Below are 48,272 nucleotides of genomic sequence, written 5' to 3'. Positions count from 1 at the left end.
CCACAAATGAGGGTCACATTAAGTTGATCAGAAGCCGTAAACATGAGTCTTTTATTCCAATTTAAAAAATGAAAGACTTTATGGTTTTTGGAAGAGACTGCTATGTGGGGTTTAGCCGACGCTCACTCAGTAAATGTTTTTATCAGAAATAATTAAGCCCGTTTTATTGTATAAAACGGGTTTTTTTTGATCAAAAATTCTCTCTTACTTTATTCTGTCTTACTCTTTGAATAGGGCGCTTAAATTGGTGCTTTTAGATTGAGAGTAAAGTGCTGAAGCATCGGAGAAGGAGGGCGAGATATTAAGCATGCATTGTTACGATGTTTTATCTAAAAACGAATGTGAGTTTGTGTTGTATTTAATGTGTCTTGTGATCGGATTGGTGAATGATTTTCAGTTAAGTTGCTTTCCAGCTAAGAAGTAGGTTAGCTGGAAAGTCGCTCATACTAACCAATAATTTGAGCTGTATGGTCTTTGGTTTTTACTTTTTCAATAATGTCACTAATGACGCCTTGTTCATCAATCACGAAGGTGGTTCTCACTGTGCCCATGTACTCTTTCCCCATGAATTTTTTCAGTCTCCAAGTATCATACAAATCGTGCACTAGGTGTTCAGGATCTGAAATTAATGAGAAAGGCAGTTCATTTTTGGCGATGAAGTTCTGGTGGCGTTTTTCAGAGTCGGTGCTGATGCCTAGTACAACAAAGCCTTTTTCAAGTAATGTCTCATAGTTATCTCGCAAATTACACGCCTGTGCGGTACAGCCTGGTGTGGAATCTTTCGGATAAAAGTACAGAATGACTTTTTTTCCACGGAACTGACTTAGCGTAATGTTTTCACCGTGCTGGTCTTTTGCAAGAAAATCTGGTGCGCTCTGGCCTACTTTTGGTGTCATATGTCATCTCCAATAATGTAACAATAGTTGTGAAAAAGAGTGCAATATTATTAGCTTACCAAGAGATGTTTAAAAAATCTTCACGAAAAAACGCATCCTTGTAATTTACTCTCGCTTTACAGGTCTGGATTATTGTTAATCAAGAGTCTGGGCGGTACTATATGTCCGCTTATTATTTTATCGGAGGCTCGCAATGATCACAGGTAGTTTAGTCGCTCTCATTACCCCTATGACATCGAATGGAGCGGTGGACTCAAAGAAATTAGATGATCTGATAGAGTTTCACATCGAACAAGGAACCCATGGCATCGTTGCGGTGGGAACGACGGGAGAATCTTCTACACTGACTCCTGAAGAACACTCCAATGTTATTCGCCAAGTCATCAAAACAGTCAATGGGCGTGTGCCGGTGATTGCCGGCACAGGTGCAAATGCTACTCACGAAGCAATTGACCTTACTCTTGCTGCCAAAGAAGCGGGTGCTGATGCTTGTTTGTTGGTGACGCCATATTACAATAAACCAACCCAAGAAGGGCTTTATCAACACTTTAAAGCCATTGCTGAAGCCGTTGATATTCCACAAATTCTTTATAATGTACCAGGTCGTACGGCATGTGATATGCAGAACGACACGGTAGTTCGCTTATCAACAGTGAAGAACATTGTCGGTATTAAAGATGCAACGGGTGACCTAGAGCGTGGTCAAGCGTTAATCGACGCGTTACCAGCAGAGTTTGCCGTGTATTCTGGTGATGATCCTACCGCCGTAGCGTTAATGCTAATGGGTGGAAAAGGAAATATTTCTGTCACTGCAAACGTAGCACCTAAAGCTGTTTCTCAAGCCGCAGAATTTGCTTTAGCTGGGAATGCAGAGTCTGCTCATGCAATGGACCAAAGTATTGCACTATTGCACATGAACCTTTTTGTCGAATCTAACCCAATACCAGTGAAATGGGCATGTGCTCAGCTTGGTCTTTGTGAAAATAGTATTCGCCTACCTTTGACGGTACTTTCAGAAGCGCATCATGAGGCGGTTAAACAAGCCATGGTGCAAACGGGAATTCTCTCTCTATGAATAAAAAAACGATCAAGCTAGCAAGCGTAGGCGCGCTTGCTATTGCACTGTCGGGTTGCAGTCTTCTTTTAACAGACCATTCTAATGACTATCGTAATGAGTCTGTGAATTCTGTGGTATTAAAAGTGCCTGCCGGCGCTCTTCAGGCTAGAGATGATTTAGTCATCCCGAACGAAAATAAAATTGCAGATCTAACAAAAGATTCAAAATTTGTTGTTCCTCGAGCTGTTTTTGTTTTCTACCCTATGGCTAAAATTGCCGTTGAAAGTTCGCAAGATAGTATCGTTTTCGATGTGCCAGCGAATATGGTGCAATCTAAGAAAATGATCAAAGATTTTCTTATGGCCTTACACGGCGATGGTGAGTCTGTTGCAAGCACGGCAGATAATAAAATCGTAAGTGTTCCATTCGAGTTCATCAAGCAAGGTTGGTGGGCTTCTATATGGAGTGACATCTCACGCAATTTCCCTGAAACAATAGTGTTCTCATTTTCCTTCAAAGAGACCGAAAAAGGCACGCTTGTCTCTGTGCAATATAAAGTGGAAGAGAATGGTAAAGACACCTCAGGTTGGATGAATCCTACATCAAGAAATGATGTTTATGCCGATGTGGTTCGATTATGGGGAGACATGGGCAGGCAAGTGAATAAAACCTCGGTTTATCTTTCCGAACAAGGCAATAAAACGCCATTTCATGTTTGGATAGACCATCGCGGAATTTTTGCCATCCATTTAAATTCGAATAATACAACGGCTGATTCCTTGGCGTCTCAGTTAGCGTTGGCCGGATTGAAGCCAGTAACTGGAAAAGAAAATACCCTATCCGTTCTGCCTTCAAAGGATACAAAACAATTCAGTGTTGCGCCCATTGCGGGTGCCGGAAAAGTGTTAGCTTGGGACAAGCGTGAATATAAGTACAATATCGTTCATCAGAAAGCAGGTGACTTTCTTGTGATTGATGTATCTGCTTCACCAAACCCTGAAATAACATCATTTCTTTTAGCACAGCGTTTTGTAAAATAAAAGATTAACCCTCACAGCAACAATCGGAGACGCTCCAATGGAAAAACGACAAGAGCTATATGCAGGTAAGGCAAAATCTGTATTTAAGACAGATGATCCTGACAAAATGGTTCTAGTATTTCGCGATGATACTTCTGCATTTGATGGCAAAAAAATCGTGCAGCTAGATCGTAAAGGCATGGTGAATAATAAATTCAATGCTTTCATCATGACTAAGCTACAAGAAGCGGGTATTCCTACGCATTTTGAAAAGTTACTGGGTGAAACAGAATGCCTTGTTAAACGCTTAGATATGATGCCGATTGAATGTGTTGTGCGTAACGTTGCAGCAGGCAGTCTTTGTCGCCGTTTAGGCGTTGAAGAAGGGCTACCACTTAATCCACCAACGTTTGAGTTGTTCCTTAAAAACGATGCGCTTGGTGACCCAATGATTAACGAATCACATGTTGAATCGTTTGGTTGGGCAAAAGCAGAAGACCTCGCTAAAGCAAAAGAATTAACTTATAAAGTCAATGGTGTTCTTAAGGCTTTGTTTGCTGAAGGTGGCATGATTCTAGTGGATTACAAACTAGAATTTGGCGTATTTAAAGGCGAAGTTGTTTTAGGTGATGAGTTTTCTCCAGACGGCTGTCGTTTGTGGGATGCTCAGACAAAAGAAAAGCTAGACAAAGACCGTTTCCGTCAAGGTCTGGGTGGTGTTATTGAAGCGTATGAAGATGTAGGGCGTCGTATTGGTATTAATTTCGACGCTTAGATCTAGGTAACGGAGTTTAAATGAAGGGGCTATTTTGCCCCTTCATTTTTTACATATAAGGGGTTGCTTTGATTAATTTTCTTCCAGTTCGTATCGGATTACGTTACGCCAGAGCAAAACGCTCGAATCACTTTATTTCCTTCATTAGTTTCTCATCTATTGCTGGTTTAGCATTGGGTGTCGCTGTATTGATTACCGTATTATCCGTGATGAACGGTTTCGATAGAGAGTTACAAAAACGCATTTTAGGTATGGTCCCTCACGCCACATTATGGGGAACACCAGTTTTACCTAATTGGCAAAAAGATATGAAAATCATTGAAAAAATGCCTCATGTAGTCGGTGTTGCACCGCATACTCAAGCACAAGTAATGTTTCAGTCAGGCTCGAGTGTTCACGGTGCTCTTTTGAATGGTATTAATCCTGAGATGGAGAAAAAGGTCTCTATCATCAATAAACATATGATTTCAGGATCGTTAGATGCTCTTAATACGACCAATTTTGGTATCGTTTTGGGGTCTCAGTTAGCCAAAATGCTAGGGGTTCAAATCGGTGACAAGGTTACCGCTATTTTGCCCAGAGCAAGTGTTTCTATTGCAGGTGTCACGCCGGTATTAAAGCGTTTCACTTTAGTTGGTGTATTTGAAGTAGGGGCAGAGTTAGACAGCAGCCTTGCTTACATCAATATAAAAGATGCGGCACTGCTCAAACGATATAAAAAAGATCAAGTAGAGGCGTTGAGGATCAGTTTTGATGATCTGTTTGTGGCACCTACTGAAATTTGGGATATAGCGAGAGCGATCCCAGGTCTAAACAGAGTGAGTGATTGGACTCGAACTCATGGCAATCTTTTCCGTGCGATTAAAATGGAAAAAACCATGATAGGTTTGCTATTACTACTTATCGTTGCCGTGGCGGCTTTTAATATCGTCTCTACACTGGTAATGGTGGTAACGGATAAGCGTAATGACATCGCGATATTAAGGACGATGGGCTTAACGTCACGACAAGTGATGTGCGTATTTATTGTCCAAGGTATTTTTATCGGCTTGCTAGGAACCTTAATTGGCTTGGTAATTGGTATTGCTCTGGCACTCAATGTCAGCAGTATTGTTAATTGGTTACAACACTTACTCCACGTGCAATTTATGAGTCCAGATGTGTACTTTATAAATTATCTTCCTTCTGAATTAGAATGGTCAGATGTGAAGATGATTGTAACGAGTGCTTTCGTAATGACGGTAGCGGCCACCATCTATCCGGCGTGGCGTGCATCAAAAGTAGAACCGGCTGAGGCGTTACGTTATGAGTAAGGAAATAGTACTAGAATGCAAATCATTGTCGAAGCAGTACTTGGATGGCAAGCAAACGGTTGATGTATTTCGCTCTATTGATTTCTCCCTTCATAAAGGTGAAGCGTGTGCGATTGTCGGTGCCTCTGGCTCAGGTAAAACAACCTTGCTTAACTTGTTGGCTGGATTGGATTTGGCAAGCAGCGGGGAAGTAAAGCTAGCGCAGGTTTCTTGGTCGAGTATAAATGACGCCAAGCGTGCCAAAATGCGTAACAAAGAGATGGGGTTTGTGTATCAATTTCATCACCTTCTTCCAGAGTTTAGCGCACTTGAAAATGTAATGATGCCGATGTGGATTGCTGGTACATCTAAAGCAGAATCAAAAAAACAAGGCGAGCAACTGTTGTCTCAAGTGGGGTTGGGGGAGCGTTTAAATCATAAGCCTTCTCAACTTTCTGGTGGTGAGCGTCAGCGTGTTGCCATTGCCAGAGCGCTCGCAAATAAACCTGCATGTGTGCTGATGGATGAGCCGACAGGGAACCTTGATGAAGCAACGTCTCAAGACATTCAAGACCTAATTAATGAGTTAAAAGTTTCACATAATATGGCTTTTTTGATTGTTACTCACGATGAGAAGATGCTTGGCTGGATGGATTCGGCTTATCGATTATCACAAGGTGAATTGTCTTCAATAAAAGGCTAATTTACTTTCTTAAAGGTAGTTTAGCGAAGTGAAAGCTATAGTGATAAAACCAATGGATGGTTTTATCACTTGGTGAATTACACATTAGTGATTAGAAATAAACATTATTAAATAGCGCAAATCCAAGGAGTGGATGATGATATTTAAAATAATAGTACTGCTGTGTTTGTCTTTCCCCATCATGTTATCTGCTAAGCCAGATGCACAATTAGCAAAGAACTATTCTGATCGTATCGACGTTCGAGACTTTTTAGTCAGTGAAAAATACGACGGTGTTCGAGGCATTTGGACTGGGTCGACGTTGTTAAGTCGGACCGGGGAACCTATTCATGCACCAAGGTGGTTTACCGAAAAATTACCTAATATTTGGCTCGATGGTGAGCTTTTCTCCACGCGTGGAAATTTCCAATTCGTAGCCTCCGTAGTCACTAAAAATACCCCGATAGACAGTGAATGGCGCCAAATACGCTATATGGTATTTGATGCTCCAGATTTTGAACGTTCATTTCTTGAGCGCAGTCAACGTTATACCCGCATTGTGGAACAACTTGATTTACCCTTTGTTATTGCCATTAAACAGTTCACCGTGATGGACAATCAAATCCTCAGCGACACACTAGATGACTATGTTGCTAACGGAGCGGAAGGCTTAATTTTGCATCGCAAGACGGCATTGTTTAAAAATGGTCGTACTGATAACTTACTAAAATTAAAACCTTTTATGGACGCTGAAGCCCGCGTGGTCGCTTTGACAAAAGGTGAGGGTAAGTACACTGGAATGATGGGGGCTTTGGTTGTAGAAATACCGTCCGGTATTAGGTTTAAAATTGGCACAGGATTTTCAGACAACGAACGTATGAACCCACCGAATATAGGCGATATTATTACCTATAAATATCACGGTTATACCAATAAGGGGATTCCTCGTTTTGCGAGTTTTATGCGAGTACGTTATCCAGTAGATACCGTGCCTCTGAAAGATTAACCCGTTGTGTGTTTGTTTTTGATGCAGCAGTTTTTTGTGTATTAGGTGAACGTTCGTTTTTAGGTGAGGGCTACTTTGAAAGATATATATTGTTTGCCGGGCACTATGTGTGATGAAGGGTTATGGCAGTTTACGCAACCACTGCTAGGTAATGTGAATCTAAAGCATGTTGTGTTACCTGAAGTTGATACGCTGGATGGCATCGTCGAAGCATTAAGTCTGTTATTACCTAATGAGCCGATTCATCTACTAGGATTCTCAATGGGAGGGTATTTGGCGAGTGCTTTTGCGCTGAAATACCCTGAGCGAATAAAGCAGCTGATGGTCGTATCAAATGCGGCTCAAGGTTTACTTGAGAGAGAAGTGGTGCAGCGAAAGCAGGCTTTAAATTGGGTGCTACGGCACGGCTATAAAGGCATCCCTAAGAAAAAAGCAATCGCGATGCTAGGCAATCATAATAAAAATAGTGATTTTATTATTCAAGTGATTCAAGCAATGGACGCGCGTTTGGGAGAGCGTGTTTTCGTGCAACAACTTAGTAGTTCGTTAGACAGGCCTTCATTACTTTCTCAGCTTGAAAAGAGTTCGATTGATCTGTGTTTTTGTGTTGGAGAAGAGGATGTGCTTGTACCACTCGAGACATTTAAGTTGCTTGAATCCAATGCTCGCTTCTTATGCAGTACAGTTAAGCACTGTGGTCATATGATCCCACTTGAGCAGCCAGTTTGGTTTGCCCAAAAGCTAATAGCGTTCTTTCGATTTGAATGAAGGTACACAGGTTTTCATAAAGCTAGGTTTGCGGTATCAATCGATGGATTTGTTAGGGGCAAAACAAATCATGCAGAGTACGAATGAGTGTTTCTACCTTAGCGTCGCCAATACGATAAAAAATAGTTTGAGAATCACGTCTTGTTTCCACTAAGCCATCTTTTCTCAGTATAGCTAAATGTTGCGATAAGGCGGATTGGCTGAGGGGAAGTTTGTTGTTAAGAGCGGTAACAGACAGCTCCTCATCCAATAGATAACAAAGAATCATTAGGCGATTTTCATTGCTAATTGCTTTTAAAAAACTAGCAGCTTGTGAGGCTTGCTGCACCATCTGATCAAGTGGAACTACATTTTTTTGCATTCGTTTTGTCCATTAAGGATAAGTGGTTGGATTACTTTATTGCATCTCTTTTTATCAATTCATCCACATAGTCTGTGGATAAATCTGGGGGTAGTCTTCGCTGATCGTGGTATTTCTCATAAGGGGCGCCCGTCGGATAGGTTTGGTTAAAAAACGATCAGAGTTCGCCCCGTTGAGTTTACTTATCGATATTGAAGGTTGACCAAATAGGAGCATGGTCTGATGGTTTCTCTAATGCTCTTAACTCATAGTCTACATCGGACGCTTCTAAGTATGGAGTGAGCCCTTTTGAAGACAGAATAACATCGATGCGAAGGCCGCGTTTTGGCTCATCTGCAAAGCCTTTTGAACGGTAGTCAAACCAGCTGAAACGATCATTTTTTGTTGGGTTAAGCAGGCGATAGCTATCGTCAAAGCCCCAATCTATTAGGGCTTTAAGCCATTCACGTTCTTCTGGTAAGAAACTGCACTTACCGGTTCGTAACCAACGCTTCGCATTGACTTCGCCAATACCAATGTCTAAGTCTGTTGGCGATATATTGATGTCGCCCATGACGATGATTTTTTCATCTGGAGAATGGTTTTCTAAGTAGCTCATTAGGTCTGAGTAAAATTTCCGTTTGGCGGGAAATTTCGTCTCATGATCTCGACTTTCACCTTGTGGGAAGTAGCCATTGAGCACTTTTACCGGGCCTTGTGCCGTGTCGAAGGTGGCGATAATCATACGACGCTGGGCGTCTTCATCGTCTCCTGGAAAGCCGTATTCGACAGAAGTCGCTTCTTGTTTACTAAAGATCGCTACGCCGTAGTGAGATTTTTGACCATAGTAGTACGCATGATAACCCACAAACTCAGGGATCTCGTGAGGGAAGGCCTCATCGTGTACTTTTATTTCTTGTAGGCCGATGACGTCGGGTGCGTGTTTTTCAACAAGCGCCTCGATTTGATGAGGGCGTGCACGTAAACCATTGATGTTAAAAGAGACAAATTTCACTGTCATTCCTTGCTAATCGAATTTCGTTAATCATACCCAGTTGTGCATCGAGCATAAAGTGAATGATGACGATGGTTTCATTGTTTTTACTCATCTAGTTGACAGAATGGCTTTTTACTTGGTTCGTGCTGCTGGTACACTGCGTGTCATCTATATTCAGTTTGGCGGAGATAATAATGTCATATCAATACGATTTGTTTGTAATTGGCGCAGGTTCTGGTGGTGTTCGTGCGAGTCGTGTCGCGGCTTCCAAAGGCTATAAAGTGGCAGTGGCTGAAGGCAGTGCACTGGGTGGCACTTGTGTGAACATTGGTTGTGTGCCAAAAAAATTGTTTGTTTATGGTTCTGAGTTTGGTCATGGTTTTGAACAGGCGGCCGGTTTTGGTTGGAACACACAAGGTGTTTCTTTTGATTGGGCTACATTACGTGATAATAAAACCAAAGAAATCGAACGCTTAAATGGCATTTATTCAAACATGTTGAATAATGCCGGTGTGGAAATCGTGTCAGGTTTTGCCTCGTTTGTGGATGACCACACAGTAGAAGTGAACGGCGTGCAATACACGGCAGAGCGTATCTTGATTGCAGTCGGTGCTAAGCCTTTCATACCAGTATTTGATGGCAGTGAGTTTGTTGTCAGTTCTAACGAAATGTTTTTCTTAGATGAATTGCCTAAGAAAGCCTTGGTGGTCGGTGGTGGTTATATTGCCGTCGAATTTGCGGGCATTTTGAATGGTTTGGGTGTCGCGACTTCCTTGGCGTATCGTGGCGATCAGTTGTTGCGCGGCTTTGACCAAGATATTCGAGAGTTTGCATCAGAAGAGTATCGTAAGTCTGGCATCGACGTGCGTTTGAATACCGACGTTAAGTCGATTGAATTAGCAGACGTAGCTCAACCAGAAGGTGAGCGTATTGTTCATTTCCAAGATGGTCATTCCGAAACGTTTGGTTTGGTGTTATACGCAACGGGTCGAGTGCCAAACATTGACGCGCTTTCTTTGGAGAAAGCGGGCATAGAGACGGGCAAAAATGGGGCGGTGAAAGTGGACAACAATTTCACCACCAGCGCTTCTAGTGTGTTTGCACTGGGTGATGTAACAGACAATATTCAATTGACGCCAGTCGCGATCAAAGAAGCCATGGCGTTGATCTCTTACTGGTTTGATGGCAAAGAAATTGATTTTGATTACGACAATATCCCAACGGCTGTGTTCAGCCAGCCATCCATTGGCACGGTCGGCCTGAGCGAGCAAGAAGCGGAGAAACGTGGTTTGGATTTCCGTGTATATCAAACTGATTTCCGTCCTATGAAACACACGTTAAGTGGCAGTACAGAGCGTGCTTTGATGAAGTTGTTGGTGAATAACGCCGACGACAAAGTCATTGGCGCCCACATGGTCGGAGATTATTCGGGTGAGATCATGCAAGGCTTGGGTGTCGCGTTAAAAGCCGGCGCAACCAAAGCGGATTTTGATGCCACAGTGGGTGTTCATCCTACTAGCGCGGAAGAGTTTGTTACTTTTTCTGATGCGGCATTAAAGCCTAGAAAATAGCGTTCTTTCAAATCAATTAATACACCTATCTCTCTCAAAAGGCACGCTTATTTAAGTGTGCCTTTTTTAGTTTTCTAAGATAACTCCACCTTATAAAACAGTATTTTGACTGTTTTTAATAAAAAAAATTTTTTTTGTAAGAAATATCACGTCAATAACGACTAACCTTAAACTACTACTTAAGCGTGTTTATTCCATTGAATAATACGGGTTATTGCCAGCGAGGCTTTTTTTGATAATTGAATTACAGCAGTTAATTAGTTCAGGACATTATCCAGTATGGCTAGTCATGGTGGGGATTGTATTATTGTCTTATCTATTAGAAGACGTTGCAATTGTGACCGCTGCTTCGCTTGCCGCACAAGACGTTCTATCACCTAGTCTTTCCTTAGTTGCCATCATGTTCGGCATTATTACAGGTGACGCTGGCCTATATTTTTTAGGAGTTTATGCTAAAAAATCCCGCTGGTTGCGTTATCGCGTTTACACCAATAAATACTTCAATTTCATCCGTGCTCGTTTTCAAAATGGCGTATTTATCAATCTTTGTATTGCCCGCTTTATTCCAGGATTACGAACTGCTGGATTTACCTTAAGCGGCTTTTTATCTGTTCCCTTTAGCCTTTTTCTTAGTGCGGTAATGTTATCCACTACGATCTGGGTTGCTCTCGTATTTACTTTTGTCTATCGATTAGGCAGCAGCGCTTGGGTTCAGGCTGCTCAATATCAATGGATGCTCATCTTAATTGCCGGCGCTGTGTTATTTGCCGCAAATCGTATTATTCGTCATTCTATTTCAAGAAGGTTGTCATGAATTCAAAATTAAGCACGCCCTATATAGAGGCAGGTAAAATTAACGCAGGTATGCCGTATTTAGAGGAGGACACTGGTGTATCCGTGTCGTCTTATGAGTTTATGCCTAGCTGGGTTTTTTATACGCCTGTTGTTTTACAGAGCCTATTGCTGGCTGTTCGTTATGGCGATATTCGTTTGCCGTTAGTAGCGAATCCAACCATTTTCTTGAGTGGCATGGTAGGGGAGTCTAAACACGATATTTTAGTATTGGCAGGTCCTGTTGCTAAGCCTTGGATCTCACCGTTTATTTCATTGATCAAAACACGAGACTCTTTGGATGACCAAGATACTCATGCAAAGCAAGAGCTTGAAAAAGCAAACTTAACCTTCCCTATAGTGGCAAAGCCGGATTTAGGCTGTCGTGGTGTGGGGGTCAAATTAGTTAAAAATGAGCAGCAGCTTAAAAGTTACATTGATTCTTATCCATTAGGAGCGCGTTACTTATTACAAGAAAAAGCCCCTTACGAGGCTGAAGCGGGTGTGTTCTACGTTCGTTATCCGAATGAATCAAAAGGCAAAATTATTTCCATTACGCTCAAATACACTCCATCTGTTGTGGGTGATGGGGTATGCACACTTAAAGAATTGATTGAGCAAAGTCCGAGAGCAGGAAAACTGAGTCATCTGTATTTTCCACGTCATGAAGATAAGCTAGATTGGGTATTACCTGAAGGCGAAGAGTTTCAGCTCGCGTTTGCTGGTAGCCATAGTCGAGGTTCAATTTTTCGTGATGGTAATAAGTACATTACGGAACAATTGACCCGCAAAATGGACGAAATTCTCGCAGATGTAGATGGTTACTATTATGGTCGTCTGGACGTTAAATTTCGTGACATACATAGTTTCATGGAAGGCGAGAACTTCACTATCTTAGAGTTGAATGGTGCCAGTAGTGAGGCGGCTCATATATGGGACCGAAATACCCCACTAAAAGAAATCTATAAAACGTTATTGTCACAATACCGCATGTTGTTTGAAATCGGCGCGCAACAGAAAAAACTCGGTCATCGCCCAGCATCAATTAAGACATTAATTGGCGCATGGAAAGAAGAAAAAGAGCTTATGAAGCACTATCCAATGACAGACTAACAGATTCATTATTATTTTATTGGAGGGCGTGTTTATGCCGCTGAGTTCAACAATGGCGCAAGGTTCGAAAGAGTATTGTGCTAATGACATCATACTGGGTTGCTTAGAGACGTTGCAGCAAGGTCGTCAGTTTTTGACGTCTATTGACGATGAACAATATTGTTATGTGGCCGCGCCACATGTCGCGAGTTCAATCGGCGGGCATTTTCGTCATTTGCTGGATGTTTTTGAGGCTGTTTATAAAAACCAACAATGCATCGATTACAACTTGCGTCGTCGTGGTCATGGAATAGAAACATCTAAAGTGGCCGCATTGACAGCAATAAATCAATTAATAAGCTGGTTACAGTTACTTGAGAATGACGTGTTAACAATGCAAACACGAGTCATTACAGAGGTCTGTTTGAGTAAAACACAACATGGTGAAATGGGGTCAACCGTTGGTCGTGAGCTTACTTTTGCCGCGTTGCACGCGACTCATCATTTTGCCATGGCCAATGTCATTGTGAGTCTTCTTAATGGGCGTGTAAGTGATCAGTTTGGGTATGCACCGTCTACCGTCTCCTATTTACGGGATCAATAAGTTATGTGTTCAGTGTCCTGGTTATTAGACAATGATGGCTATCAGGTTTTCTTCAATCGCGATGAACAAAAGACGCGAGCTTTGGCCTTACCTCCGAAGCATATAGTGTTGCAGGATGTGGCTGTTTTAATGCCCATTGATCCAGTGGCTAAGGGCAGTTGGATTAGTGTCAACGAATACGGTTTAACACTGTGTTTATTGAATAATTATCAAGGCCAAGCACCAAGTGGCGTATTAATTAGTCGTGGTCAATTGGTAAAGCTTTTATCTAAATCACAAAACTTGGCTGCGTTGGAATACGAATTCAGTACTTTAAATCTGGCTCGTTATGCACCTTTTACACTGTTGGTTTTTGATGCTGAATTAAATAATCAACAAGGTAAGGTGATGGCTTTTGAGTGGGATGGAATGTGCTGCAATACGTTTCCTGAATGGTCCCCTCGTTTTTCATCAGGCATGGATTTGGACAAAGTTAAGCGTGCACGAAATGACGCCTATCAAGATTGCATAGAGAGCGGTGAATGCTTTCAAAACCTTCTGACCTTGCATGCAAGCCATCATCCAGATCATTTGCATAAATCGTTTTGCATGCACAGAGAGGACGCACACACCGTGAGTTTTACTCATGTGCAAGTCACTGCTCGAAGTCAAAGTATGTCTTATGTTGCTGGTTCACCATGTGAAAATTTAACGCAAGAGGCGGTAGTGTCAAACCGCATACCATTATTAGCGAATGCCACGCCAGATTTACTGGCTTGTTAGGAGAGTGAAATGAAAAAATATTTCTTGTCATTATTGTTGTTAATAAGTTCGTTTAGCTATGCCCAAGATCTTGTTTATACAGGCTATTTTAATAACAAAGCATTAAGTGGGTACGATACAGTTGCTTACTTTACTGATAATAAACCGGTGGTTGGCGACAAAAAATTTGTTACTAAGTACAAAGGAGCAGATTGGTATTTTGCTAACGAAGAACATTTGGCTCTGTTTAAACTCAATCCAGAAAAATACGCACCACAATATGGTGGTTACTGTGCTTGGGCCATTGGCGCTCAGAGTAGCTTTGCCTCCGCGGATCCTGAGCAGTGGGCTATTGTGAATGGCAAACTGTATTTAAATTATGATGCTGACATCAAAGCAAAATGGGACAAAGATCCATCAGGCTTTATTGAAAAAGCAGACAAGGTTTGGCCTAAACTTATTTCTGAATAGAAAGGAGCGCTATTATGAAAAAAATCATTCGTTATCTTCCCATTGTTTTTATCGCTTTTATTTTTTTGCAGTCTTTAGTGTTTAAATTTTTAGGCTCTTATGAAACTCAGTATATTTTTGGCGTTTTAAGTAGCTGGTCCGGTTTACATTGGTTTAGGGATTATGGTGCTTATCTTGTTGGAGGTTCAGAGTTAATTGCTACTGTATTGCTGTTTACTCGCTTTCAATTTTACGGTGCATTACTCAGTGTTGGAGTGATGACTGGGGCCATTTTTTTCCATCTATTTACTCCGTTAGGTGTTCTCATGCCAGAATTTAATGCAGCTGGTGAAATTGTAGGAAATGATAGTGGTGTCTTGTTTGGCATGGCTTGTTTGGTCTGGTTAGCGGCTTGCTTCGTGGTAACACGCCATGTGTTAGAAAAACGCGCTGCAGCCTGTCAAGCGTCGAATGCTAGAGGCGAGCCTTTATGCTAAACAGTCCCTTTCGTTTGCCTCGCGTAACGCCGTTTGGTCTTGGTGAGTCATTTGTCGAATGGTTAACGGGTTTGGATAAACTCGATAATTTGTATCAAAAACGACCGGGTAATTTGTCGAGTTTTGATTTCATGCGTTACACCCTAGATGGTCTTGATATCGAGTATGAGGTGTCATTAGGTAGTACCAGTAATATTCCAGAACAAGGTCCTGTTGTTATCGTTGCTAATCATCCATTAGGGGCGATTGAAGGTGTAATATTAGCGGACTTGATAGGATCTGTTCGATCCGATGTGAAGGTACTTGCCAATCAATTATTAAAACGTCTGCCTGAAATTAATGAATTGTTTATCGGCGTAGATGTATTTGGCGGAAAAAGTAGTAAAGCAACCAATGCGGCTGCGATCCTTGAGGCTAATAGACATTTAACGAATGGCGGTTTATTGATTGTGTTTCCTGCGGGAGAAGTCTCTACTTATCCTAAAGGATCGAACAGTTTAACGGACATTGAATGGCGTAACTCGGTGGCTAAATTCGTAAAACGGAGCAAAGCGACCACAGTACCTATCTTTATTAATGGTCGTAATAGCCCTTGGTTTTACCGAGCAGGAAACGTTCATCCGCTATTAAGAAGCGCTTTACTAGGGCGTGAACTGCTGAATAAAAAAGCCACAAATATCTCCATTTCTATTGGCTCTGCGATCCCATTTTCTGAAGTCAGTGATTTTTCTAATGATAAGGACATGGTTAATTATTTTCGTCTCAATACCTATTTGATGAGCCCGAAGGAAACTCCGAAAAACACAATAGCGGATCAATCTATTGAGAGTATTTCGGGGTTGCCTATTATCGACGCCGTTGATGCTGATACATTGCATGAAGAGATTACAAATTTACCTGAATCCTTCCACCTGTTAGATCAGGGTGATTTCTCAGTATATTGCGCACCCTCACAATCTATTCCGTATTTAATGCAAGAAATTGGACGTGTGCGCGAAGAAAGTTTCAGAATGGTCGGCGAAGGCAGTGGTTTAGCGTGTGACCTAGACGATTATGATTTGTACTATCAACAATTGTTTGTTTGGCACAAAAAAGATAAGCAATTGGTTGGCGCTTATCGTTTAGGGATGGTCGACAAACTGATTGAACAGCATGGACTCGATGGCTTGTATTCTCGTAGTTTGTTTCATTATGACCAAGCGTTTATCGATACATTAGATTACAGCATTGAAGTAGGGAGATCGGTTGTTGCGGCGCCTTATCAAAAAAGCCTTAATGCATTGCTGATGCTATGGAAAGGCATCGCGACTTTTGTTTATCGCCACCCTAATTATACGCATTTATTTGGCCCTGTTAGCATCAGCAGTGAATACAGCCTGATTGCTCGCCAATTAATGGCTGAGACCTTGTCTATTCATTACTACGATGAGCAGAAAGCGAGTTTAGTGTCACCTTCCACACCATTCTCTCGCAGCCATAGCCCATTTTGGCAAACAGGCATGTTGTCTGCTTTAGCAAGTGTTCAACTGTTATCAAAAGTTCTCTCTCGTATGGAAGAAGGTAAAGGTTTACCTGTGTTGCTGCGTCAGTATTTAAAAATGAACGGCAAGCTTGTTTGTTTCAATGTAGACCCTACGTTTCAAGATTGCTTAGATGGTTTGATTGTTGTGGACTTAAAAGCCGTTCCAGTGCAAACCTTGTCTAAATACATGGGTAAAGAAGAAGCCCAGAGTTACTTATCGGGAAACATTGAGTAATGCGCTATCTTAAGAAAATACTTGCTAAGGTAATTACAGGCACCGAGTTACCCCAAGAAGCGGAGAACAACGCTAAATTAGTGCAGCAAGTACGTGCCACACCTGGATTAATTCACGACCATGTTATTAAAAGTCAATGCTCGCAAGGCCGTAGTGAAGTGCATTACGTCAGTAGTGATAATAGAGTCATGGCAAGGCCTACTGTGCTCTTTGTGCATGGTAGTCCTGGTAGCTGGGAATCTTTTGCGCCTTATTTTTTGCAGCCATCTTTGTCGGAAGCGTTTCGGCTTATATCTATAGATCGGCCTGGTTGGGGATTATCTACGTTTCCAGGTAAAGCATTTCCTAGCGAATTAGCCGAACAAGCCCGAGTGCTTGGCCCTTCAATTGAAGCGATTTACCAGCAAAATAAACAGCAAAAAATTATCTTGGTAGGACATTCATTAGGGGGATCACTCGTGCCAGTATTGGCTGCCACTTACCCTGATTATGTTCGCAGCGTGGTTATTCTGGCGGGTGATGTGAACCCTGTGTTAGCTCAACACCGTTGGTATAACAGTTTACTGGCGTGTGTGCCTCGCATTTTAGTAGCAAAACATTGGTATCACTCTAACTTAGAAATACTGGATTTAGCGAAGAGCTTAGCCAATCAGCAAGAAATGATGGCTCAAGTGCAACAGCCAATCAGCATTATGCAAGGGACAAACGATAGACTGACCGATCCAAAAAATGTACATTTTGCCGGTTCATTATTTCAACAAAGCGCTTTGACAATACAATGGGTTCCAGACAAAGGGCACATGATCAACTTAATGTGTGTGGATCTAGTCAAAGCAGCGATTGTGCGTTCGCATGAAAGTAGCGAATCAGATTCCGTTCCGTAGCGTCAAATTCATGCACTAGCTTTATTAAAAAATGACTTAGTTGATGGTCTTCAAAGGCCAATTCTGCATCATTTTTTTAGATGAACATACGTTTTGTGCATAGCCCTTAGTCTTAATTTCAATTGCTTCATATTCTCTGTTTGTAATAATGCTGTTATGCATATTTGCCTAATAACAAAGAGATAGACATGAATCAGATTTTAACGACACTTGAACCGCACGCCATTTGGAAACATTTCCAAACCCTTTGTAATATTCCTAGACCGTCTTACCACGAAGCCGCATTACGTGATCACCTTATCGCTTGGGCGCATGACCTTGGGCTAACCACCTATGTTGACCCAGTAGGAAATCTGGTTATCCGTAAGGCCGCATCCAAAGGAATGGAAAAAGCGGAAACTGTCGTGTTGCAGGGGCACTTGGACATGGTGGCGCAAAAAGACGCTGGCGTGGATCATGATTTCGAGACAGACCCTATCATCACTCGTGTTATCGATGGCTGGGTGCATGCAACTGGTACGACTCTTGGTGCAGACAATGGTATTGGTGTCGCCGCGGCTTTGGCTGTGTTGGAATCGACCGATTTACAACACGGACCAATCGAAGCATTGTTTACCATCGAGGAAGAAACCAGCCTACGCGGAGCTTTACAACTCGAAGAAGGCATTCTTAAGGGTAAAATCTTATTGAATCTAGACTCCGAAGACCGAGGCGATGTGTACATCGGTTGTGCCGGTGGAATGGACATTAATGTAGATAAACATTATGAGGTATTGCCAGCAGAGCAGGGTGCTCAAGCGTTCACTGTGACCATCACAGGTTTACGTGGCGGTCACTCTGGTTTGGATATTCACAAAGGCCGTGCCAACGCCAATGTATTACTCGTTCGTTTTCTTAACGGACTCAAATTGTCCTATCCTGTTGGTTTGAGTGCTTTTAGTGGTGGTACGTTACGCAACGCTATTTCTCGCGATGCGAGCGCTACGTTTAATTATGACCCAAAAGACAAAGCGGCCATCGAGCAATGCATCGAACAATTTAAACAGGACACCCAAGCGGAATATGGCAGCATTGAAGCAAACCTAGAGGTACTAGTGAGTGATGCCAGTGTCGATACTCAGTTATCAGCAGAACAACACACCGCATTAATCAACGCTCTTAGCTGTGCGCCACATGGCGTTAATCGTATGAGCACGGAGCTAGAAGGGGTGACAGAAACCTCTTGCAACCTTGGCGTGATCAACCTAAAAAACAACCCAGAAGGTGGCAAATCTTTTGATGCTTGTTTATTAGTTCGCTCTCTAGTGAACTCCGCTGTGGATCACTTATCAAACACCGCGAAATCCGCGTTCAGCTTGATAGACGCAAACGTAGTTTTGGAAAATGGTTACCCAGGCTGGCGCCCTGATCCAAATGCTGGCTTATTAAAGCACTTCTTAACCGTACATAAAGAAGTCACGGGGCAAGAAGCGAACGTCAAAGTCATCCATGCAGGCCTTGAATGCGGCATAATCGGCGCGAAATACCCAGGTATGGAAATGGTCTCCTTCGGACCAAACATTCGCGGAGCGCATTCACCAACTGAAAGAATGGAAATAGACAGCGTCGGCGACTTTTGGCGCTTACTGGTTGCCTTATTGGCGTCTACACCCAAAGCATAAGCATCGTATCTTTAGCGTTAATTCCCCTCCCATTAGCTTTGATGGGAGGGTTGCGCTGGCTCGCTATTTTTATTGCTTCCATTTCAAAATCTACGGAATCTACGTGCCACCCACCTTAATACACAACAGTCATTACGATTTTAAGTCGTCAGCTTGATCATAGGGAAATCACATCTATACTGTATAAATGTACAGTCAAATTAGAGTGTGAGGTTGTTAAAATGCCTAGGTCAAGAAGTGATCAAATCAGCGTTGATGATACGCCTTATTATCATTGCATTTCGAGATGTGTCCGTAGGGCATTTCTATGTGGTGAAGACGCATTAACAGGTAACAGTTATGAGCATAGGCGCGGTTGGATTGAGAGGCGATTATTGTTCTTAGCGAGCGTATTTGCTATTGATGTTTGTTCTTATGCGGTGATGAGTAATCACCTTCATGTGGTGTTGCATATCAACCAAGACAAAGTCAAAAATTGGACAAGACTGGAGGTTTTGCAGCGTTGGCACAAACTCCATAAGGGTACGATTTTCACTCAACAATACGTGAGAGGCGAGTCGCAACGAGACTTTGCTTTGAGTTTGGTTGAGGCGTCTGTTGATACCTTTCGGGATCGACTTATGGACATTAGTTGGTTTATGAGGGAGCTTAACGAACCCATTGCACGGCAAGCAAATCTTGAAGACGCTTGCACAGGAAGGTTTTGGGAAGGACGGTTTAAATCTCAAGCTTTATTGGATGACGCGGCGTTGATTGCTTGTATGGCGTATGTGGACTTAAATCCTGTGCGATCGGGTATAAGTGATAGCCCCGAGCGTTCTGATTTCACAAGCGTTAAAAAACGTGTTCAAGCAGCCCAAGAAAACCAACAGCCAAAAGCTTTATTTCCTTTTGTCGGAAATCCAAGAAAAAAGATGCCTGCAGGTCTGCCATTTCTACTGCAAGACTATTTAGAGTTGGTCGATATGACAGGACGAATAATCCGAGAAGACAAAAAAGGTGTCATTGACGCATCACTTTTGCCTATCCTACAGCGGCTCAATATATCTTCTGATAACTGGCTTTGTATCGCTACTCAATTTGGCGAAAAGACAGCGAGTATTGTAGGGAGTGAGCTTTCTATTGCGTATTACTGTGAATCGAACCGAAGGCTGCGAAAGCCTAGGCAGTGTGGCACAAAGCTTCTTGCTTAAAACCTAGATCTCAACAATAAGAGACACTTTTTATTACTGGCAATCACGCTGGTGGTATTTGCTCGTATCGGTTTTTTGTTTTCCTCTTTTTTACTTCCTGATTGGTCAAGCGTCGCGAGTTGACCTCGTTCTAACCCTCAATGACAATACCATTTTAGCCTTTGGTAATGAGAGTATAGCCGTGTATTGATGGCTGTCTTGATAAGTTAAAGTGGGTGTCTTGTTAGTAGGCTGTTAGAAGACTTTGAGTGAGTGTCCCGATAGTGCTGAAAGTAAAGTGGGTGTCTTTATAGTGCTATTTTGCTTTGTGTTTTCTAGTCTATGGCATAATGGGTTAATTATTATTGAGTTAGGTTGAAGTATGGGCTCGCGAACACTGTCTATTTGTTTGGATGGAAGGGTAATTGAGGTTGATGAAGGCGATAATTTGCTGACGTCGCTGCTTTCCCATGGAGCGGATGTTCGCTACGGCTGTCGTGCTGGTGTTTGTGGTGCATGTCGTTTGTACGATAGTGATCATGGGCATTCAATTCTATCGTGCCAAACATCCGTTGTTGCGGATTTATCGCTGTCGGTTCAGTTACCTTTTGTTTTTTCTACTTTTTCTCTGCTTCATACTGAAACATTAAGCGATGAGGCGGTGGCGTTAACTTTGTTGGGCCCTGGTGATGATTCTTTTGGTGATCGAGTTAATGTGGGTGTCTCAGTAGCGGGGGGCGAGGCGTTTATTGAGTGTATGGCGGTGAATGTGGCGGCTGAGCCTTTGACTGTTGTGCTTCAAAAAGCCTTGTTGTCTGCGGATGCTTGGTCGTTTGTGCTGGCGTTACGTACGGAAGATTCTCTTCAAGTGAGCAGCGCCTTAGGGGTGCGAAAAGGGCGTTTGTTGTATGAGTTAGGTCTTGACGATACGGCGCTGGTGGTGGTTTCGACGTTTGAAAATCAGGTGTTCGAGCCATATTGGCAGGCGGCGTTGTTGGATTTTTCTGCTCACTTTCTTGGTCAATATCATTTTGTACGCCATCAAACCGCAGAGATTTCTTTACAAGATCCTAGCTTGGGTGCATTTTTTGAGCGTACTCAGGCAGAGGTCGAGGGCGCGCCGTTGCATGTTATCTATCATGGTCAAAATATATCAGAGCAGAGCTGGAGTCGAGTACTTCGCCCTTTGAGAATACGTGTTAATCAGTTGCATTTTGTGCGCTAGTCTAGATACGTTAGTCTAGAAAGGACGCGTTTTTTGACTGTTTGCAATTAGGTTTATTTGGGATTTATTGAAATAGGTTGTACATGAAAATTCTACATACGTCCGATTGGCACCTTGGCCAACATTTTATGGGCAAGTCTCGTCGTGACGAACATGCGGCTTTTATTGCTTGGTTGTTGGTTTTGATTAAACAAGAATCGATTGGGGCTGTCATCATTGCTGGCGATATTTTTGATACGGGTGCGCCACCCAGTTACGCTCGAGAGATGTACCACCAATTGGTGTTAGATTTGAAAGCACTAGATTGTCAGTTGGTGATTGTGGGTGGGAATCACGACTCAGTGAGCATGCTTAACGAGTCTAAAAGTTTGTTGTCATATTTAGGCACGCATGTGTTGGCGCAAGCGCAGCTTGATGATCTTGAATCTCATGTCATTCCTTTGCTGAGCGCAAAACAAGAAGTCTGCGCTTGGGTGTGCGCGGTGCCGTATTTACGGCCTAGAGATGTGATGCAAAGTGCGCAAGGGCAATCTGAACAAGATAAGAAGCTCGCGTTAATGACGCAGATTGGCAATTTCTACCAGTCGGTGTATGAGTTGGCAAAAGCGAAAAACGCAGCGTTAACGTCACCGGTACCGATTATTGGTACTGGGCATTTAACCGCCATGGGCGGACAGGTTAGCGAGTCGGTTCGTGATTTGTATGTCGGCACTCTAGAAGCCTTGCCTACGTCTGTATTTCCTCGCTTTGATTATTTAGCTTTAGGGCATATTCATCGTGCTCAAGCGATCAGTAAAGATGGTAAGTTTCGCTATAGTGGTTCTCCCATTCCGCTGAGCTTTGATGAGCTCGGTCGAGATAAAACGGTTGTGGTGATTGATACTCTTTTATTATTGGAAAATGAATCAGTAGAACAAAGACCTGAGCTCGATCTATTTGATACAAAGGCTGAAGCAATCGAATTGCGTAAAGTACCAAGCTTCCAGCCGATGTTGAGTTTAAAAGGTAATTTGAAAGCGTTGTTAACAAAAATATCTGAATTACCTCTGTCGGATAAAACGCTTTGGTTAGAAGTGACTGTCATTGCGGACGAATATTTAAGCGATATTCATAAGCGTTTGCTAGATGCCATCAAGGATTTACCCATTGAATTGCTTCGTGTGATGCGCAAAAGCGCCGTTGAGAAAAAGAATGAGATATTTGAAAGTCGCAAAACCTTGTCTGAATTGACGGTGAGTGATGTGTTTGAAAAAAACTTACAGTCGAATGATGAGATAGAAACAGAAGAAGCTAAGATTTTGACCGATTTATTTAACCATTGTTTGGAAGACATGGAAGCCTATCAGCGTAATGGCGAAGGAGAACCGTCATGAAAATTTGTAAGCTTCGACTTAAAAACTTGAACTCGCTCAAAGGCGAGTGGGAAATCGATTTTACCAAGGCGCCATTTGATGATGCGGGCGTGTTTGCCATTGTCGGTCCGACGGGGGCGGGTAAATCAACCTTGCTGGATGCCATCTGTTTGGCTTTGTATCACGAAACACCTCGTTTAAAAGTCTCTCCGACGCAGAATGAATTAATGACACGTCATACCTCAGATTGTATGGCAGAAGTTGAGTTTGAAATAAAAGGTAAAGGCTATCGTGCGTTTTGGAGCCAGCGACGAGCGCGCGGTGTGAGTGATGGCAAGCTTCAACCAATACATTGCGAATTAAGTGAGCGCGATGGCACTATTATAACCACTAAAATCAATGAGAAGATCACTAAAATCGCTGAGTTAACAGGGTTGGACTTCGGGCGTTTTACTAAGTCTATGTTGTTGGCTCAAGGTGGTTTTTCTGCATTTTTGAATGCCTCTGCAAATGATCGAGCGGAGTTGCTCGAGGAGTTAACCGGTACTGAAATATACGGGCAAGTATCTCAGTGGGTATTTGAGAAGCACAAAGCGGAACGCCAGAAAATCATTCAATTAGAAGCGGTAAACGCACAACGTCAGCTTTTATCAGACGATGAATTGAACGCTTTTGTTGATCAAGAAAAAGAGTTTGATGGTCAAGAATCTCAGTTGATCCAAATCTTGAAACAGCAGAAAAAAACCTTACTTTGGCGACAAACAGAAACAGCGTTGGCATCACGTCTGGCATTAAGTCAGCAACAGAATACGGCTGCACTATTGGCGTTAGAGGCTTTCAAACCTCAACAAAGTCTTTTGGAAAAAGCGGAAGAGGCGAATCGTTTAAAGCCCCAATATCATGCTTTAACAGACATACAAGGTCGTGAGAAAAATGCGCAAGCCGAGTGGCATGAAATATCGGCACGACAAACAGAGCAAGACACGCAATTTAACGTGTTGGAGCAAAAGGTTGGTGATGCCAAGCAATTATTTGATGCGCAATCACTCGCTTGGGAAGCGCTCAATAATGAGATAACAACGACGATTCAGCCGTTACTGTCTCGTCGAGATAATGTAAGCGAGCAGCTAAACACGGTAAAAGAGCGACAGATTAAGGCGGAGCAGAAGCATCAGGCGATACTTCAAGAGCGTGATTCTCAGTCATCAAGCTTGGTGCAAAATCAACAAGCGTATGAGGCAAGCAAGCAAAGCTTAGCGGAATGGCAAGCTCCTGAATCTATTGAAGCGCAAGTATCGAATTGGCTGCATCAGAACAATACATGTCAAAACCAAACTCAAAGATTAATGAATTTGGCGCCTGAAATAACGACAGCGCAGGCGCAGTTAGACAGTGCATTGGCAGATTTTAAAAACCATAAAAATCAGGTTTCACAACAGAAAAATCATCTTGATCTCGTTATCGAACAGGCGAGGTCCATTGCAGCGGACTGTCTGACGCTCTCATCTGGTCGCGAATGGGATGATTGGCAAGCGCATGTCCGAAGGCTGGAAAATAAACAGCAAAAATCTACGGATCTTGTGAGTCGTTACGAAAGTTATAGTAATAAACTGGCGCAATTAGCACCGCTTGACGCTTCGATTATCTCACTGAAAGATAAGTTTGAAACTAAAGAAAATGAAATAGCCTTGGCTCGTCAGGCTTATCCTGAGAAAAAAGCACATTACAAAGATTTGGCAAGCTTAGTAGAAGCAGAGCGTCATATTGTGGCCTTGAATGAGATGAGAGAAGCATTGGGTGACGATGATCATTGCCCTTTGTGCGGCTCGGGTCACCATGACCTTGAACATGCTTTGCACCAAGACGTAAATTTTGACAATCAAGCCCGATTGGAGCAATTAAAATCTGAGTTAGAAAGCTTGGTGCGAATCGGTCAAGAGTTAAAGTCAGAGCAAGGTATTGTAGAGAACGAATTGAAAAACCGCCAAGCGCAGCGAGATTCTTTGGCGCAAGAGCTGGCGGAATCTGAGTCGCAACTTTTGGCGTTATTAAATCTTCTTATTGAAATGACGCCATTAAGCGATTTTGATCTTGTGCAAATGAACTCGGCGGTTAAGCAAGCTCATGAGGAATGGCGTGAGGTAAGTGAGTTGAATGTCCAGCTGGTGGAAAAGCATCAGCAACGCCTTGCGTTGGACGTTGAAGTCAATAATGCCAGTGCACAACTCCAAGCAATGTCATTGCAGTTGCAAGAGAAAGAATCTGAAGGACACTTACTGCGTGAGCGATTTGATACCAAGGTGGCAGAGCAGAAGAATCTGATCGCAGAGACGGATGCTATGCGAACGTCTTTAATGGCTTCGATGATCTCATCTGGTGTGCCAAAAATGTATTTGGTTGAACCTTTAGCAGACTCTTTGCAGGCGTTGCAAGGGTCCTTAACGGCTTGGCGCGATGCGAAGAAAAACTACGATGTACAGCACCAGCAAATTGAGCGTTTAACGTTTGAAATCACATCGTTAGATGAGCGAGTCAAAGAAAACTTGGTTGAGGTGGAAGCCGCACGAAGCCAATCTAATGCACTGCAAGTATCTCTGAGTGAGATAGAAGAGAGCTTAAAGCAAGTATTAGGTGATCAAACCTTAGCGGCCTTTAGGGCGCAAGCGCATCAATCATTGGAATCGGCTCGGGCTGAATTAGAGACCTTATCAAAAGCACGAGAGGTGGCTCAAACGGCATTAACAGCGACCACAACTTCTCAAAAAGAGGCTGAGAAAGTGATCAGCGCGTTGAAAGACGAATTCGATAAGGCGCAATCTATTTGGTTGAACACCTTAAATGAAAAAGGCTTTGACGTAGAAGGTTCTCAAATAGAAGAGGTGTGGAAAGCCGCGTGCTTGCCTGATGCTGATGTCGCTCAGTTGCAGCATACCTTGGTTGAATTGAAAGACGCCAATACTCGGCAATCCGCTTTATTGAAGCAAGCGAAAACCGCCTATGATGAGCATGTTGAGAAGCAAGAGGCGGGTCTGAATGTGAGCGATGATATTTCTCTTGAGGCCTTGTTAGCACAGGTTGAGCAGCTTGAAAGTGAGCACGCTATATTAAATCGAAAGCGAGGCGAAGTGGCTCAAAAAATTAAAGAAGAGCATCGGCGTCGTGCGCAAGCAGAGTCTTCCGTAAAAGAATTAGAAGCGCTACGGGACAATTTAATTCATTTGGATCGTTTGAATCATTTAATTGGTTCTGCAGATGGAGCGAAATTCCGTCGTTTCGCTCAAGGCTTAACCTTGGATCATTTGGTGTATTTGTCGAATCAACATTTGTCTATTCTCCATAAACGTTATCAGTTAGAGCGTAAGTCCGATGAAGCCTTGGCATTATCTGTTGTGGACACTTGGCAAGCGAATGCCTCGAGAGACACCAAAACCTTGTCTGGTGGTGAGTCTTTCTTGGTGAGTTTGGCGCTGGCGCTGGCGTTATCGGATTTGGTATCTCATAAAACTAGCATTGATTCGCTGTTTTTAGACGAAGGCTTTGGCACCTTAGACAACGACACTTTAGAGTCCGCTTTAGATGCATTGGACAATTTACAATCCTCTGGCAAAACCATTGGTATTATCAGTCATATACAGGCTTTAAAAGAGCGTATACCGGTACAAATTCGATTAACAAAGCAAGGCGGGTTGGGTGTTAGCAGGCTCTCGCCTGAGTTTGCTGTGAAAAGTTAGAGCGCTAAAAAGTGGATATTTCTGAGGGGATAAAGTTTTCCCCAGAAATAGGGGAACAACCTTGTAAATAAACCGTAAAACATTATATTAATCATGAGGTTATTAATCTGGTTGTTATTGTACACGGTGAGATTTATAGGGCACTATATGAATGTATCAATCAAAGTTCAAATTTGATGTAAAGACTTTGGTTACATGCCTTTCTTTAATCAGCAACCTTGATAGAATATGAGTTTTTAGGCTCTATTAAGAGTAATAAGGTACGCCCATTACCAATTGAGGGTCTAGGGTACAACAAAAGGATAGTTTGCATGACAGACTTAGGCTTCCAGTTAAAAGGAAGTGTAGTAACGACGGTATTACTTGAAATTCAAACGCTTTCTCTTGAAAGCATTCTTTCTCAGTTAAAAGAGAAAATTGATCAAGTGCCGCATTTTTTTAATCAAGCACCTATTATTGTTGATCTATCAAAGATAAAAGAAGATGTTCCTCTTGCCTCGTTTGAGTCATTAGTTAACTCGCTTAATCATTTGGGACTTTGTGTTATAGGCTGGCGTTGTAATCAAGACGATAAGCCAACTTGGTATGCTGACGTGGTAACTCCATTGTTACCAGCGAGTAAAACGCGATCTATTAATGTTCCTGAGCCAGTTACTACCTCGGTAAGTCCTGACGTGGTAGTGAAGACGGTAGTTGAAGAGCGCTTAGTGCCTCAGTCAACCAAGGTAATTACTAAACCTATTCGCTCAGGGCAGCAGGTATACGCTGAAGGCGATCTGATTATTTTAACCCAGGTGAGTGCCGGTGCTGAGGTGTTAGCAGACGGTAATATACACGTTTATGGTGCACTTCGTGGGCGAGCGTTAGCAGGTGTTAAGGGCGATGTAGAAGCTCGAATCTTTTGTAAAAGCATGGAAGCAGAACTGGTTTCTATTGCTGGTAATTTTATGCTGACTGATGCGTTGCAAAAAATTATTTGGAAAGAAGCGGCACAAGTGTTATTGGTTGACGATAGTTTAGAAATTATACCGCTTTAGACGTTTAAATTTTATTAGTTATATTTATGGATCGGCTTCTTGAAGAAGTCATCGGGGGATACAGCATTGGCAAAGATCATAGTGGTCACCTCAGGCAAGGGTGGTGTTGGTAAGACGACATCCAGTGCAGCAATAGGGACGGGGATTGCATTAAAAGGATTTAAAACAGTAATTATCGATTTCGATGTGGGTTTGCGTAATCTAGATTTAATTATGGGTTGTGAGCGTCGTGTTGTTTATGACTTTGTTAATGTGATTAATAAAGAAGCGACTCTGACTCAGGCATTGATTAAAGATAAAAGAACAAAAGATTTATTTATTCTTCCAGCCTCGCAAACAAGAGATAAGGATGCTCTCACACAAGAGGGTGTTCAAGGTGTCTTGGAAGAACTTGCTAAAGACTTTGATTATATTATCTGTGATTCGCCAGCGGGTATTGAGAAAGGCGCACAAATGGCGTTGTATTTTGCTGATGCGGCGATTGTTGTAACCAACCCTGAAGTGTCTTCGGTTCGTGACTCGGATCGTATTTTGGGGATTTTACAAAGTAAATCGCGCCGTGCAGAAGAAGGCAAAGAGCCAATCGAAGAGCACTTGCTGCTAACGCGTTATCATCCTGAGCGTGTCGCTTTGGGCGAAATGCTGAGCGTGTCTGATGTTGAAGATATTTTGGCGATCCCATTGTTGGGTGTTATTCCTGAATCTGAAGCGGTTCTTAAAGCGTCAAACCAAGGTACGCCAGTTATTTTGGACACAGAGTCAGCCGCAGGACTAGCCTATATGGATGCGGTGGATCGATTGATGGGTGAAGAGCGACCTTTGCGTTTTCTGGATGTCCAGAAAAAGGGATTTTTTAAACGACTGTTAGGAGGTTAGTGTGGGGATTTTTGATTATTTTAAGAGCAAAAGTGAGCCAAGCTCCGCGTCGGTTGCAAAGGATCGCTTACAAATTATTGTTGCGCACGAACGCAGTAAGCGCAAACAACCAGACTACTTGCCTCAAATGCAGCAAGAAATCATTGATGTGATTAGAAAGTATGTGAAAGTGGGCAGTGAAGATGTTCAAATTCAACTTGAAAACATCGAAGACTGTTCCATTCTTGAGGTAAACGTCACACTGCCTGATAATTAGGTTGTCGGTACTTTCTTGACAGGGTATGCAGTGTGAGTGCTGATGCCTTGTTGGGGTTGCCTTCCTCTTTCTGCTAGCTGAATCCCTCTTGGCTATGTTTGTTTTTATGCATCCTTATTGTTTTCATTGATAAAACTAGCCTGATAGTTCTTTTTTTATTACATTAATAATCACTATTTTTCGCGGTGCTTTTTTTGCGCTGTATTGAATCTTAAAGGAATAAATAATGAAGTATGTACCACTTGGTCGAACCGGTCTGAATGTATCAAGGGTTTGTTTAGGAACCATGACATGGGGAACTCAAAATAACCAAGCGGATGCGGATGTTCAGATTGAATATGCTTTGGCGAATGGGGTTAATTTCATCGATACCGCTGAAATGTATTCTGTACCACCAACGCCTGAATCTTATGGTAAAACAGAAACAATCATAGGTAATTGGCTGTCCCGTAATCCATCCCGTCGTGAAGAGTTTGTTTTGGCGACTAAGATAGCGGGTGTTGGGCTTGATTATATCCGTGATGGCGGTCCAATTACCGGTGCTGCGGTTATTGCTGCGGTTGATGCTTCGCTAGCGCGCTTGCAAACGGACTATATTGATTTGTATCAGTTGCATTGGCCGAATCGCCCTCATCCTCATTTCTCTAAACATTTTCCTGGGCAAGTCACGTTTAGTGATATCGACAGAGATGAGCATTCAGCGCAAATGCTGGATATCCTGCGAGGGGTTGATGCTTGTGTTAAGGCGGGCAAGATTCGTCATTTTGGTTTATCTGATGATACAACTTGGGGGATAAACGAATACATTCGTTTGAGTGATAAATATGACTTACCCCGTGTTGCGTCTATCCAAAATGAGTTCAGTCTTTTACATGCGAAAGATTGGCCTTATTTGATAGAAAACTGTGTGCATGAAGGTGTTGCTTATCTGCCTTGGTCAGCATTGGCCGCAGGCGCTTTAACGGGTAAATATGTCGGTGGCGCACGTCCTGAAGGGAGTCGTTGGGCTTATGCGCAACGTAATGGCTTATTTAGAGATACAGCGTTGTCTGAAAAAGCGGTATTAGGTTATTTAGAAGTAGCTAAAAAACACAACTTATCACCTGCTCAGCTGGCATTAGCTTGGTGTAATCAGGTGGATGGTGTGACATCAACTATTATTGGTGCAACGTCCTTGGCACAGCTTAAAGAAGATATGTCTGCTTTTGATTTGGCGCTTTCTGATGAGGTTCTTGCTGATATCATGACTGTATTCAAAGAATACCCAGTGCCATTTTAATGTTTTTGATATGAATGTTTGTTGTTTAAAAAGTCGCCTATAGGGCGATTTTTTTGTGTCAAAAAAAAAGTGGGAAGGGTTGCGTCTTTTATTTGGCGTAATAAAAAACCCGATGCAGAAACTGCATCGGGTTTTTTTAAGACGGTAATAAAGTGATATTACTTGTCTTTTTTCTCTTGTTCTTTCTTGTCTTTAACAGCTGCGATAACTGTTTCAGCAACGTTAGAAGGACATGGTAGGTAGTGAGAGAACTCCATAGAGAACTGACCACGACCAGATGTCATTGTACGTAGAGTACTGATGTAACCAAACATTTCAGAAAGAGGAACGTCTGCTTTGATGCGAACACCAGTCAAACCTTTCTCTTGGTCTTTGATCATGCCGCGGCGACGGTTAAGGTCACCGATTACATCACCAACGTGATCATCAGGAGTAAACACATCCACTTTCATGATTGGTTCGATCAACTGAGGGCCAGCTTTAGGGATAGACTGACGGAAAGCGCCTTTAGCAGCGATTTCAAAGGCTATAGCAGAGGAGTCAACTGCGTGGAAGCCACCGTCGTACAATTGAACTTCAACGTCTAGTACTGGGAAGCCAGCTAGAACACCTTCGTTCATCATAGACTTAAAGCCTTTCTCTACAGCAGGGAAGAACTCTTTTGGTACGTTACCACCCACAACAGAAGAAGAGAATACAAAGCCAGAGCCTGGCTCACCTGGTTTGATGCGGTAATCGATTTTACCGAATTGACCAGAACCACCAGATTGTTTCTTGTGCGTGTAAGTATCTTCGATTTCTTTCGTGATTGTTTCACGGTAAGCAACCTGTGGTTGACCAACAATAAGGTCTACACCGTAGGTACGCTTCAAGATATCAACTTTGATGTCTAGGTGAAGCTCACCCATACCGCGAAGGATTGTTTCACCTGAATCGATATCAGTTTCAACGCGGAATGTTGGATCTTCTGCAACCATTTTACCGATCGCAACGCCCATTTTCTCGTTACCGCCTTTGTCTTTCGGTGTAACAGAGATAGAGATTACTGGCTCAGGGAAAACCATTGCTTCAAGCGTACAAGGGTGCTTAGGATCACAAAGAGTGTGACCAGTTTGTACGTTTTTCATGCCTACGATCGCCATGATATCACCAGCTTGCGCTGAACTGATTTCTTTACGGTCGTCAGCTTGCATTTCTACCATGCGGCCAACACGTTCTGTTTTGCCTGTGAAGCTGTTTAGAATCGTATCACCTTTGTTTAGCACACCAGAATAAACACGTACGAATGTTAGCGCGCCAAAACGGTCATCCATGATTTTGAATGCAAGTGCTTTAAACGGTTCGTTAGCATCAACAATCGCTTTTTCACCGTTTGGATTACCTTCTTCGTCCGTAAGATCTTGTGGAATAACATCTGTTGGGCTTGGTAGGTAGTCGATAACAGCATCAAGAAGAAGCTGCATGCCTTTGTTTTTAAAGGCAGAACCACAGTAAGTAGGGAAGAACGCAAGGTCACGAGTACCTTTACGGATACAACGTTTAATGTCTTCCATAGAAGGTTCTTCACCGTCCATGTACGCCATCATGATATCGTCGTCTTGCTCTACCGCTGTTTCTAGTAGTTTCTCGCGATATTCTTCAACGATTTCTGCCATGTCAGCAGGAACGTCTTCAACTTTGTAGTTTTCTGGCTGACCAGTTTCATCCCATATGTAAGCTTTGCGGCTTAATAGGTCAACAACACCGACGAATTCATCTTCAGTGCCGATAGGTAGAACCATGATTAGCGGGTGAGCGCCAAGTACTTTTTGAACTTGCTCTGTTACGCGGTAGAAGCTTGCGCCAAGACGGTCAAGTTTGTTTACGAAAATGATACGTGCTACTTCAGATTCGTTAGCATAACGCCAGTTAGTTTCTGATTGAGGTTCAACACCACCAGAACCACAGAATACACCAATACCACCGTCAAGGACTTTCAAAGAACGGTAAACTTCTACTGTGAAGTCAACGTGTCCAGGTGTGTCGATAACGTTAAAACGGTGATCTTTCCAGAAACAACTTACCGCTGCAGACTGGATGGTTATTCCGCGTTCTGCTTCTTGTTCCATGAAGTCAGTTGTAGATTCACCTTCATGTACTTCACCGATTTTGTGGATCATACCGGTAAGTTTAAGAATACGTTCTGTAGTAGTAGTTTTACCCGCGTCAACGTGAGCAAAAATACCGATGTTTCTGTATTTTGATAAGTCAGCCATTAGATTACTCTAAATAAGTTAGGGACGAAATTTGCGCGTTAGTATACAAGACTTTTCTTTGTTTGTAGTCAGGTATTTCGCGGTATTCTATTATATTTTACATACTTAAAGAAAGGGGGCTTTGAAAAGCATTTTAGAAACCCCTGTTTTCTAGAAAGAGATTATAACAAAGAAAACCGTTAAACCTAGTCTCTGCGCAATCTATCTGATATTGCTATCGGATTTGGGAAGTTCAAAATAACAACATAAGTGGATAATGCGAAGCTTAGGATTGCTGTTGCTTGAATGACATTTGACGCTTCTGTACCAATAATTCCAATATTGGCGGCAAGATAGGCGATTAATAAGGAAAACTCACTGACTTGGCCTAAGCGAAAGCCAACTTCCCAAGACGTACTTGCATCTTCTTTAATGCCTTTTAATAAAAATCGAAACACTACGGGTTTGATTAGCATAGAGCCAATGGCCAAAATAAGAGCGGGCACAATGACGGCACTAAGTAACCCTAAATTGAAGCTGGCGCCGATGGTAAAGAAAAAAAGTATTAAGAAAAAGTCTCTTAATGGTCTTAAATGAGTGGCTATGTATTGTGATATTGGGCTGGTTGCGAGTGCTACGCCAGCAATAAAAGCCCCCATTTCAGAGGATAGCCCTGCGTATTCTGCAAGCACCGCCATCGATAAGCACCAACCGATAGAGACTAAAAAAATGTATTCGTGGAACCGATCAAAGCGAGTGATCAGCTTGAGTAATATATATTTGACGAACAAAAAAGCCGCACCAATGAGAAGGGGTAATGCGATAAGCGGTTTGAGGTATTGCATTACGCCATCGTGGGTATCTCCTGAGACGCTGTAGAGTACGAGAAGTACGCCAATGGCAATGATATCTTGCAATAACAATAACCCAACCACAAGTTCTCCTGTGTGCTTGTGGTGCAGTACTGTGGTTGGTAACAGTTTAATGCAGACAATGGTGCTGGAGAACATCATCGCCACACCAATAATAAGGCTTTCTAGCTCTGTGTAGCCAAATAAAATAGCTACTAAATAGCCAAGTAGGGCAAACGCAGCAGAACTTAGCAGGGCAATCCAAGATGCTTTTTTAAGCATGTTGATTAAGTGGCTGGGCTGCATATCTAAGCCAAGCAAAAAAAGTAGAAAAATGATGCCTACATGGCTCATGTCATCCATGAGTTTTGGTTCATTGATGAGTGACAGCCCATAAGGTCCAAGCAAGACGCCCAATGCAATATAGGCAATTATCATCGGTTGCTTGGTGTATAAGGCGATCGATGCAACAATCGCCGCACCACCGAAAATCAAGAAAAAGGAATGTACGATAGATGCATCCATGCTATTTACCTATTAGCTCCATGAGCCAGTGTTGCTTTTTCTTTTACGTGACAAAGGAATGAAAATGCCAATTATTAAGCCGCCTAGTAGTGTGCCGGCGCCAATGGCAAACCATTTTTGCTGAGTGGTATCTTCTTGTTTATTGGCTTCCGATTTAGCGATGGCCAGCTGTTCTTTTAAAGAGGTTACCTGATAAGTAACGTCAGCATTTTGAGATACGATGGATTTGGCCTTTTCGGTAAGCGTTTCATTCTGCTGAAGCTGCTTAATGAGTAGGTTTTTGTCATTCTCCAATGTCGTAACTTTGGTATTTAAGTTGTCTATGTCTTGTTTGCTGTTTTGCAATTCAGCGTTAATCTTTTGTTTGCTGTCAGATAGCGCCGTTAGCTTAGTTTGTAAGCTAATAACTTGATCTCTTGTGACCGCGTCGTCACTTAGAAAGTAGTCAGCAATCCAGCCTTCGTTGCCACTTGGTGTTTTAACCTTAGTGTACCCATTTTCTTGTTCAAGCACTTCAAGAGGAGTGCCACTTTTGATGCCACGTTCAACGGCGCGTGTATTGTTATTCTGACCTTCTCTAATCGCAACAAATTGAATATCTGATACGTAGGCGGTCGTCGCTTGAGCAACGCTTGACAGTAGTAGTCCTGCAAGAAGACAGGTTATGTTTTTTTTCGACACGATAAGGTCCTTTAAAAATCAATCACTTTCCAAGTCATACGATAATCAGGGTGGCTACAATACGCAATAGGAAAAGGCCCTTAAAAGGGCCTTTTGTCGGAATGCTGACGATAGATTTAGTCTTTAGCGACGTAGAAACATCGGTCTTGGCTCGATGACATCGCCTTGGTATGCGGTGGAGAAAGATTTATGCAGTACCAATGCTTTTTCTAAATTCACATCTTCATTGAATTGGAAGCTGTTAAAGCCAACTCTTAGTAAGTAGCCTAGTTGATCAGGAATAAAGTTTCCTAAGGCGCGAATTTCACCTTTATAGCCTAGGCGTTCACGTAGTAAGCGTGCGTAAGAGAAACCACGACCATCAACAAATGCTGGAAAATGAATACCAATCACAGCAAATTGATTTAGATCGACGTCAGCTAGTGCTTCAGTGCCTTCACCTGCATCAATCCATATTCCGGCGACTGGGCCAATACTTTCTTTTTCAGCTAGCCATTTTGTCATGGGTACGATTGCTGTGTCAGACGCAGCGGCTTCGCTGTCTTGCTGCCAAGTGTACAGGTTGTCGGCAATGTCTCCGTTCTTAATTAGCTTTGGCATAAGCGGCCTCTTTAAATGGTGTGATGCCAACGCGGCGGTAAGTGTCGATAAAACGTTCTTCATCCGTACGGTTGTTCACATAGACATCCATTAGCGTTTGAATGACTCTGGTTATATCTTCTTGCGCGAAAGATGGGCCGAGGATTTTGCCGATGCTGGCATCGTTGCCTGAAGCGCCACCAATGGATATTTGATAAAACTCTTGGCCTTTCTTATCGACGCCAAGAATGCCAATATTACCGACATGGTGATGACCACAGGCATTCATGCAGCCAGAAATATTCAAATCGATATTACCTAGATCATAAAGGTAATCAAGGTTGTCGAATGTTTGCTGGATTTGGTCGGCAATAGGGATGGATTTTGCGTTTGCCAGTGCGCAGAAGTCGCCACCTGGGCAGCAAATCATATCCGTTAGTAAGCCAAGAGTTGGTGTAGCAAAGCCAGCTTCTTTGGCGGCTTCCCATATAGCAACAAGCTGATCTTGACGAACATCAGCAAGAACTAAGTTTTGTTCGTGGCTCACGCGGAGCTCACCGAAACTGAACTGATCAGCCAAGTCTGCGGCTTTTTCCATTTGATCTGAGGTCGCATCGCCTGGTGCTTGCCCCGGTTTTTTAAGGGTAAGTGTTACGATGCGGTAGCCTGGTTTTTTGTGCTCAAATGTATTGCGCTCATGCCAGCGTGAAAAGCCAGCGCTGTTGGCTAGTTTGCTCGTTAGTTCTACCGGGTTGTTCGTTAGTGATTCGTATGCTGGCTCAGAAAAAAAGCTGGATAGGCGATCAAACTCACTCATTGGAATCGTGCTTTCTTTGCCGCGTAAATGAACCCATTCCGCCTCAACTCGGTTGCGAAACTCTTCAATGCCAAGCGCTTTCACTAGAATCTTAATGCGCGCTTTGTATTTATTGTCGCGACGACCTTGCTGATTATAGACGCGAATAATGGCATCAAGGTAAGTCAGCAAGTCAGCACGTGGAATAAATTCACTGATGGTAACGCCCACCATAGGGGTGCGACCAAGTCCACCACCGACGATGACTTTAAAACCGATTTCACCGGCGTCGTTTTTCTTAATTTGCAGACCAATATCATGGACTTGTATGGCCGCGCGATCTGAAGATTCAGTCGCATTAACCGCAATTTTGAATTTGCGTGGTAAGAAAGCAAACTCAGGGTGAAAAGTAGACCATTGGCGAATAAGTTCACAATAGGGGCGAGGGTCGACTATTTCGTCAGCTATAACGCCCGCATATTGGTCGGTCGTAGTGTTGCGAATACAGTTGCCGCTGGTTTGTACCGCGTGCATCTGAACTTGTGCTAGTTCTTGTAGAATATCAGGGACATCTTCAAGTTTTGGCCAGTTCAATTGTAAGTTTTGGCGGGTACTGAAGTGTCCGTAAGAGCGGTCATAGCGACGGCTAATATCAGCTAACTTGCGTAGCTGCTCACTTGAAAGCATACCGTATGGGATGGCAATACGAAGCATTGGTGCATAACGCTGTATGTAAAGCCCATTTTGTAATCGTAGCGGCAAAAACTCTTGCTCACTCAGTTCGTCATTAAGGTAGCGGCGTGTTTGATCACGAAACTGTGCTACACGCTCATCAACAAGCTGTTGGTCAATTGCGTCGTATTGATACATAAAGTAATAAACCATCGTTAATAAAATTTTAGTTATGTAACTCTATCAAAATTCCCTTATTCTAAAAATGAATATTTGCCTATATCTATAGCGGTTTTTCTTATAAGTCTTATTGAATATCGAACATTGTACGAATAATGAAAAATACCTTACTTTTTTACTAGGTCTTTGGTTTTAAAGTGCATCTGCTGTAATATGCTCGTATTGACAGTGTTACCGATTTAAGAAGGGTTATTATGAATATTACTATTACTGATGGCGCTCAAGAGTACCTATCTTCTTTACTTGAAAAACAAGGTGTTGAAGGTATTGCTGTGCGTATATTTATCCAGCAGCCTGGCACCCCTTATGCGGAAACGTGTTTGGCATATTGCCGTCCTGATGAAGTAAACGAAACGGATGAGATTCTAAATCTTCCTAAGCTGAAAGTGTATATTGAGAAGAACTCAATAAACTTTTTAGATGAAGCTTTTGTCGATTATGCCACGGAAAAAATGGGCGGCCAGCTAACAATCAAAGCGCCCAATGCGAAAATGCCGAAAGTTGGTGTGGATAGCCCTATTGAAGACCAAATCAATTATGTGCTTTATTCTGATATTAACCCAGGATTGGCATCTCACGGTGGTGAGGTCAGTTTAGTGGAAGTGATTGATGGTCAAGTGGCTGTCTTGCAATTTGGTGGTGGTTGCCAAGGTTGTAGTGCGGTTGACCTAACGCTTAAAGAAGGTGTTGAGAAAACGCTGATTGAAAAAGTGCCAGGGTTAACGGCTGTGAAAGATTCAACAGACCATACAGTAACTGATAACGCGTTTATGTAGCGTTAGAAAATACTAAAAAAGGGTGCTGATCGATTGATCGGCACCCTTTTTTTTGTGCTTTAAATTTAGCTGCGTTCGCGTTTTGGTAAAACGTCTTTCAGTTGTTCAGCCATGGTCAGCAAAGTTTTTTCTGTAGCTTCCCAATCGATGCAGGCGTCGGTAATTGACACGCCGTATTGGAGGTCGTTTTTGTCAGCAGGTACTTTTTGATTGCCCCAGCCAATGTTGCTTTCGATCATCAACCCCATAATAGACTGGTTGCCATCAAGAATTTGCTGAGTCGCATCTTCTACAACGGTTACTTGGCGTTCTGGTTTTTTGTTTGAATTCTCGTGAGAGCTATCGATCATGATATTGTGCTTTAGCTTGGCGGATGTCAGCGCGGCTTCAGCTTTTGCGACGTTTGCGGCGTCGTAGTTTGGTAGGCCGTTGCCACCACGAAGTACGACGTGACCGTACTCATTACCTTTGGTGTTAACAATGGCGACTTGGCCTTCTTCGTTAATGCCTAGGAATGAGTGCGGGTGAGAAACTGATTGCATGGCATTAACCGCAACAGACAATGAGCCATCTGTGCCGTTTTTAAAGCCTACGGGCCCAGAAAGACCAGAGGCCATTTCACGGTGTGTTTGGGATTCTGTGGTGCGAGCGCCAATTGCTGACCAGCTGATTAGATCTTGGATATACTGTGGAGAGATAGGGTCTAGTGCTTCTGTAGCAAGAGGTAGGCCTATTTCAGCAAGATCAATTAGCAGTTTGCGGCCAATGTGTAGGCCTTTATCGATATCGAAGGTGCCATCAAGGTTTGGATCGTTGATTAACCCTTTCCAACCTACGGTAGTACGAGGCTTTTCAAAATAAGCGCGCATAATAATATAAAGTGAATCGCTTACTTTTTCTGCAAGTTCTTTCAGGCGATGAGCATAATCCAAGGCCGCTTCTGTATCGTGAATAGAGCAAGGCCCAATCACAATCGCTAGGCGATGGTCTTTGCCGTCCATGATGTTTTTAATGGTGTCGCGAGCGGTGGTGATGCGGTGACTTACATCTTCGCTGACAGGCAAGGTTTGTTTTAATTTTGTAGGGGTTACCAAAGAGGTAAAGGAGGCTATGTTTAAATCCTCAAGGCGTGTATTGCTCATTACGGGGTTTCCTGTTTACTGCATAATAGTTATAGCCCTTACAGTATCTTGTTTTCACTCGTTAATGAACCGTCAGGGCTGGGTTTTATAGCGTTTTTTTAGAAGAATAGATATTTCAAGCCAAAGACCATTAAAGCGCTTGCCAATATGGGTTGCAAAACCTTGTTTGGGACATAGGTAGAGATTTGAGTGCCTAGGTAAATGGCTGGTATAGAGCCAATTAATAAACCGGCTAATAAGGTGTAATCCACGTTACCAAGAAAAACATGCCCTAAACCAGCCACAAGCGTTAAAGGGACGGCGTGAGCGAGATCGGTGCCGACAATGTTTTTGGCGCGCATTACAGGGAATAATACCATCATAATGGCGGTTCCCAGTGCGCCAGCGCCTACTGATGTTAGAGTGACTAAGATGCCAAGAATTATGCCGCAAAAGAAAATGACTCTTAGACTGCGAGCCTCTGGCATTTGGAAGTCAAAACGAGATAGTAGTTTTTCTCGAAAAATGATGGCTAACGCGGTTGTTAGTAGCATTACGCCTAGGGTGCCCGTCAATATTTGTTGGTAATAATCTGGTTTTTCGAATTGAGACAAGGCTAATACGGTAATAAAAGAGGCAGGAAGGCTGCCTGCTGTCATGGCACCAACTATTTTCCAATTAACATTGCCGCGTTTTGCGTGCAAATATACGCCCGTGCTCTTCGCGATTCCTGCATACATAAGGTCGGTGCCAATGGCAATATGAGGTGGAAAGCCAAATAGCAGTAATAGCGGGGTCATTAAAGAGCCACCACCAACACCCGTGATGCCGACGGCCAGCCCAACGGCGGCGCCGGCAAAAATATACCAAATAAAATCCATCGTATTCTTTCTTTCGCTGATTTAAGCTAGCAACATTAGAGGTTTTTCTCTATTCTATAAAGTAATGTTTTCTTCTGTTTTTAACTCTTTTTGGAATAAGGCGCTCGATGAAGTTACAGCAGCTTAGGTATATTTGGGAAGTAGCGCGCCATGACTTAAATGTGTCGGCTACTGCACAGAGTCTCTATACATCTCAACCAGGTGTTAGCAAGCAGATTCGTCTTTTGGAAGATGAATTGGGCGTTGAAGTTTTTGCTCGTAGTGGCAAGCATTTAACGCATGTAACGCCTGCCGGTGAGAAGATTATTGCGTTGGCCGGTGAAATTCTTAATCAGACTCAGAATATTAAGCGAGTGGCTAGCGAATTTAGTGATGAGCGTAAAGGATCTCTAGATATTGCCACTACGCATACTCAAGCGCGCTATGCGTTGCCGAATGTTATTCATGAGTACATAGAGCGTTATCCAGCGGTGGCCTTGCATATGCATCAAGGAACGCCGATGCAAATTGCTGAAATGGCCAATGACGGAGTGGTGGATTTTGCTATAGCGACAGAAGCTTTAGAGCAGTTTGGTAATTTGATAATGCTGCCTTGTTATACTTGGAATCGATGTGTTGTTGTGCCGAAAGATCACCCTTTGGCTCAAGTTGGAGTATTAACATTAGAGGCGCTGGCTAAATATCCTATAGTGACTTATGTTTTTGGCTTTACAGGTCGATCTCAACTAGATCATGCGTTTCAAAAAGCCGAGCTTGAGCCTAATGTGGTTTTCACTGCGGCGGATTCTGATGTTATCAAAACCTATGTTCGTTTGGGTTTAGGTGTCGGGATTGTTGCTTCTATGGCATACGATGAGCAGCAAGATTCAGATTTAGTTGCACTGGATGCTTCGCATTTATTTGAAGACAGCTGCACCAAAATTGGCATTCGTAATAATACGTTTATTCGTGGTTATATGTATCGGTTCATTGAGTCTTTTGCGCCGCATTTGACGAAAGATCGAGTTATTGCTGCGATGGAAGCGTCCAACCGCCAAGAGGTTGATTTGCTTTTTCAGGATATTGAATTGCCGCGCTTTTAATTGCGTTATTTGTTCATTTGATAGGCCAGATGTGAAAAACGAAAGGCCATGCATTCAGCGAGATGCATGGCCTTTTTTTATGGCTATTATTTTATTTAGCGCGCTGGTATTTATGTTTATTTAGCCAGTTTTAGAGCCAGCTCTGCAATCCGTTTACCTTGTGCTTCACAAAGAGATATTTCATCTTTGCTTAAATTGTTTTCGCTGGTTGCTGTGGCTAAGTGACTGGCGCCATAAGGTGTACCACCAGTGGTGGTGTTGATCAGTGCCTTATTTTTATAGGGCAATCCAGCCCAAATCATGCCGTGGTGTAACAAGGGAATCATCATCGATTGCAGGCATTGTTCCTGTCCGCCATGCATTGAGCTGGCGCTAGTGAAAGCGCAGGCGGGTTTGTCGATGAGTCCGCCGGTCATCCAAATTGTCGAGGTCTGATCGATAAAATGTTTGAGTGGGGCGGCCATTGATCCAAAGTAAGAGGGTGAGCCAAGTGCCAAGGCGGCACAATTAGCCAGCTCGTCTAGAGTGGCATAAGGCGCGCCTTCGCTAGGGATTGCCTGACTGGTGGCTTCGCAGGTTTCTGATACCGCTGGCACTTGCCGGACTTTAGCTTCTATGCCGGCAGTGCTGTTAACGCCACGAGCGAGGTATTTAGCCATTTCAGCGATGGAGCCATGGCGGCTATAAAATAAGATGAGAACGTAAGGATCGCTCATTTAAACAGTTCCAGAACTTGCTCAGGTGGGCGTCCTAATTTTGCATGGTCATTGTGAATGACGATAGGTCGCTCAATAAGGCTTGGATGAGAATGCATGGCTTGAATGCGCTCTTCGTCGCTGCTTTCTGAGTTTAGCCCCAGCTCTTTGTAAATGGTTTCTTTGGTACGGATGAGCTCAATCGGCGTGATGGCGAGCTGTTTTAGTAATGTGGTTATTTCTTCGACGCTGGGCGCTTCTTTTAGGTACAAACGGACATCAGCTTGGACGCCGTTTTCTTCTAATAGAGCGAGTGTTTGACGAGATTTTGAGCAGCGTGGGTTGTGGTAAATCGTTGTCATGTGAGTTCCTTTCTCTTAGTAAGCCTAAAGAGGGGAGTGAGTCACTCAGCGAGAGGTTGAGTGACTCATGATGGTGCTATTTCAGGCTAAGAATAAATTCAACGGCTTGTTCTGTTGCTATATCTTGGTTTTCGCCTTGAGTACGGTTTTTGTATTCTAATGTGTTGTTTGCCAACCCTTTATCGCCAACTACTAAGCGATGTGGGATGCCGAGCAATTCACAGTCTGCAAATTTAACGCCTGGGCGTTCTTTTCGGTCGTCTAATAAAACGTCTAAGCCTTTGGCTTTTAGTTCGCTGTATAGGCGATCACATTCGTTGCGAACCGCTTCTGATTTGTCGTAATTCATGGCCACAATTACCACATCAAAAGGCGTGATGCTTTCTGGCCACAAAATGCCTTTATCATCAAAGTTTTGCTCGATGGCTGCAGCAACAATACGTGAAACACCGATGCCATAACAGCCCATGTGCATGATCTGAGCCTTGCCGTTTTCATTGAGAACGGAGGCGTTTAATGCTTCAGCGTATTGTTGACCTAGCTGGAATATGTGACCGACTTCGATGCCGCGTTTAATGACGATGGTGCCTTTACCATCAGGAGATGGGTCACCTTCTACGACATTACGTAAATCCGCTACTTCAGTATTTGGGCAATCTCTTTCCCAGTTTAAACCGGTCACATGGTAATCGTCTTTGTTAGCGCCGGCACAGAAGTCAGACATAACCGCCGCTGAGCGATCGACGATCACACGAATGCCTTTCTCTTTAAGTCCTTGTGGGCCAATGGAGCCTGGCGCACAACCAATGCTTGTTAGAATGTCGTCTTCGCTGGCAAATTCAAAAGGCGAGACGATACCGTCAATTTTTTCGACTTTCAATTCATTAATGCTGTGATCACCACGTAAAACCAGTGCGACGATTGTGCTGTTTTCGTTAGTGTCCATGCCTTTTACTAGCATGGTTTTTACTGTCTTGGTGACATCCAATGCTAAGAATTCAGCTACTTTCTGAATCGTTTTGCAATCTGGTGTAAATACTTCAGCAGTATCTTGTGTTGCTGGATCAGCTTTGTCTTTTAGGGTGATGGCCTCGGCCAACTCCACGTTGGCAGCAAAGTCAGACGCGTCACTAAACGCAATGTCGTCTTCGCCTGAATCCGCTAATACATGAAATTCATGGGAGTAAGCGCCGCCAATGCTGCCGGTATCGGCCAGTACTGGGCGGTAATCTAAGCCGATGCGATCAAATACATTACAGTAAGCTTGATGCATGACATCATAGGTTTCTTGAAGTGATTCAGGGCTCGTGTGAAAAGAGTAAGCGTCTTTCATGCAAAATTCACGAGAGCGCATAACGCCAAAACGAGGGCGAACTTCGTCACGAAATTTCGTTTGAATTTGAAAGAAAGCTGCTGGTAGTTGTTTGTAACTGGTTAGTTCGTTACGGGCTAGATCTGTGATCACTTCTTCGTGAGTTGGGCCTAAGCAATAGTCACGACCATGACGGTCTACTAAGCGAAGTAGTTCAGGACCGTATTTCTGCCAGCGACCTGATTCTTGCCACAGTTCTGCAGGTTGAACGCCTGGCATGATAACTTCGAGGGCGCCTGCTTTTTCCATTTCATCTCGAACGATGCTTTCGACTTTGCGAAAGACTTTAACGCCCGTTGGTAGCCAAGTGTATAGGCCTTTGGATATTTGGCGAATCATGCCGGCACGAACCATCAATTGATGGCTGGTTACGACGGCGTCAGTTGGTGCATCACGTAGTGTGGAGAATAAATAATTGCTTGCGCGCATGATAATAGTGTCTATGTCTAAAAGTTAAAATGTAGAAGTCAGTACTTTAGCCGGCAAAACGAGGTTCAATAAGACCTTTAGTGTCGGTTTCAAGGGCGAAAATGCCGCCAGCTTGAGGGAATGTTTCAAGCTCTTCTTCTGTTTGTGCTATTCGGCAGGTGCTGACAAATAATGTTTTCATGTCGGGGCCGCCAAAAGCCACCATGGTGGGGTAGGTCGCAGGGACCGGATATTCAGCTAAAATTTCACCTTGAGGGCTAATTTTAACCACTCGTTGGCCTTGGTACAAAGCACTCCAATAATTGCCTTCGCTATCGACTGCGGCGCCATCAGGTCGGCCATTGCCTCTTGGGAATTCAATAAAGGTGCGTTTGTTGGTAGCGCTGCCTGTTTGCACATCATAGTCAAATTGATAAACGATGTGGTTTGGTGTGTCGGAATAGTACATTATTTTGCCGTCGGGTGAGAAAGCTAACCCATTGGATGTCCAAGCCGCTTGATCTAATACCGATGCTTTACCGTTTTCAAACTGATAAAGCGCGCCTTTAAAGGCATCTTTAGGGCTGTACATGGTGCCGGCTAAAAAACGACCTTTTAGATCGCAGCGTCCGTCATTGAAACGAGTGGTTTTTTGGTCGTACTTTGCTTTCCAATAAGGTGTCAGTGGTGCATTGAAATCCGTGAACCGATAAACACCTGATCGAAAGGCGGCAATAAATCCGCCATTATTGTCGAGGGAAAAGCAGCCGATTTCTTCGTCAAACTGGCGTGTCTCTATGCTATAAGAGTCAATGCTAAAAGCATGCAGTTTAAAAGCGTCAATATCAACAAAATAGAGGGTTTGGGTTTGTTCATCCCATCGTGGGCATTCTGCTAATTTAGCTTGTGCGTCCAAGACACATTGCATCTCAGTCATGCTGACTCCGAGTCTCTGGGTGATTTTAAATATAAGGGTGCTATAGTGCTTCTGAAAGAGCTTATTGTAAATAGGATTAGAGAAAGATGTTTGAGTTAAATTCAATATTAGAGCGAGACTCTATTTTGGTCGGCAATTTTCCTTTGTCACAGTTGAGATTGATAAATGATTCTCAATTTCCGTGGTTGATATTGGTGCCACGAAGGAATGGAGTGACTGAGATTCATCAGTTGGTTGAAAGTGACCGTCAGTTATTAATGTCTGAGAGTTGCTTGTTAGCAGAAGCTCTGCATGATGCCTTCTCTGCTGATAAGTTAAATATTGCTGCGATTGGTAATAAGGTGACGCAGCTTCATGTTCACCATGTGGTGCGTTTTGAATCGGATGTTTGTTGGCCTGAGCCGGTATGGGGTAAAGTGCCGGCGCTGCCTTACAGTCAACAGGTGCTGGTGGATGTGTTGCAGAAAATCAGATCGTTATTGAATGATGATTTGACCTTGCCTGATGATAATGCAGAGCTTTACTATTAACATCTAGTTCATGCTGTGCCCGCCTTCTTAATAGGACGGGCAAAACAAGGATAGGCATTTTTATGAGCGTGCGTAGAAGAAAAAAAGCCATTGGCAAAATTGTTAAGCTATTAAATTTGGCTACTTCCACCAATACAACTGAGTCTGTTGTTGCATTGCGACACGCTGAGGCATTGATTCGTCAATATAATATAGTGCAGCGAGAGTTGCCTGTTGTGCAGTTATACGATCGCGCACTGCTTTATAAAGTCAGTTGGAATAGTGCTGCGCCTCGCTTTCAAAAAGAAACAAGCGTCAAGTCGGTGTCGACGGATTCGGTGTATTTACGTCGGTTTAGTGAAAAAAATCGCGATCTTGAAAAAGAAAGCATTACTGTTGCTGAGCAGGAGTCGACCGAAGCGGTTGAAGGTAGTGTAATGCCCAGGAACAACAAAATGAATGATGTCATGGATGATGTGCCTAGCACAGGTAGACGAAATGATCAGATGGTATCGGGAAGTTTCGGCAATGTTATTGATGCTGCCGAGGCTTTTCGTCCAGAAACAGACGCTTTTTCGGAAGCAGAAAAGCCCTATGTGGCAAGTTTTGATCCAGTGATGGATTTTTCCGATGATGCCTATTGGCAGCAAGTGCATAAAACGCTGGCAGATTTCGATGAGGCCAGTGTTCAGGCTAAGATGGCATTGGTAAAGCAACAGCTAGAGCGGTCTGAATTATCGCTGCAGCGTAAAAAAGACAATCGGCATCAACAAGAACAGCATGAGCTTCAAGAGCGTAGTCAAAGGGCGAAAATAGAGTTAAGTTTTGAAGAGGCGATTGAAAAGGCCTTTCAGGCGCGTGCGGTTGCCTATGAGAGGTGGGAAAAAGATCAATATCATCAGCGTTTGCAATGTCTTCGTGAGGAGCAAGAGGCGCTGTCTGTGTATGAAAACTGTGTTCAGAGTTTGAATGATCATAAAGCATCCCTGAGTCGTCATGAGCAACGTAAAGAAGACTATCGTACCGCGCAGATTATGCATAATTTACGTCGACATCTGGCTTTGTCGATTGCGAATTCGGTTGATTCATCTTCTTACGAGAAAGTGGTTGAAATCATGTCGCAAAATGGACTGTCACTAAAAGATTTAGAATTTTCAGACATACAAAATAAAAGCTTGTTTATTCGTCTACTGGAGCGTGAAAGTGCGTTGATTTCCGATACTGATCAGCGAGAGCGTTATACCGAAGAAATGTTAACAAAGTTTCTTGATGGCAGTGCTAAAACTCGTTCATCTGCTTCGTCAAATACACCATTGCAGCATATTCAGCGTTTGCTTACGGCGGCCAACAGCGGTGGCCAATTTGAAACGCAAAAGTATTTGGAGCAGGTGCAGCGGTTGATGGCTACTCATGACATTGGTGTAAAACAGATAGGCTATAATTATATTAAAAAATACTCTGTGTTTATCAGTCTCATTAACTGGGAGGCGGAGCGTATTGTCTCGTTACCGGATAGAGAGGCGTTTACCGCGCAGATTTTAGAAGAATATATCCAATATTCGTTGCGAGCTTCAAACGTTTCGTCCGATCAAAAAATGACCCCTTAGCATGCTTGTCGTCTCTCTTGGTGGTTAATCTTGGGAGGTTGCAGTGTGTATTCAATTATTTATTTTGTGAATGGGCTATATATCTTTCCAAAATAGGCTCTAGCCCTTTCTTTGCGCCTGCGCATCTTTTACCATTTCCCTTTCGATTTAATCGTAATCCTCAGCAGGAGAGATGCATGAGCATTATCAAGGAAAGTGATTTAGTTGACAGCGTTGCAGATGCGCTTCAATTTATTTCTTATTACCATCCATTAGATTTCGTTAAAGCGGTACATGACGCTTATGAAAGGGAAGAGAGTAAAGCGGCCAAGGATGCCATGGCACAAATTCTGATTAACTCAAGAATGTGTGCAGAAGGTAAGCGTCCAATCTGCCAAGATACTGGTATTGTGACCGTTTTCATCAAAATTGGTATGAATGTGCAGTGGGAAACCACGAAAAGCGTTGCAGATATGATCAATGAGGGTGTTCGACGTGCTTACACTCTTCCTGACAACATACTTCGTGCCTCTATTTTAGCCGACCCTGCTGGTGCTCGAAAGAATACCAAGGACAACACGCCTGCTGTTATCCATATGGAAGTGGTTCCTGGTGATACCGTTGAAATACATGTTGCAGCAAAAGGTGGTGGTTCAGAGAACAAATCCAAATTGGCAATGCTTAATCCATCGGATGACATTGTTGAATGGGTGAAAAAAACAGTACCGACAATGGGTGCTGGTTGGTGTCCGCCAGGCATGCTGGGTATAGGTATTGGTGGTACGGCTGAAAAAGCCATGGTTATGGCGAAAGAATCATTGATGGAGCCGATTGATATTCATGAGTTAAAAGCGCGCGGCGCAAAAACTCGTGTTGAAGAGTTGCGTCTGGCTATCTTTGATGAGGTTAATAATCTAGGTATTGGTGCTCAAGGTTTGGGTGGTTTGACGACCGTTCTTGATGTGAAAATCATGGATTATCCAACTCATGCCGCGTCATTGCCTGTTGCGATGATTCCTAATTGCGCGGCAACACGCCATGCGCACTTTGTGCTTGATGGTTCAGGTCCGGCAGATCTTGTTCCGCCATCATTAGATGATTGGCCTAAGATTACTTGGGAAGTGGGCGAGAGTGTTCGTCGTGTAAATCTAAATGAGATTACACCTGAGCAAGTAAAAGACTGGAAGCCAGGTGAAACGGTTCTGTTGAATGGTAAAATGCTTACGGGTCGTGATGCCGCTCATAAAAAAATGGTCGAAATGATTGCCAATGGTGAAGAGCTTCCAGTTGATCTGAAAGGGCGCTTTATTTATTACGTTGGGCCTGTTGATCCAGTAAGAGATGAGGCTGTTGGCCCTGCTGGACCAACCACGGCAACGCGCATGGATAAATTCACTCGAACTATTCTTGATAAAACAGGCTTGCTTGGCATGATAGGTAAGTCTGAACGTGGTCCAATTGCTATAGAGGCTATTAAAGAATTCAGTGCGGTTTATTTGATGGCTGTTGGTGGTGCAGCGTATTTAGTGTCTAAAGCCATTAAGAAAGCGGATGTTATTGCCTTTCCAGAACTTGGAATGGAAGCGATTTATGAGTTTGATGTGGTTGATATGCCTGTAACAGTGGCTGTCGATACACAAGGAGCCTCTGTGCATATAACAGGTCCTGCTGAGTGGAAATCGCGCATTGAAGCGCAAGCGCTCGAGATTAAGTAAGGTTATTCTTACTTTGTTCTCTATCTAATTGTTTAAAAGCCATATTTATTTATGGCTTTTTTGTTTTTAGGTGTTGCATCATCATTTTTAATCTGTAATATACAGCCCTCGTTACGCAGCAACGCGTAACCGCTCTTTAAGAATTTAATCAGATAATTTGTGTGGGCGCTCATTGGAGTCTTCAGAAGATCATCGCCGTTCGGTTTTACCGGAAGGTAGTTGATCAAAAAAATTGAAGTCTTACGAGAGTCTACACGGCAATCGCTTTATGTTGGTTTGTTGCTTAGGTGATGAATCGATTAAGTTATAGTTAGTGTAATACGATTTGAGTGAGCAAGTTCTTTAACTGAAGAGTTTGATCATGGCTCAGATTGAACGCTGGCGGCAGGCTTAACACATGCA

44 protein-coding genes are annotated in these 48,272 nt (G+C 43.1%); 30 read left to right on the top strand and 14 right to left on the bottom strand.

Annotated features, from left to right (window positions below; genetic code table 11):
• Positions 1–446 precede the first annotated feature (446 nt).
• Positions 447–896: a thioredoxin-dependent thiol peroxidase gene (bcp, locus tag V6259_RS17150; RefSeq protein WP_341585559.1), complete on the bottom strand. Its 450-nt coding sequence runs from the start codon at positions 894–896 to the stop codon at positions 447–449.
• Positions 897–1,089: 193 nt separating this feature from the next.
• Between bcp and dapA the strand changes: the two genes are divergently transcribed.
• From dapA to V6259_RS17115, 7 genes are all read left to right on the top strand, one after another.
• A complete protein-coding gene (gene dapA / locus V6259_RS17145) occupies positions 1,090–1,971 on the top strand; it encodes a 4-hydroxy-tetrahydrodipicolinate synthase (protein ID WP_341585558.1) in 882 nt (293 codons plus the stop codon).
• On the top strand, positions 1,968–2,993 hold the full coding sequence (locus V6259_RS17140; RefSeq protein ID WP_341585557.1) for a hypothetical protein: 1,026 nt from the start codon (positions 1,968–1,970) through the stop codon (positions 2,991–2,993). The genes dapA and V6259_RS17140 overlap by 4 nt, the downstream gene beginning before the upstream one ends.
• Before the next feature lie 37 nt (positions 2,994–3,030).
• A complete protein-coding gene (gene purC, locus V6259_RS17135) occupies positions 3,031–3,747 on the top strand; it encodes a phosphoribosylaminoimidazolesuccinocarboxamide synthase (RefSeq protein ID WP_133012218.1) in 717 nt (238 codons plus the stop codon).
• A gap of 68 nt (positions 3,748–3,815) precedes the next feature.
• The gene (locus V6259_RS17130; RefSeq protein WP_133012219.1) at positions 3,816–5,060 is read left to right on the top strand and encodes a lipoprotein-releasing ABC transporter permease subunit; all 1,245 of its coding nucleotides are present in this window, start codon (positions 3,816–3,818) and stop codon (positions 5,058–5,060) included.
• Positions 5,053–5,742 carry an ABC transporter ATP-binding protein gene (locus tag V6259_RS17125; RefSeq protein WP_133012220.1) on the top strand — a complete coding sequence of 230 codons (690 nt, stop codon included), beginning with the start codon at positions 5,053–5,055 and terminating at the stop codon, positions 5,740–5,742. Before V6259_RS17130 ends, V6259_RS17125 begins: the two co-directional genes overlap by 8 nt.
• 136 nt (positions 5,743–5,878) lie before the next feature.
• Positions 5,879–6,727, top strand: a complete 849-nt coding sequence (locus V6259_RS17120) for a DNA ligase (protein WP_341585556.1) — start codon at positions 5,879–5,881, stop codon at positions 6,725–6,727.
• Positions 6,728–6,802: 75 nt separating this feature from the next.
• Positions 6,803–7,495 (top strand): alpha/beta fold hydrolase, encoded by a 693-nt coding sequence (locus tag V6259_RS17115; protein ID WP_341585555.1) that lies wholly within the window; start codon positions 6,803–6,805, stop codon positions 7,493–7,495.
• A 52-nt stretch (positions 7,496–7,547) separates the two neighbouring features.
• Here the strand turns inward: V6259_RS17115 and V6259_RS17110 are convergent, their stop codons facing one another.
• The gene (locus V6259_RS17110) at positions 7,548–7,856 is read right to left on the bottom strand and encodes an ArsR/SmtB family transcription factor (RefSeq protein WP_341585554.1); all 309 of its coding nucleotides are present in this window, start codon (positions 7,854–7,856) and stop codon (positions 7,548–7,550) included.
• Between the two features lie 178 nt (positions 7,857–8,034).
• Positions 8,035–8,850, bottom strand: coding sequence for an exodeoxyribonuclease III (gene xthA / locus V6259_RS17105; RefSeq protein WP_341585553.1), 816 nt, complete (start codon positions 8,848–8,850; stop codon positions 8,035–8,037).
• Between the two features lie 176 nt (positions 8,851–9,026).
• Here xthA and gorA point away from each other — a divergent pair, with 176 nt between their 5' ends.
• The 18 genes from gorA to V6259_RS17015 all read left to right on the top strand — a co-directional run bounded on the left by gorA (position 9,027) and on the right by V6259_RS17015 (position 29,848).
• The gene (gorA, locus tag V6259_RS17100) at positions 9,027–10,403 is read left to right on the top strand and encodes a glutathione-disulfide reductase (RefSeq protein ID WP_341585552.1); all 1,377 of its coding nucleotides are present in this window, start codon (positions 9,027–9,029) and stop codon (positions 10,401–10,403) included.
• 232 nt (positions 10,404–10,635) lie between these two features.
• Positions 10,636–11,217: a DedA family protein gene (locus V6259_RS17095; protein ID WP_341585551.1), complete on the top strand. Its 582-nt coding sequence runs from the start codon at positions 10,636–10,638 to the stop codon at positions 11,215–11,217.
• On the top strand, positions 11,214–12,347 hold the full coding sequence (locus V6259_RS17090) for a D-alanine--D-alanine ligase (protein ID WP_341585550.1): 1,134 nt from the start codon (positions 11,214–11,216) through the stop codon (positions 12,345–12,347). Before V6259_RS17095 ends, V6259_RS17090 begins: the two co-directional genes overlap by 4 nt.
• Before the next feature lie 34 nt (positions 12,348–12,381).
• Positions 12,382–12,930, top strand: a complete 549-nt coding sequence (locus V6259_RS17085) for a hypothetical protein (protein ID WP_133012226.1) — start codon at positions 12,382–12,384, stop codon at positions 12,928–12,930.
• A 3-nt stretch (positions 12,931–12,933) separates the two neighbouring features.
• Positions 12,934–13,692, top strand: a complete 759-nt coding sequence (locus V6259_RS17080; protein ID WP_341585549.1) for an NRDE family protein — start codon at positions 12,934–12,936, stop codon at positions 13,690–13,692.
• A 9-nt stretch (positions 13,693–13,701) separates the two neighbouring features.
• A complete protein-coding gene (locus V6259_RS17075) occupies positions 13,702–14,142 on the top strand; it encodes a YHS domain-containing (seleno)protein (RefSeq protein ID WP_341585548.1) in 441 nt (146 codons plus the stop codon).
• 14 nt (positions 14,143–14,156) lie between these two features.
• The gene (locus V6259_RS17070) at positions 14,157–14,618 is read left to right on the top strand and encodes a hypothetical protein (protein ID WP_207923244.1); all 462 of its coding nucleotides are present in this window, start codon (positions 14,157–14,159) and stop codon (positions 14,616–14,618) included.
• Positions 14,612–16,375, top strand: a complete 1,764-nt coding sequence (locus tag V6259_RS17065; protein WP_341585547.1) for a lysophospholipid acyltransferase family protein — start codon at positions 14,612–14,614, stop codon at positions 16,373–16,375. The genes V6259_RS17070 and V6259_RS17065 overlap by 7 nt, the downstream gene beginning before the upstream one ends.
• Positions 16,375–17,259, top strand: coding sequence for an alpha/beta fold hydrolase (locus V6259_RS17060; RefSeq protein ID WP_341585546.1), 885 nt, complete (start codon positions 16,375–16,377; stop codon positions 17,257–17,259). Before V6259_RS17065 ends, V6259_RS17060 begins: the two co-directional genes overlap by 1 nt.
• Before the next feature lie 188 nt (positions 17,260–17,447).
• Positions 17,448–18,920, top strand: a complete 1,473-nt coding sequence (locus V6259_RS17055) for an aminoacyl-histidine dipeptidase (protein WP_341585545.1) — start codon at positions 17,448–17,450, stop codon at positions 18,918–18,920.
• A 221-nt stretch (positions 18,921–19,141) separates the two neighbouring features.
• Positions 19,142–20,113 (top strand): transposase, encoded by a 972-nt coding sequence (locus V6259_RS17050; protein WP_341585544.1) that lies wholly within the window; start codon positions 19,142–19,144, stop codon positions 20,111–20,113.
• Positions 20,114–20,474: 361 nt separating this feature from the next.
• Entirely contained in the window at positions 20,475–21,317 is an 843-nt protein-coding gene (locus V6259_RS17045; RefSeq protein ID WP_341585543.1) for a 2Fe-2S iron-sulfur cluster-binding protein, read from the top strand.
• 83 nt (positions 21,318–21,400) lie between these two features.
• On the top strand, positions 21,401–22,690 hold the full coding sequence (gene sbcD / locus V6259_RS17040) for an exonuclease subunit SbcD (protein ID WP_341585542.1): 1,290 nt from the start codon (positions 21,401–21,403) through the stop codon (positions 22,688–22,690).
• The gene (locus tag V6259_RS17035; protein WP_341585541.1) at positions 22,687–26,400 is read left to right on the top strand and encodes an AAA family ATPase; all 3,714 of its coding nucleotides are present in this window, start codon (positions 22,687–22,689) and stop codon (positions 26,398–26,400) included. The genes sbcD and V6259_RS17035 overlap by 4 nt, the downstream gene beginning before the upstream one ends.
• A gap of 311 nt (positions 26,401–26,711) precedes the next feature.
• Positions 26,712–27,437: a septum site-determining protein MinC gene (minC, locus tag V6259_RS17030; protein ID WP_133012236.1), complete on the top strand. Its 726-nt coding sequence runs from the start codon at positions 26,712–26,714 to the stop codon at positions 27,435–27,437.
• Positions 27,438–27,503: 66 nt separating this feature from the next.
• Positions 27,504–28,313: a septum site-determining protein MinD gene (gene minD / locus V6259_RS17025; RefSeq protein ID WP_133012237.1), complete on the top strand. Its 810-nt coding sequence runs from the start codon at positions 27,504–27,506 to the stop codon at positions 28,311–28,313.
• A gap of 1 nt (position 28,314) precedes the next feature.
• Positions 28,315–28,569 carry a cell division topological specificity factor MinE gene (gene minE / locus V6259_RS17020; protein WP_133012238.1) on the top strand — a complete coding sequence of 85 codons (255 nt, stop codon included), beginning with the start codon at positions 28,315–28,317 and terminating at the stop codon, positions 28,567–28,569.
• Between the two features lie 226 nt (positions 28,570–28,795).
• Positions 28,796–29,848, top strand: coding sequence for an aldo/keto reductase (locus tag V6259_RS17015; protein ID WP_341585540.1), 1,053 nt, complete (start codon positions 28,796–28,798; stop codon positions 29,846–29,848).
• Between the two features lie 158 nt (positions 29,849–30,006).
• Here the strand turns inward: V6259_RS17015 and fusA are convergent, their stop codons facing one another.
• The 5 genes from fusA to V6259_RS16990 form a co-directional block, all read right to left on the bottom strand.
• The gene (gene fusA, locus V6259_RS17010; RefSeq protein WP_341585539.1) at positions 30,007–32,103 is read right to left on the bottom strand and encodes an elongation factor G; all 2,097 of its coding nucleotides are present in this window, start codon (positions 32,101–32,103) and stop codon (positions 30,007–30,009) included.
• 185 nt (positions 32,104–32,288) lie between these two features.
• Complete coding sequence (locus V6259_RS17005; RefSeq protein ID WP_341585538.1) at positions 32,289–33,458, bottom strand: cation:proton antiporter domain-containing protein; 1,170 nt, start codon at positions 33,456–33,458, stop codon at positions 32,289–32,291.
• A 12-nt stretch (positions 33,459–33,470) separates the two neighbouring features.
• Positions 33,471–34,139 (bottom strand): TIGR04211 family SH3 domain-containing protein, encoded by a 669-nt coding sequence (locus V6259_RS17000; RefSeq protein WP_341585537.1) that lies wholly within the window; start codon positions 34,137–34,139, stop codon positions 33,471–33,473.
• Positions 34,140–34,262: 123 nt separating this feature from the next.
• Positions 34,263–34,739: a DUF934 domain-containing protein gene (locus tag V6259_RS16995; protein WP_341585536.1), complete on the bottom strand. Its 477-nt coding sequence runs from the start codon at positions 34,737–34,739 to the stop codon at positions 34,263–34,265.
• Positions 34,723–36,384 carry a nitrite/sulfite reductase gene (locus V6259_RS16990; protein ID WP_341585535.1) on the bottom strand — a complete coding sequence of 554 codons (1,662 nt, stop codon included), beginning with the start codon at positions 36,382–36,384 and terminating at the stop codon, positions 34,723–34,725. Before V6259_RS16990 ends, V6259_RS16995 begins: the two co-directional genes overlap by 17 nt.
• Positions 36,385–36,620: 236 nt before the next feature.
• On the opposite strand from V6259_RS16990, the gene nfuA reads away from it, so the two are divergent.
• Positions 36,621–37,202, top strand: coding sequence for a Fe-S biogenesis protein NfuA (gene nfuA, locus V6259_RS16985; RefSeq protein WP_133012245.1), 582 nt, complete (start codon positions 36,621–36,623; stop codon positions 37,200–37,202).
• A 65-nt stretch (positions 37,203–37,267) separates the two neighbouring features.
• On the opposite strand, the gene V6259_RS16980 is transcribed toward nfuA, so the two are convergent.
• Positions 37,268–38,344, bottom strand: coding sequence for a 3-deoxy-7-phosphoheptulonate synthase (locus V6259_RS16980; protein ID WP_133012246.1), 1,077 nt, complete (start codon positions 38,342–38,344; stop codon positions 37,268–37,270).
• 98 nt (positions 38,345–38,442) lie between these two features.
• On the bottom strand, positions 38,443–39,204 hold the full coding sequence (locus V6259_RS16975) for a sulfite exporter TauE/SafE family protein (RefSeq protein ID WP_341585534.1): 762 nt from the start codon (positions 39,202–39,204) through the stop codon (positions 38,443–38,445).
• Positions 39,205–39,311: 107 nt separating this feature from the next.
• On the opposite strand from V6259_RS16975, the gene cysB reads away from it, so the two are divergent.
• Positions 39,312–40,286 carry an HTH-type transcriptional regulator CysB gene (gene cysB, locus V6259_RS16970; RefSeq protein ID WP_133012248.1) on the top strand — a complete coding sequence of 325 codons (975 nt, stop codon included), beginning with the start codon at positions 39,312–39,314 and terminating at the stop codon, positions 40,284–40,286.
• 116 nt (positions 40,287–40,402) lie between these two features.
• Here the strand turns inward: cysB and wrbA are convergent, their stop codons facing one another.
• From wrbA to V6259_RS16950, 4 genes are all read right to left on the bottom strand, one after another.
• Complete coding sequence (gene wrbA, locus V6259_RS16965; RefSeq protein WP_133012249.1) at positions 40,403–41,002, bottom strand: NAD(P)H:quinone oxidoreductase; 600 nt, start codon at positions 41,000–41,002, stop codon at positions 40,403–40,405.
• Positions 40,999–41,343 carry an arsenate reductase (glutaredoxin) gene (arsC, locus tag V6259_RS16960; RefSeq protein ID WP_341585533.1) on the bottom strand — a complete coding sequence of 115 codons (345 nt, stop codon included), beginning with the start codon at positions 41,341–41,343 and terminating at the stop codon, positions 40,999–41,001. Before arsC ends, wrbA begins: the two co-directional genes overlap by 4 nt.
• A gap of 76 nt (positions 41,344–41,419) precedes the next feature.
• Positions 41,420–43,144, bottom strand: a complete 1,725-nt coding sequence (locus V6259_RS16955) for a proline--tRNA ligase (RefSeq protein ID WP_341585532.1) — start codon at positions 43,142–43,144, stop codon at positions 41,420–41,422.
• A gap of 46 nt (positions 43,145–43,190) precedes the next feature.
• Positions 43,191–44,060 (bottom strand): SMP-30/gluconolactonase/LRE family protein, encoded by an 870-nt coding sequence (locus V6259_RS16950; protein ID WP_341585531.1) that lies wholly within the window; start codon positions 44,058–44,060, stop codon positions 43,191–43,193.
• A gap of 86 nt (positions 44,061–44,146) precedes the next feature.
• On the opposite strand from V6259_RS16950, the gene V6259_RS16945 reads away from it, so the two are divergent.
• From V6259_RS16945 to V6259_RS16935, 3 genes are all read left to right on the top strand, one after another.
• Positions 44,147–44,590, top strand: a complete 444-nt coding sequence (locus tag V6259_RS16945) for an HIT domain-containing protein (RefSeq protein ID WP_341585530.1) — start codon at positions 44,147–44,149, stop codon at positions 44,588–44,590.
• A 62-nt stretch (positions 44,591–44,652) separates the two neighbouring features.
• On the top strand, positions 44,653–46,176 hold the full coding sequence (locus V6259_RS16940) for a DUF2786 domain-containing protein (RefSeq protein ID WP_341585529.1): 1,524 nt from the start codon (positions 44,653–44,655) through the stop codon (positions 46,174–46,176).
• Positions 46,177–46,352: 176 nt separating this feature from the next.
• Positions 46,353–47,870: a fumarate hydratase gene (locus V6259_RS16935; protein ID WP_341585528.1), complete on the top strand. Its 1,518-nt coding sequence runs from the start codon at positions 46,353–46,355 to the stop codon at positions 47,868–47,870.
• Positions 47,871–48,272 lie beyond the last annotated feature (402 nt).

This window comes from Marinomonas sp. TI.3.20, from assembly GCF_038155025.1.
Taxonomy (GTDB): Bacteria; Pseudomonadota; Gammaproteobacteria; order Pseudomonadales; family Marinomonadaceae; genus Marinomonas; species Marinomonas flavescens.
Note: the sequence above shows the minus strand (reverse complement) of the source record. Positions and strands in the feature narration are given on the sequence as shown.

Excerpts from the sequence above, each read along its gene's own strand:
- nfuA (WP_133012245.1), top strand. The coding sequence starts at position 36,621 with ATGAATATTACTATTACTGATGGCGCTCAAGAGTACCTATCTTCTTTA.
- V6259_RS17140 (WP_341585557.1), top strand. The coding sequence starts at position 1,968 with ATGAATAAAAAAACGATCAAGCTAGCAAGCGTAGGCGCGCTTGCTATT.
- V6259_RS17035 (WP_341585541.1), top strand. The coding sequence starts at position 22,687 with ATGAAAATTTGTAAGCTTCGACTTAAAAACTTGAACTCGCTCAAAGGC.
- V6259_RS17090 (WP_341585550.1), top strand. The coding sequence starts at position 11,214 with ATGAATTCAAAATTAAGCACGCCCTATATAGAGGCAGGTAAAATTAAC.
- sbcD (WP_341585542.1), top strand. The coding sequence starts at position 21,401 with ATGAAAATTCTACATACGTCCGATTGGCACCTTGGCCAACATTTTATG.
- V6259_RS17075 (WP_341585548.1), top strand. The coding sequence starts at position 13,702 with ATGAAAAAATATTTCTTGTCATTATTGTTGTTAATAAGTTCGTTTAGC.
- V6259_RS17015 (WP_341585540.1), top strand. The coding sequence starts at position 28,796 with ATGAAGTATGTACCACTTGGTCGAACCGGTCTGAATGTATCAAGGGTT.
- V6259_RS17125 (WP_133012220.1), top strand. The coding sequence starts at position 5,053 with ATGAGTAAGGAAATAGTACTAGAATGCAAATCATTGTCGAAGCAGTAC.
- fusA (WP_341585539.1), bottom strand. The coding sequence starts at position 32,103 with ATGGCTGACTTATCAAAATACAGAAACATCGGTATTTTTGCTCACGTT.
- bcp (WP_341585559.1), bottom strand. The coding sequence starts at position 896 with ATGACACCAAAAGTAGGCCAGAGCGCACCAGATTTTCTTGCAAAAGAC.
- V6259_RS16975 (WP_341585534.1), bottom strand. The coding sequence starts at position 39,204 with ATGGATTTTATTTGGTATATTTTTGCCGGCGCCGCCGTTGGGCTGGCC.
- V6259_RS17055 (WP_341585545.1), top strand. The coding sequence starts at position 17,448 with ATGAATCAGATTTTAACGACACTTGAACCGCACGCCATTTGGAAACAT.
- wrbA (WP_133012249.1), bottom strand. The coding sequence starts at position 41,002 with ATGAGCGATCCTTACGTTCTCATCTTATTTTATAGCCGCCATGGCTCC.
- V6259_RS17005 (WP_341585538.1), bottom strand. The coding sequence starts at position 33,458 with ATGGATGCATCTATCGTACATTCCTTTTTCTTGATTTTCGGTGGTGCG.
- V6259_RS17070 (WP_207923244.1), top strand. The coding sequence starts at position 14,157 with ATGAAAAAAATCATTCGTTATCTTCCCATTGTTTTTATCGCTTTTATT.
- V6259_RS16950 (WP_341585531.1), bottom strand. The coding sequence starts at position 44,060 with ATGACTGAGATGCAATGTGTCTTGGACGCACAAGCTAAATTAGCAGAA.
- V6259_RS17085 (WP_133012226.1), top strand. The coding sequence starts at position 12,382 with ATGCCGCTGAGTTCAACAATGGCGCAAGGTTCGAAAGAGTATTGTGCT.
- V6259_RS17120 (WP_341585556.1), top strand. The coding sequence starts at position 5,879 with ATGATATTTAAAATAATAGTACTGCTGTGTTTGTCTTTCCCCATCATG.
- V6259_RS16940 (WP_341585529.1), top strand. The coding sequence starts at position 44,653 with ATGAGCGTGCGTAGAAGAAAAAAAGCCATTGGCAAAATTGTTAAGCTA.
- V6259_RS17065 (WP_341585547.1), top strand. The coding sequence starts at position 14,612 with ATGCTAAACAGTCCCTTTCGTTTGCCTCGCGTAACGCCGTTTGGTCTT.
- V6259_RS16945 (WP_341585530.1), top strand. The coding sequence starts at position 44,147 with ATGTTTGAGTTAAATTCAATATTAGAGCGAGACTCTATTTTGGTCGGC.
- V6259_RS16955 (WP_341585532.1), bottom strand. The coding sequence starts at position 43,144 with ATGCGCGCAAGCAATTATTTATTCTCCACACTACGTGATGCACCAACT.
- V6259_RS17060 (WP_341585546.1), top strand. The coding sequence starts at position 16,375 with ATGCGCTATCTTAAGAAAATACTTGCTAAGGTAATTACAGGCACCGAG.
- V6259_RS16935 (WP_341585528.1), top strand. The coding sequence starts at position 46,353 with ATGAGCATTATCAAGGAAAGTGATTTAGTTGACAGCGTTGCAGATGCG.
- V6259_RS16995 (WP_341585536.1), bottom strand. The coding sequence starts at position 34,739 with ATGCCAAAGCTAATTAAGAACGGAGACATTGCCGACAACCTGTACACT.
- arsC (WP_341585533.1), bottom strand. The coding sequence starts at position 41,343 with ATGACAACGATTTACCACAACCCACGCTGCTCAAAATCTCGTCAAACA.
- V6259_RS17050 (WP_341585544.1), top strand. The coding sequence starts at position 19,142 with ATGCCTAGGTCAAGAAGTGATCAAATCAGCGTTGATGATACGCCTTAT.
- gorA (WP_341585552.1), top strand. The coding sequence starts at position 9,027 with ATGTCATATCAATACGATTTGTTTGTAATTGGCGCAGGTTCTGGTGGT.
- dapA (WP_341585558.1), top strand. The coding sequence starts at position 1,090 with ATGATCACAGGTAGTTTAGTCGCTCTCATTACCCCTATGACATCGAAT.
- cysB (WP_133012248.1), top strand. The coding sequence starts at position 39,312 with ATGAAGTTACAGCAGCTTAGGTATATTTGGGAAGTAGCGCGCCATGAC.
- V6259_RS17110 (WP_341585554.1), bottom strand. The coding sequence starts at position 7,856 with ATGCAAAAAAATGTAGTTCCACTTGATCAGATGGTGCAGCAAGCCTCA.
- purC (WP_133012218.1), top strand. The coding sequence starts at position 3,031 with ATGGAAAAACGACAAGAGCTATATGCAGGTAAGGCAAAATCTGTATTT.
- V6259_RS17080 (WP_341585549.1), top strand. The coding sequence starts at position 12,934 with ATGTGTTCAGTGTCCTGGTTATTAGACAATGATGGCTATCAGGTTTTC.
- minC (WP_133012236.1), top strand. The coding sequence starts at position 26,712 with ATGACAGACTTAGGCTTCCAGTTAAAAGGAAGTGTAGTAACGACGGTA.
- V6259_RS17045 (WP_341585543.1), top strand. The coding sequence starts at position 20,475 with ATGGGCTCGCGAACACTGTCTATTTGTTTGGATGGAAGGGTAATTGAG.
- V6259_RS16980 (WP_133012246.1), bottom strand. The coding sequence starts at position 38,344 with ATGAGCAATACACGCCTTGAGGATTTAAACATAGCCTCCTTTACCTCT.
- V6259_RS16990 (WP_341585535.1), bottom strand. The coding sequence starts at position 36,384 with ATGTATCAATACGACGCAATTGACCAACAGCTTGTTGATGAGCGTGTA.